This is a genomic window from Salmonella sp. 741265073_HBA (assembly GCF_046569105.1).
In the GTDB taxonomy this organism is placed as follows: Bacteria; Pseudomonadota; Gammaproteobacteria; order Enterobacterales; family Enterobacteriaceae; genus Salmonella; species Salmonella enterica.
Genome location: NZ_JBKFRY010000005.1, coordinates 1 through 57,215, shown reverse-complemented (window position 1 = coordinate 57,215; position 57,215 = coordinate 1). Strand labels below are relative to the sequence as shown.

Annotated in this window: 56 protein-coding genes and 1 pseudogene (1 of these 57 running past the window's edge); 25 read left to right on the top strand and 32 right to left on the bottom strand. The window is 52.4% G+C overall.

From position 1 onward, the window contains the following. Positions 1-166 carry the 3' portion of a glucuronate isomerase gene (uxaC, locus tag ACLD3P_RS09180; RefSeq protein ID WP_058214656.1) on the top strand. It extends 1,247 nt beyond the left edge of the window, so 166 of the gene's 1,413 nt are visible here — the last part of the coding sequence; the start codon falls outside the window, past its left edge; the stop codon is at positions 164-166. Between the two features lie 299 nt (positions 167-465). On the opposite strand, the gene ACLD3P_RS09175 is transcribed toward uxaC, so the two are convergent. Beyond that, entirely contained in the window at positions 466-1,524 is a 1,059-nt protein-coding gene (locus ACLD3P_RS09175; RefSeq protein ID WP_024797624.1) for a methyl-accepting chemotaxis protein, read from the bottom strand. Positions 1,525-2,183: 659 nt separating this feature from the next. After that, a complete protein-coding gene (gene gss, locus ACLD3P_RS09170; protein ID WP_131046546.1) occupies positions 2,184-4,040 on the bottom strand; it encodes a bifunctional glutathionylspermidine amidase/synthase in 1,857 nt (618 codons plus the stop codon). Positions 4,041-4,266: 226 nt separating this feature from the next. On the opposite strand from gss, the gene yghU reads away from it, so the two are divergent. After that, positions 4,267-5,133 (top strand): glutathione-dependent disulfide-bond oxidoreductase, encoded by an 867-nt coding sequence (gene yghU, locus ACLD3P_RS09165; protein ID WP_000774852.1) that lies wholly within the window; start codon positions 4,267-4,269, stop codon positions 5,131-5,133. 64 nt (positions 5,134-5,197) lie between these two features. Here yghU and ACLD3P_RS09160 read toward each other — a convergent pair whose 3' ends face one another. The 14 genes from ACLD3P_RS09160 to ACLD3P_RS09095 all read right to left on the bottom strand — a co-directional run bounded on the left by ACLD3P_RS09160 (position 5,198) and on the right by ACLD3P_RS09095 (position 17,326). After that, positions 5,198-5,911, bottom strand: a complete 714-nt coding sequence (locus ACLD3P_RS09160) for a molybdate ABC transporter substrate-binding protein (protein WP_131046547.1) — start codon at positions 5,909-5,911, stop codon at positions 5,198-5,200. Then, positions 5,911-6,963, bottom strand: a complete 1,053-nt coding sequence (locus ACLD3P_RS09155; protein ID WP_131046548.1) for an ABC transporter substrate-binding protein — start codon at positions 6,961-6,963, stop codon at positions 5,911-5,913. The genes ACLD3P_RS09160 and ACLD3P_RS09155 overlap by 1 nt, the downstream gene beginning before the upstream one ends. 75 nt (positions 6,964-7,038) lie before the next feature. Then, positions 7,039-7,287: a hydrogenase maturation factor HybG gene (hybG, locus tag ACLD3P_RS09150; protein ID WP_000334887.1), complete on the bottom strand. Its 249-nt coding sequence runs from the start codon at positions 7,285-7,287 to the stop codon at positions 7,039-7,041. A gap of 27 nt (positions 7,288-7,314) precedes the next feature. Further along, complete coding sequence (hypA, locus tag ACLD3P_RS09145) at positions 7,315-7,656, bottom strand: hydrogenase maturation nickel metallochaperone HypA (RefSeq protein WP_000544945.1); 342 nt, start codon at positions 7,654-7,656, stop codon at positions 7,315-7,317. Then, complete coding sequence (gene hybE / locus ACLD3P_RS09140) at positions 7,649-8,137, bottom strand: hydrogenase-2 assembly chaperone (protein WP_000004951.1); 489 nt, start codon at positions 8,135-8,137, stop codon at positions 7,649-7,651. Before hybE ends, hypA begins: the two co-directional genes overlap by 8 nt. Then, positions 8,130-8,624, bottom strand: a complete 495-nt coding sequence (locus tag ACLD3P_RS09135) for a HyaD/HybD family hydrogenase maturation endopeptidase (protein WP_001221962.1) — start codon at positions 8,622-8,624, stop codon at positions 8,130-8,132. Before ACLD3P_RS09135 ends, hybE begins: the two co-directional genes overlap by 8 nt. After that, positions 8,624-10,327, bottom strand: coding sequence for a hydrogenase 2 large subunit (gene hybC, locus ACLD3P_RS09130; protein ID WP_000083044.1), 1,704 nt, complete (start codon positions 10,325-10,327; stop codon positions 8,624-8,626). Before hybC ends, ACLD3P_RS09135 begins: the two co-directional genes overlap by 1 nt. Continuing rightward, entirely contained in the window at positions 10,324-11,502 is a 1,179-nt protein-coding gene (gene hybB, locus ACLD3P_RS09125; protein WP_000017678.1) for a Ni/Fe-hydrogenase cytochrome b subunit, read from the bottom strand. The genes hybC and hybB overlap by 4 nt, the downstream gene beginning before the upstream one ends. After that, positions 11,492-12,478, bottom strand: coding sequence for a hydrogenase 2 operon protein HybA (gene hybA, locus ACLD3P_RS09120; RefSeq protein WP_001081721.1), 987 nt, complete (start codon positions 12,476-12,478; stop codon positions 11,492-11,494). Before hybA ends, hybB begins: the two co-directional genes overlap by 11 nt. Positions 12,479-12,480: 2 nt before the next feature. Continuing rightward, the gene (hybO, locus tag ACLD3P_RS09115; RefSeq protein WP_000145429.1) at positions 12,481-13,599 is read right to left on the bottom strand and encodes a hydrogenase 2 small subunit; all 1,119 of its coding nucleotides are present in this window, start codon (positions 13,597-13,599) and stop codon (positions 12,481-12,483) included. A 189-nt stretch (positions 13,600-13,788) separates the two neighbouring features. Next, entirely contained in the window at positions 13,789-14,076 is a 288-nt protein-coding gene (locus ACLD3P_RS09110) for a DUF2623 family protein (protein WP_001059119.1), read from the bottom strand. Positions 14,077-14,160: 84 nt separating this feature from the next. Further along, entirely contained in the window at positions 14,161-15,804 is a 1,644-nt protein-coding gene (locus ACLD3P_RS09105) for a methyl-accepting chemotaxis protein (RefSeq protein WP_023138731.1), read from the bottom strand. Positions 15,805-16,110: 306 nt separating this feature from the next. Further along, the gene (locus ACLD3P_RS09100) at positions 16,111-16,605 is read right to left on the bottom strand and encodes a TIGR00645 family protein (protein ID WP_000439335.1); all 495 of its coding nucleotides are present in this window, start codon (positions 16,603-16,605) and stop codon (positions 16,111-16,113) included. Positions 16,606-16,822: 217 nt separating this feature from the next. After that, positions 16,823-17,326 (bottom strand): ESA_00282 family adhesion-associated protein, encoded by a 504-nt coding sequence (locus ACLD3P_RS09095; protein WP_001084409.1) that lies wholly within the window; start codon positions 17,324-17,326, stop codon positions 16,823-16,825. A 103-nt stretch (positions 17,327-17,429) separates the two neighbouring features. On the opposite strand from ACLD3P_RS09095, the gene ACLD3P_RS09090 reads away from it, so the two are divergent. The 3 genes from ACLD3P_RS09090 (at position 17,430) to ACLD3P_RS09080 (ending at position 19,239) form a co-directional block, all read left to right on the top strand. Continuing rightward, on the top strand, positions 17,430-17,840 hold the full coding sequence (locus ACLD3P_RS09090) for a hypothetical protein (protein ID WP_131046549.1): 411 nt from the start codon (positions 17,430-17,432) through the stop codon (positions 17,838-17,840). Further along, a complete protein-coding gene (locus ACLD3P_RS09085) occupies positions 17,827-18,231 on the top strand; it encodes a hypothetical protein (protein ID WP_000665656.1) in 405 nt (134 codons plus the stop codon). The genes ACLD3P_RS09090 and ACLD3P_RS09085 overlap by 14 nt, the downstream gene beginning before the upstream one ends. Positions 18,232-18,354: 123 nt before the next feature. Continuing rightward, on the top strand, positions 18,355-19,239 hold the full coding sequence (locus ACLD3P_RS09080; RefSeq protein WP_000019032.1) for an SDR family oxidoreductase: 885 nt from the start codon (positions 18,355-18,357) through the stop codon (positions 19,237-19,239). 112 nt (positions 19,240-19,351) lie between these two features. Here the strand turns inward: ACLD3P_RS09080 and exbD are convergent, their stop codons facing one another. Both exbD and exbB read right to left on the bottom strand, forming a co-directional pair. Next, a complete protein-coding gene (gene exbD, locus ACLD3P_RS09075) occupies positions 19,352-19,777 on the bottom strand; it encodes a TonB system transport protein ExbD (RefSeq protein ID WP_001251476.1) in 426 nt (141 codons plus the stop codon). 6 nt (positions 19,778-19,783) lie between these two features. Next, positions 19,784-20,518, bottom strand: coding sequence for a tol-pal system-associated acyl-CoA thioesterase (exbB, locus tag ACLD3P_RS09070; protein WP_000527859.1), 735 nt, complete (start codon positions 20,516-20,518; stop codon positions 19,784-19,786). Positions 20,519-20,769: 251 nt separating this feature from the next. Here exbB and metC point away from each other — a divergent pair, with 251 nt between their 5' ends. Both metC and yghB read left to right on the top strand, forming a co-directional pair. Beyond that, positions 20,770-21,957 carry a cystathionine beta-lyase gene (metC, locus tag ACLD3P_RS09065; RefSeq protein WP_000130270.1) on the top strand — a complete coding sequence of 396 codons (1,188 nt, stop codon included), beginning with the start codon at positions 20,770-20,772 and terminating at the stop codon, positions 21,955-21,957. A 139-nt stretch (positions 21,958-22,096) separates the two neighbouring features. Further along, entirely contained in the window at positions 22,097-22,756 is a 660-nt protein-coding gene (gene yghB, locus ACLD3P_RS09060; protein WP_000268441.1) for a DedA family general envelope maintenance protein YghB, read from the top strand. Positions 22,757-22,819: 63 nt separating this feature from the next. On the opposite strand, the gene ACLD3P_RS09055 is transcribed toward yghB, so the two are convergent. Beyond that, positions 22,820-23,719, bottom strand: a complete 900-nt coding sequence (locus ACLD3P_RS09055; RefSeq protein WP_001078198.1) for an AraC family transcriptional regulator — start codon at positions 23,717-23,719, stop codon at positions 22,820-22,822. Between the two features lie 192 nt (positions 23,720-23,911). Here ACLD3P_RS09055 and yqhD point away from each other — a divergent pair, with 192 nt between their 5' ends. The 4 genes and pseudogenes from yqhD (at position 23,912) to ACLD3P_RS09035 (ending at position 28,159) form a co-directional block, all read left to right on the top strand. Beyond that, on the top strand, positions 23,912-25,075 hold the full coding sequence (yqhD, locus tag ACLD3P_RS09050; protein WP_001058720.1) for an alcohol dehydrogenase: 1,164 nt from the start codon (positions 23,912-23,914) through the stop codon (positions 25,073-25,075). Between the two features lie 105 nt (positions 25,076-25,180). Beyond that, on the top strand, positions 25,181-26,008 hold the full coding sequence (dkgA, locus tag ACLD3P_RS09045; RefSeq protein WP_000013100.1) for a 2,5-didehydrogluconate reductase DkgA: 828 nt from the start codon (positions 25,181-25,183) through the stop codon (positions 26,006-26,008). Between the two features lie 165 nt (positions 26,009-26,173). After that, a pseudogene (locus ACLD3P_RS09040) lies at positions 26,174-27,659 on the top strand (DASS family sodium-coupled anion symporter). Between the two features lie 44 nt (positions 27,660-27,703). After that, positions 27,704-28,159 (top strand): HIT family protein, encoded by a 456-nt coding sequence (locus tag ACLD3P_RS09035; RefSeq protein ID WP_000128242.1) that lies wholly within the window; start codon positions 27,704-27,706, stop codon positions 28,157-28,159. A gap of 135 nt (positions 28,160-28,294) precedes the next feature. On the opposite strand, the gene ACLD3P_RS09030 is transcribed toward ACLD3P_RS09035, so the two are convergent. Further along, entirely contained in the window at positions 28,295-30,466 is a 2,172-nt protein-coding gene (locus ACLD3P_RS09030; RefSeq protein ID WP_001274458.1) for a YgiQ family radical SAM protein, read from the bottom strand. A gap of 487 nt (positions 30,467-30,953) precedes the next feature. Here ACLD3P_RS09030 and ACLD3P_RS09025 point away from each other — a divergent pair, with 487 nt between their 5' ends. Genes ACLD3P_RS09025 through ACLD3P_RS09015 form a run of 3 tightly spaced genes read left to right on the top strand, consistent with a single transcriptional unit; the run spans position 30,954 to position 33,779 of the window. Next, on the top strand, positions 30,954-31,937 hold the full coding sequence (locus ACLD3P_RS09025; protein WP_000799371.1) for a TRAP transporter substrate-binding protein: 984 nt from the start codon (positions 30,954-30,956) through the stop codon (positions 31,935-31,937). 41 nt (positions 31,938-31,978) lie between these two features. Next, on the top strand, positions 31,979-32,461 hold the full coding sequence (locus tag ACLD3P_RS09020; RefSeq protein WP_001221825.1) for a TRAP transporter small permease: 483 nt from the start codon (positions 31,979-31,981) through the stop codon (positions 32,459-32,461). Positions 32,462-32,471: 10 nt separating this feature from the next. Further along, positions 32,472-33,779, top strand: coding sequence for a TRAP transporter large permease (locus ACLD3P_RS09015; protein WP_411006278.1), 1,308 nt, complete (start codon positions 32,472-32,474; stop codon positions 33,777-33,779). A 44-nt stretch (positions 33,780-33,823) separates the two neighbouring features. Here the strand turns inward: ACLD3P_RS09015 and ftsP are convergent, their stop codons facing one another. The 5 genes from ftsP to ACLD3P_RS08990 all read right to left on the bottom strand — a co-directional run bounded on the left by ftsP (position 33,824) and on the right by ACLD3P_RS08990 (position 40,003). Further along, positions 33,824-35,236: a cell division protein FtsP gene (ftsP, locus tag ACLD3P_RS09010; protein WP_000010658.1), complete on the bottom strand. Its 1,413-nt coding sequence runs from the start codon at positions 35,234-35,236 to the stop codon at positions 33,824-33,826. Between the two features lie 73 nt (positions 35,237-35,309). Continuing rightward, on the bottom strand, positions 35,310-36,047 hold the full coding sequence (plsC, locus tag ACLD3P_RS09005; protein WP_000965733.1) for a 1-acylglycerol-3-phosphate O-acyltransferase: 738 nt from the start codon (positions 36,045-36,047) through the stop codon (positions 35,310-35,312). Between the two features lie 256 nt (positions 36,048-36,303). Beyond that, positions 36,304-38,562, bottom strand: a complete 2,259-nt coding sequence (gene parC / locus ACLD3P_RS09000) for a DNA topoisomerase IV subunit A (protein ID WP_411006277.1) — start codon at positions 38,560-38,562, stop codon at positions 36,304-36,306. 110 nt (positions 38,563-38,672) lie between these two features. After that, complete coding sequence (locus ACLD3P_RS08995) at positions 38,673-39,539, bottom strand: GyrI-like domain-containing protein (RefSeq protein ID WP_411006276.1); 867 nt, start codon at positions 39,537-39,539, stop codon at positions 38,673-38,675. A 71-nt stretch (positions 39,540-39,610) separates the two neighbouring features. After that, on the bottom strand, positions 39,611-40,003 hold the full coding sequence (locus ACLD3P_RS08990; protein WP_000731552.1) for a YgiW/YdeI family stress tolerance OB fold protein: 393 nt from the start codon (positions 40,001-40,003) through the stop codon (positions 39,611-39,613). Positions 40,004-40,154: 151 nt separating this feature from the next. Between ACLD3P_RS08990 and qseB the strand changes: the two genes are divergently transcribed. The 4 genes from qseB (at position 40,155) to ACLD3P_RS08970 (ending at position 43,194) form a co-directional block, all read left to right on the top strand. Then, the gene (qseB, locus tag ACLD3P_RS08985; RefSeq protein WP_001221574.1) at positions 40,155-40,814 is read left to right on the top strand and encodes a quorum sensing response regulator transcription factor QseB; all 660 of its coding nucleotides are present in this window, start codon (positions 40,155-40,157) and stop codon (positions 40,812-40,814) included. Continuing rightward, the gene (gene qseC / locus ACLD3P_RS08980) at positions 40,811-42,160 is read left to right on the top strand and encodes a quorum sensing histidine kinase QseC (RefSeq protein WP_000779334.1); all 1,350 of its coding nucleotides are present in this window, start codon (positions 40,811-40,813) and stop codon (positions 42,158-42,160) included. Before qseB ends, qseC begins: the two co-directional genes overlap by 4 nt. A 106-nt stretch (positions 42,161-42,266) precedes the next feature. Then, positions 42,267-42,848 carry an NAD(P)H-dependent oxidoreductase gene (locus ACLD3P_RS08975; RefSeq protein ID WP_000065416.1) on the top strand — a complete coding sequence of 194 codons (582 nt, stop codon included), beginning with the start codon at positions 42,267-42,269 and terminating at the stop codon, positions 42,846-42,848. 31 nt (positions 42,849-42,879) lie between these two features. Continuing rightward, positions 42,880-43,194, top strand: a complete 315-nt coding sequence (locus ACLD3P_RS08970) for a putative quinol monooxygenase (protein WP_000958587.1) — start codon at positions 42,880-42,882, stop codon at positions 43,192-43,194. A 124-nt stretch (positions 43,195-43,318) separates the two neighbouring features. Here the strand turns inward: ACLD3P_RS08970 and parE are convergent, their stop codons facing one another. The 5 genes from parE to nudF are packed head-to-tail and all read right to left on the bottom strand — an operon-like array spanning position 43,319 to position 47,723. Beyond that, positions 43,319-45,211, bottom strand: coding sequence for a DNA topoisomerase IV subunit B (parE, locus tag ACLD3P_RS08965; RefSeq protein WP_000195318.1), 1,893 nt, complete (start codon positions 45,209-45,211; stop codon positions 43,319-43,321). Positions 45,212-45,238: 27 nt separating this feature from the next. Further along, positions 45,239-45,820: an esterase YqiA gene (gene yqiA / locus ACLD3P_RS08960; protein WP_000105725.1), complete on the bottom strand. Its 582-nt coding sequence runs from the start codon at positions 45,818-45,820 to the stop codon at positions 45,239-45,241. Further along, the gene (gene cpdA, locus ACLD3P_RS08955; protein WP_000444735.1) at positions 45,820-46,647 is read right to left on the bottom strand and encodes a 3',5'-cyclic-AMP phosphodiesterase; all 828 of its coding nucleotides are present in this window, start codon (positions 46,645-46,647) and stop codon (positions 45,820-45,822) included. The genes yqiA and cpdA overlap by 1 nt, the downstream gene beginning before the upstream one ends. 24 nt (positions 46,648-46,671) lie before the next feature. Next, positions 46,672-47,094, bottom strand: coding sequence for a DUF1249 family protein (locus ACLD3P_RS08950; protein ID WP_000833404.1), 423 nt, complete (start codon positions 47,092-47,094; stop codon positions 46,672-46,674). Further along, the gene (nudF, locus tag ACLD3P_RS08945; RefSeq protein ID WP_001231950.1) at positions 47,091-47,723 is read right to left on the bottom strand and encodes an ADP-ribose diphosphatase; all 633 of its coding nucleotides are present in this window, start codon (positions 47,721-47,723) and stop codon (positions 47,091-47,093) included. Before nudF ends, ACLD3P_RS08950 begins: the two co-directional genes overlap by 4 nt. 200 nt (positions 47,724-47,923) lie before the next feature. On the opposite strand from nudF, the gene tolC reads away from it, so the two are divergent. From tolC to ACLD3P_RS08930, 3 genes are all read left to right on the top strand, one after another. Then, positions 47,924-49,399: an outer membrane channel protein TolC gene (gene tolC / locus ACLD3P_RS08940; protein WP_001663008.1), complete on the top strand. Its 1,476-nt coding sequence runs from the start codon at positions 47,924-47,926 to the stop codon at positions 49,397-49,399. A gap of 212 nt (positions 49,400-49,611) precedes the next feature. After that, positions 49,612-50,283 carry a DUF1190 family protein gene (locus ACLD3P_RS08935; RefSeq protein WP_000831528.1) on the top strand — a complete coding sequence of 224 codons (672 nt, stop codon included), beginning with the start codon at positions 49,612-49,614 and terminating at the stop codon, positions 50,281-50,283. Between the two features lie 5 nt (positions 50,284-50,288). After that, positions 50,289-51,452 carry a glutathionylspermidine synthase family protein gene (locus ACLD3P_RS08930; protein ID WP_000442833.1) on the top strand — a complete coding sequence of 388 codons (1,164 nt, stop codon included), beginning with the start codon at positions 50,289-50,291 and terminating at the stop codon, positions 51,450-51,452. A gap of 61 nt (positions 51,453-51,513) precedes the next feature. Here ACLD3P_RS08930 and ygiD read toward each other — a convergent pair whose 3' ends face one another. Continuing rightward, a complete protein-coding gene (gene ygiD / locus ACLD3P_RS08925; RefSeq protein ID WP_001520560.1) occupies positions 51,514-52,302 on the bottom strand; it encodes a 4,5-DOPA dioxygenase extradiol in 789 nt (262 codons plus the stop codon). Between the two features lie 140 nt (positions 52,303-52,442). On the opposite strand from ygiD, the gene zupT reads away from it, so the two are divergent. Further along, positions 52,443-53,216, top strand: a complete 774-nt coding sequence (gene zupT / locus ACLD3P_RS08920) for a zinc transporter ZupT (RefSeq protein ID WP_000115871.1) — start codon at positions 52,443-52,445, stop codon at positions 53,214-53,216. 66 nt (positions 53,217-53,282) lie between these two features. Here the strand turns inward: zupT and ACLD3P_RS08915 are convergent, their stop codons facing one another. Then, positions 53,283-53,459, bottom strand: coding sequence for a hypothetical protein (locus ACLD3P_RS08915; RefSeq protein WP_000469259.1), 177 nt, complete (start codon positions 53,457-53,459; stop codon positions 53,283-53,285). 399 nt (positions 53,460-53,858) lie between these two features. On the opposite strand from ACLD3P_RS08915, the gene ACLD3P_RS08910 reads away from it, so the two are divergent. Genes ACLD3P_RS08910 through dsbI form a run of 3 tightly spaced genes read left to right on the top strand, consistent with a single transcriptional unit; the run spans position 53,859 to position 57,038 of the window. Beyond that, positions 53,859-55,655, top strand: a complete 1,797-nt coding sequence (locus ACLD3P_RS08910) for an aryl-sulfate sulfotransferase (protein WP_000460259.1) — start codon at positions 53,859-53,861, stop codon at positions 55,653-55,655. A gap of 19 nt (positions 55,656-55,674) precedes the next feature. Further along, positions 55,675-56,346 carry a thiol:disulfide interchange protein DsbA/DsbL gene (locus ACLD3P_RS08905; protein ID WP_000096230.1) on the top strand — a complete coding sequence of 224 codons (672 nt, stop codon included), beginning with the start codon at positions 55,675-55,677 and terminating at the stop codon, positions 56,344-56,346. Between the two features lie 14 nt (positions 56,347-56,360). Next, on the top strand, positions 56,361-57,038 hold the full coding sequence (gene dsbI, locus ACLD3P_RS08900) for a protein-disulfide oxidoreductase DsbI (protein ID WP_000345576.1): 678 nt from the start codon (positions 56,361-56,363) through the stop codon (positions 57,036-57,038). The last annotated feature ends 177 nt before the right edge of the window (positions 57,039-57,215 follow it).

The window sequence follows — 57,215 nt, the reverse complement described above, 5'->3', positions numbered from 1 at the left end:
CAGTTTCCTTTCTTATACGCGACATGAATATTTCCGTCGTATTCTCTGTAACCTGCTGGGACAGTGGGCGCAGGACGGAGAGATTCCTGATGATGAAGCGATGCTAAGCCGTATGGTTCAGGATATCTGCTTCAATAATGCCCAGCGTTATTTCACGATTAAATAATCGCTATTAATCTGTGAGCACAGGTCTCAGGTATTTCGAGGGGCAGGAAGGCGGTAAGAGAGTGAGAAATTTAGCAGTAACGCACTTTTCCAGCCAAAGTCTGGCCGCCGATAAAAAGCAAAGATGTTGCTGATTAATCCCGAATCACTTACTAAGGTAAGTGATTCGGGTAAACAAACACAGCCATCTTCTGCGTCATGCTTCTTTTCTCTGTCCGGAATAACTCCAGTGCAGAAAATGTGATACATCAGTCCTGTTGATGATGGCTCCTGTTGGTTATACGGTAATAACTCATGACTTCACAGTGTGGTTTCTTTTAACAAATCGACAGCCAGCATTTCCAGCTGGTTAACCACCTCATTACTGGATCGCTCCATTCTGTCGAGTTCTTGCGACATCGCATTCATATTGCCTGCGGCAAAATAGTTCAGCGCAGAGTGACCAGCGGTATGCACCTCTTTATGCGGCGCTTCCAGACTACGGAAACTGTAGTAATTGCTAAACTGCTGCCCTTCAAAACCGTAGTACCATTTCCCCAGCCGACACTGATCGTGCATCGTTATTTTACTGTTTATGTCTTTATTTAAGAGTAATTTGTAGACTTCCATTTTCCAGATAACATGGTCAACTTTGACAATATTCAAAAACTGCACCGTAGAGATGTACTGCATGACCGATTTCATGCTCAGCGATTTATCGATGACGATGCCAATAGACTCCACAATTTGATTTATGTTAGTCGTAATATTATCAATAACCGGCTGTTGGTTATCCAGCACCTCACTCACTCTGGCCGTATTATCTTTGATTACAGAGGTTAACGTACTGACGCTTTTCGAACTGTGTTTAACATCTTCGGACAGGTTTTTCACCTCTTTCGAAATAACGCTAAAACCACGCCCGGCATCCCCTACGCGCGCGGCCTCGATCGCGGAGTTAATCGCTATCAAATTGGTCTGGTTAGCGATCTTCTGTATCTCTTTAATACACGCATTAATTTGCGTTAAAGAGGTATTTAAGTCGCCCATACGACAGCCAATATCCGATGAAGTCGTGCCAATTTCGGTGATAAATTCCACGAGCGATTTTAATGAACTTCTGGCTTTATCATTCTGTTCGTTAAGTTCATTAATGCGTTCTTTTTCAATGTTGAGCTGCTCACAGGACTTAATGATGGCATTACGAATGATATCGATCGTCGAGATCCCCATCAGAATTTTTTGACACAGTATCCGCTCATAAGGCTCAGGAGTATCCACCACCACGTCAGACGCATTAGCGCCAGATTCTGCTGCTGGCGGCGGTATTTTTACAACATTATTATTCCAGTGGCGCAAGCCTAATACTTTTTTAAACATATACCATTCTCCTTATTATATGTGGACATCCTGATCTATGCCTGGATAAAGTATTATCAACTCATGCTAACATAATGAAAAATCGGCTGTCATCTGCCATAACCATACGCTCACCAGAATAAGACAAAACGTCCACCAAACTTAAATAATTACAAAGTAAACTATTCAACAATACTATTAATAGTCATAATGGAAGTCGCTTCGCTTTATACGCAAATATCATTTACAAGGCTGATAATAATAATTAACTGCATTTACTTAGGTGTATCTATATTTCGGCCCGAAGATTGCAGACAGGGTTTAAACGCAAACTTTTGCAATAGAAAAATAACCTAACGTAAACTTTTTATATGACTAACAATATCATTTAAACTCGTCAATATATTATGCTGTCCGTTTACCAGCCAAACAGGCATGACCTAAATCCAAAGGGATAGGGGGCGGCGTAACCGGCCGCAAAAAGTACCGATTAGACGAAAATCTGGAAACGGATGCGCCAACGCGGCGAGCGTCACCGCCTGCGTCAGAAAAGTTAAGAATAATTTGTGATATTATTTCTCATATGTTACCAGTAAATGGCAGGCTGACAGCCGTTCGCTGGTAAACACAACAGGCGGGATATCGGCACCCACGCCGATATCCCGACGAGAATGACCCCGTTACGCTTTGATGACAATTAACGGTTCAATATCGCTCTCTTTTTTAATGACTAATGAATCATCGCCGCGCAGGCACGTACCGCCGTAGTTACCGCCCACGGTAAACGTACAGACCTGAATATACTTCCCGGCGACCTTCGGCAGGCACCACAACTGCTGATAGATATTTTTCTGCGTGGCGAACTTGCCGCTGGTTTTATCCAGGAGCTCTTCCTGATGGCTCACCAAATCAATATTACTACCGCAACGTCCGGCAATCGGTTTTACCGCATAGCCGGTCTGCACCAGCTCATCGTTAACGGTAAAATCCGTGTCGAGCAAATAGCGATGATGCGGGAAGAGCGACCACAGGATGGGCAGGATCGCTTTGTTACCCGGGATCACCGTCCACAGCGGTTCAAACACCAACACTTCCGGGCGCAGTAATACATCAATCAGCCGGACTTCATTTTCCGGGTGCCCGGTACGAATAGGCACTGCGGCATACTCCGTCTCGCTGACTTCGCGTATCTGCTCCATCGCCGTTTCCCACGCCCAGGTTTTCCAGACACAATTCACCAGCCGTCCGTCGCCATCGATCAACTGCCCGGCGTCATCCCAGCGCAACTCGCCCAGCCCGCGGAGAATTTTGCTCGCGAAACCGGCCTGATGCAGCGCCTGCTGCATAAACTGCGCGTGATAGTCCTCCTCGATATCATCATCCTGCATGATATGGACGAAAGGACGCGCTTTACTGTGTTTCCAGGCGCCTGCCAGCTCGTTAATTAAGCCCTCCGCCGGGTTATGCCCTTTACCGGTATAGCCCTGCTCTGCCCATTTTTCGAGAATTAATCCCGCTTCGGTATGGCATGATGCGGAATCGGCATTGTATTCATAGACTTTCAGCCCGCGTTCATCCATGCAGAAATCCATACGACCGGTGATCATATGGTGACGACGGCGCTGCCAGGAGAGGCGCAGACGCGGCCAAAGAATTTTGGGGATATCGAATAGCGCCAGCAGATTATCGTCTTTTAAAACTTTGTCCGTGGCGTGCAGGTACATCAAATGCAACTCATTGGTCGCTTTGATAAGCTCCTGTTCAGCGCTCTCGGTGATGGTAAAATACTGGTACGGGTCCTGATTGATAACGTGTCCGTTCGCCTGTACATAGGCTTTTTGTAACGGATCGCGCTCATCCAGCCACTGACCGTCAAACTGACCTTTCTCTGGCAGTCTTGCGCCGCGAATCGCCAGCGACTGATTCGCGATGTCAGGCTGTGACAAACTGTATTGCGTGTCGTCGGTCTGGATCATCCAGCCTAAAATCGTCGTGTCATCAAAGGTGTCGCGCAGGGTGTAACACCCGTTTTCTACGACCATTTCCAGTTCGCGAGTCCACTGCTGCCCTGGCGGCAATGGCGTGTGGATAACGTTTTGCTCAGCAATACGAATTTTGTTATCCAGGAGCTGGGTGATAATCGCAACGTGCCCGGTTTCGTTAAACTCGCCGCCCTTTTGCCAGATGAGCAGCGCCCCGGCCTCCGGCGCGCGCGGCGAACCGTTCGGGAAGGCCTGCAAAGGCAAAATATTGTCATTCACGACCTCGCGCAGAAAACGCAGCGAGAAGATTTCCCAGGCCATGCCGACGTCAGTAAAAACAATGCCATAATTCAGAAAGAGAAAACGGCGGGCAAATTCCACGCACTGCCATTTATGCCCCATGTATTCATCGTCGATGTAGCTACGAAAAGCTGCGTCGTCGTCGTCCCACGGATCGAGGGAATTGTAATCTGAAGAGTAGATCGCTACGCCGCCGGGGGCGTAACCCAATAATGTCCCGAAGGGGGCATCCTGACTGGTGGTTCCTTTGCTCATGCACTTACCTCAAAACAAGACCGCCTGAGCAGCCTGGCGTGATTTCGCTCTGATTGTCTGCTCTGTGACACTAACCGGACAGAGGTCGACATAATCATACACCTCAATAAGGCACACTGAGGCCAGAAGGTTAAAATTTCACTCGCCGGAATGTCCCAATCGGTTAAATGTCAGGTTAGCAAGCTGCTACACTGCTTCAACACCACCACTGTGAAGGCAGGTCAATATGGCAGATAATACTTATCAACCCGCAAAAGTCTGGACGTGGGATAAATCCGGCGGCGGCGCGTTCGCTAACATTAATCGCCCGGTTTCCGGCCCGACGCACGACAAAACGCTGCCCGTCGGCAAACATCCGTTACAGCTTTATTCGCTGGGGACGCCTAACGGCCAGAAAGTGACCATTATGCTGGAAGAGCTCCTGGCGCTGGGCGTGACCGGCGCCGAATATGACGCCTGGTTGATTCGCATCGGCGAGGGCGATCAGTTCTCCAGCGGCTTTGTTGACATCAATCCGAACTCAAAAATTCCGGCGCTGCGCGATAATTCACACAACCCGCCGATTCGAGTTTTTGAGTCGGGCGCAATTCTTGTTTATCTGGCGGATAAGTTTGGCCATTTCCTGCCGCAGGATCTGGCTAAGCGCACAGAAACCCTTAACTGGTTGTTCTGGCTACAGGGCGCGGCGCCGTTCCTCGGTGGCGGTTTCGGTCATTTCTATCATTATGCGCCGGTAAAAATTGAGTACGCCATTAATCGCTTCACCATGGAAGCCAAGCGTCTGCTGGACGTGCTGGATAAGCAGTTAGCTCACCACCCGTATGTCGCGGGAGAAGAGTACACTATTGCCGATATGGCCATCTGGCCGTGGTTCGGCAACGTGGTGCTGGGGAATGTCTATGATGCAGCGGAGTTTCTGGATGCCGGAAGTTATCAAAACGTACAACGCTGGGCGAAACAGGTAGCCGAACGTCCGGCGGTAAAGCGGGGGCGCATTGTCAACCGGACCAACGGCCCATTGAACGAACAGCTTCACGAACGCCATGACGCCAGCGACTTCGAAAACCATACCGAAGATAAACGTCAAAGTTAAACCATGAGGCCGGATGAGGTAGTAATGTCGTCATCCGGCATGGTATTCCCTGCTGACGCTTCGCTTATCCGTTCTGCGAGTGTGTCATATTCGGCACTTCACTAAACCCATGTTGCATGAGAATCAACCTCGCCCGTGCTGATATTAAAAAGTCGGCAAGCGTTTTTCCCTGCTCGCTCAGGCAGGCAAAGCCATATTCAGCCACGGGATTATAAGGTTCCGGGATATCAACCACTCGCAGCGAATTAACCAGCCGTAGCCTGGGAGCATAGCTGGCATAGCCGATAAAGATATCGGTGTAATCATGATTGATGAGCCATTCCGCCGCCAGCCGGCCCGCCGGTAACGGCAAAGTCTGCCTGCCGCCAACCAGCGCTACCGCGCGTTTTCGGACCGCTTCGCCCTCCTTGCCCATCCGCGAAAAAAGCTGCTGCGTATAATCGCCGGAAGGATCGCAACCTGCTGTTGAGGTGCCGATCCGCAGATCCCGCCGGGTTAACAGCGACAGCCAGTCCTCGCCTTCACGCATCGCCTGTGCCCGCACGCTCAGACACAAACGGTTCGTCGTAAAAGGCGCGACCCGCAGCGCCCGCCCGCTTTCCAGCAGCGCCTGCGGATGCGCCAGGTTCGCCGAAGCAAAAAAGTCGCACGCTTCGCCCGCTTCGATGCGTTCACGTAACAGCCCCGCCGGACCGAAATCACATACCGCATCCGCCTGAAACGCCGCCATTAGCTGCGGCCAGACGACGCGCAAGCTCCCCGCAGCCAGTATTCGCATCACTGTACGCCCTGATAGTCAGTACGGTAAAAACGTTGATACCAGTCGTTAGCGGCCTTTTGCATGTCAATATCGTGGAATTTTTCCGGATAGAGTTTTTTCGCCATCCACAGTTCGCCGATTCCCACCGCCTCCGGCATCGGATATCCCCAGGCTTTGGCATAATCCGGCATCAGGTAAACCCGATGATGCTTCACCGCGCCAATGACCTGCCACTGGGGATTGTGCAGGATCTCATTGACGACCTTCGGATAGCGATTCTGGACAAAGATCACCTGTGGATCCCAGGCGATCACCTGCTCCATTGTCACCTGCTTAAAGCCTTTCACCGAGGATGCCGCTACATTCAGCGCCCCCGCATGGGCCATCATCAGACCGGTATATTTACCGGAACCGTAGGTGGTCAGCTCCGGATTCGCCATATAGGCGCGAACCCGCTCATTTTCAGGAACCGACTGCAAACGGTCGCTGACCATCTTGCGACCTTTATCCATCGCCTCAATCAGCGCTTTCGCCTCCTGCGGTTTATTGACGATATCGCCAATCAGCGTTATTCCTTCACGCAGCCCGCGATTATAAGCCTGCTCGTCATCGGCCAGGGTCGGGTTCATTTTAGCCTGCTCGCCAGCAACATCATGGCGCAGCGAAATCGCCACCACCGGAATGCCAAGACGGCTGATCTTGTCGATCATCTCCTGCGGAGCGTAATTCGTGACAAACACCACCTGCGGGCGCAGCGCCACCAGTTTTTCAGGATCAACGTGCGTTAGATCGCCCAGCGAGGCTTTTTGCGCCAGTTCCGGCGCCAGACGCGCATAGCCGTCGCCTAATTGCTGTTTCCAGTTCGCCATGACCCCAACGATTTTGTCAGTGGCATTCATCTGTACAAGGAGATTGAGCGTTTGATGCTGGAGCACCACCACTCTGTCGACGGTGTCGGGAACCGTGACCTGGCGGCCAATTTGATCGGTAAAAGTACGCGCCGCCTGTGACATTAACGGCCAGCAAAAAAGCAACGCCAGCAGAGAGAGCTGGCGCAAAAATTTATTCATAGGTTTCGCCCCATAATCGATATATAAATAATTATACAACGATTATAGAGCGATATAATAGAGGTGATTAAGGGATCACGCGCTGGTGATGTCGTACTCCATGCGGCGCAGCGCATCTAACGTGGCTTTCGCTTCGTCTTCGTCAATGATGCTCATCGCAAAACCAACATGTACCAATACCCATTGCCCTATCAGATCGGCTGGCTTACCTTCACAAATCAGAGCAATATTGACATCACGTTTGATGCCACACACTTCCACCTGCGCAAGCTGGTGAATATCATCTCCGACGGCCAGCACCTGACCGGGGACGCCAATACACATAATTAACCACCTGAAATAAAATGCGGGTTATTCGACCTCAATACTTTTTACTTTCAACGAATCGCCGGTATCCACCCGCAGGCGATCGCCATGACAATGCGGACATTGCGCGTCATGCCTGAGAATTTCCACCACCTGACTGCAATCCCAGCACCAGGCCTGGGCCGGTCTGTAGTCGATGTGCAATTCGCACCCTTGCGCTAAAGTCCCCTGGCAGGCGATGTCAAAGCTGAAACGAACCGCGCGCTCTTCAACGCACGAAAGCGCGCCTATCTCCAGCCATACGCCGGTGACGCGCGCCACGCCGTGCTGTTCTGCCTGCTGCTGAATAATTTCAACGGCGCTTTGGCAAAGAGACAGCTCATGCATTCTCACAGCTCCGACGGCCAAACAGCAACGCACGCCGGCTTGTCTGCGGCGCATCAGGATTGCTTACCGGCAGGGATAACAGCATCCGCGCGCAGTCATCCGCCAGCCGGACGCCCTCTTCCGGCGACAGGCTACGGGAAAGCGGCGACATCAACGAGCAGGCAAGATATTGCGAAACGCCTTCCAGTTCGCCAACGGTAAAGGTCATCGTGCCATAAGGCAGTTGCAGACCGAGTTTTTCACCGACGGTACGCCCGGGCCAGATCTGGTCCGGGCCAGGGAAGATTAATGCGCTTAACATCCACGGCGTAATTACCGTGCCCGTCCATTGTCCTTCAAACAACGTAAAATCAGAGACATGCACAGGCATAGTCGGATGCAGAAACGAAAGATCGTGCATCGAACGATGGGCTATCTCTTCAAACGCCGCCTGAACCCGGGCGACGGGCGCCGTGTCGAATCCGGAAAACGTTTCAGACATGCGCCGTCTCCTTAGGAATTGCTTCGACGCCGGATTCACGCAGCGCAGCAAGAACCTGCTCAAGCGCAGGTTCAATCATCGCCTCGACGGTTGGCGTTAAGCCGATGTGCGGTTCCAGCGACTGTGGAATAACGCCGACCAGGGTCAGTTTCTTCGGAAACTCGCCGGTAAAGCGGAGGGCCGACAATACGTCGGCCAGTCCAAGCTGATGGGGGGAGATTTTGTTGGTGAACAGCGCCGGAACTTCATCGTCGCGCAGTACCATAATGGTTCCCGGCGCGTTCTTTTTCGACACGATGGCGTCGGCAATGATCAAATGATCCCGACTCGCCATATCGCCAAGAAGTTCCATTCCCGCCGTACCGCCATCCAGAATCTCAACGAAATCCGGCAGGGTGTATCGTTGCTCTAACGCTTCAACAATACGCACCCCGATGGCTTCATCGGTCAGCAAAATATTGCCGACCCCTAAGACTAATATCCGCATTACAAAACCTTCACCGAGACCACTTCATTGCCATCGGCGTCCACCACGTGTACCGCGCACGCCATGCAAGGGTCGAAGGAGTGGATGGTACGTACCACTTCCAGCGGCTTCGCCGGATCGGCGATCGGCGTACCGACCAGCGACTGTTCGTACGGCCCCACGTCATCGTTGAAGTTACGCGGACCTGAGTTCCAGGTCGATGGCACCACTGCCTGATAGTTACTGATAATACCGTCTTTAATCACCATCCAGTGAGACAGCATACCGCGCGGCGCCTCCAGGAAGCCCACGCCCTTGAACTCGCCCGTCGCCGGAATGTTCGGCTTCACAAACGTGGTGTAATCACCTTTGCCGATATTTACAATCAGCGCGTTGTATTGATCCTGCAATATGTTTTGCAGTTCACAACAGTGAACGGTACGCCCGATGATACGACCCAGCGTAGAGTGAAGTTGCGCCATTTCCAGCGTTTTGCCGGTCAGCTTCTGATAAAGCGCAATGATTTCATTGAGCTTAGTCTGGGTGGATTCACGACCTGCAGCCAGTTTACACAGCATGTTCGCCAACGGCCCGACTTCTACGGTTTTGCCGTAGAATGTCGGCGACTTGACCCATGAGTATTTACCGTCATCCGACCAACCGTCGTAAGCCGGGATCGTAGTGCCTTCCCACGGTGCCTGCGGCGCTTCATCTTTATACCAGGCGTGCTTCGCGCTCTCCTGAATACCTTTAATCAGGAACTCGTCGGAGTGAGAGGTGATCGGACGGTATGTCGACAGATCGGCATTGGTAATGTAACCGCCCGGGAACAGGAAACTGCCGTTTTTACCGTCGGTCGGGAATTCCGGCGCGCTCAGGTAGTTCACAGCGCCTTTGCCACGCTCCAGCCATTCCGGATAGTAGGCCGCGATGACTGCGGTATCCACTTTATACACCTGCTCGACAAAATCGCTCAGCTTATCGATAAACGATTTGATGTACATCAGGCGTTCAAGGTTCAACGTACCGATGCTGTCGAGATTGATCGGGTTCGCCACCCCACCGACCGCCAGGTTCTGGATATGCGGCGATTTACCGCCCAGCAACGCCACCACGCGGTTAGCGTCACGCTGACATTCCAGCGCCTGCAGATAGTGAGCGACCGCAATCAGGTTGACCTCCGGCGGTAACTGCATTGCCGGGTGCCCCCAGTAGCCGTTGGCGAAAATACCTAACTGACCGCTGGCGACAAGATCCTTGATCTTGTTCTGAACTTTCGTGAACTCTTGCGCGCTGTTCAGGTGCCAGCTCGACACGCCATCCAGCATCGCGGAGGCTTTTTCCGGATCGGCTTTCAGCGCAGAGGTAATGTCCACCCAGTCCAGCGCAGAGAGCTGGTAGAAATGGACAATGTGGTCATGGGTGGTATGCGCCGCCAGAATAATATTACGGATATACTGCGCGTTGACGGGAACATCAATATTCAGCGCGCTTTCCGCCGCACGAACGGAGGAGATCGCGTGAGTTGTCGTACAAACGCCGCAAATACGCTGCACAATCATCCACGCATCGCGCGGATCGCGGTTCTTCACGATCTCTTCCATACCGCGCCACATGGTGCCGGACGCCCATGCTTTGGATACGACGCCGTTCTCAATTTCGCAGTCAATGCGTAAATGACCCTCAATACGGGTTACCGGATCAATAGTAATTCTCTGGCTCATGCTTTGCTCGCCTCATGACGATTATGATCGTTTTGTTTTAAAGGAGGAAGTATCGGCAGTAGACGAATGAGTACGATGTATGCACAAATCTCAATAGCCACAAAACCAATAGAAATCAACAATTCTTCCCAGGTTGGGAAGTAGTGGTAGCCGCCACCCGGGTTGAATGCCACCAGCGAATAGGTCAGACGCCACGTCGCGCAGCCCAACAGCGCGCTCAGCGCCGACAGGTACAGCATACGAGAGTCATTACGCAGTTTCGCCACACGCAGCACCACTAACGGGAAGACCATCAGGACGACTTCAATCCAGAACATAGCGGAGTAAAAATCGCCGGCAAACGCATAGGACAGCTTGTCGCGATAAATCAGTTCGCCAAAGCGCAGGACGACGAAAATCGCCAGCAGCACGCTGATGGTATTCGTCAGCTTAACAAACAAATTTTTCTCATCCGGACCGTTTCCTTTCAGGCCAGCCTGAACCAGCGAACCCTCAAATATGACAATAGAGAAGCCCATGATAAACGCGGTCAGAACCGAGAACAGCGGCAGCATTTCATAGCTTTGCCATAGCGGATGCACTTTATAGCCCGCCGAGATCATCAATGACCCCATTGAGGACTGGTGCATCGTCGGCAGCAGCGCGCCCAGCGCGATAATAAAGAACATCACCTTATTCAGACGCTTGAGCGACACTTTCCAGCCCAGACGTTCAAACAGGGCAGGCGCAAACTCCAGCGCCATCACGCCGATGTAGATGGTCATACAGACCGCCGTCTCAAACAGTACCGAGTTCACGTTGAAGTGACCTGGAATGTAGAAGTACGGCAGGTTCCAGTAACGACCGACGTCGATAGTGATCGACAGGCCGCCCAGCGAGTAACCAAACAAGCTTGCCAGCAATGCCGGGCGCACCAACGGATGGTATTGCCCACGGTTAAAGACATACACCGCCCATGCCAACGCCCAACCGCCGCAGGCAAAGCCGGTGCCGATCAACAGGTCAAAGGCAATCCAGACGCCCCACGGGAAACCGCCGTTCAGGTCGGAAACGGAGCCCAACCCGAAGACCAGACGCTTCACGATAAGGAGCATACACAGGACGATTAACGGTCCAAAAATAATGACCGGTTTACTGATGATTTTTCCGCCCAGCGGTTTTGGATCATGACTCATGATCGTCTCCTCCATCGTGATGGTCGTTTTTGCTATTACGACGAACCAGCACGGTTAAGCCCGCCAGCGCAGCCAGGGGTAGTATCATGCCTTTATAAAGCGTGTGTTGAACATGCTCGGAGCGCGCTCCGGTTGAAAGGTCATCCAGCTTCGGCAGATCCAGATCTTCATAAGGAACGCCTGTCAGCACCAGCACCTGAGTACCACCGCCCTCTTTTTCACCGTAGAGGTGTGGATAGTATTTAGGCACCGTATGCAGATAGGTGTCGTCCGTTTTTAACGTCTGGCGCGGATAGTGATATTCACTGCCTGGTTTGAGGGCCAGACGTTTTTTCGCTTCCGCCATCAGCTCTTCACGAGTACCGAAAATGACGGCCCCTGCCGGACAAACTTCCACGCACCCAGGCAAACCGCCTTTATCCAGACGCTCAACGCCTTTCTGGTTACACAACTCACACTTGTGAAGCGCGCCAAACGGGTTGTTGTAGTCGTACTTAGGTACGTTGTACGGGCAGGCGACCATACAGTAACGGCAGCCGGTGCAGACATCTTTGTCATAGTGGACGATGCCGGTTTTCGGATCTTTTTTCAGCGCCGACACCGGACAAACGGAAACGCAGTTAGGATCGACGCAGTGCATACACTGTTTCTTGATGTAGGCATAGCCGTTCTCTTCCTGATCTTTGTTCACGCCCGTGCCGCTACGCCATACCTGGATAATGTTATTGGTATACGGCGACAGTTTGTCGTTGTTCGACCAGGTCTGCTCCCCTTCCGGGTTACGCGCCGGGAAGTTGATATCCTGACACTTTGTGACGCAGGCCTGACAGCCCACGCACAGAGTGGAGTCATACAGCATGCCCAGCGAACCTGGAATCGGCGGACGGTTTTCTGCAGCCGCATGGCTGACAGACGGCGCGGCGCCCAACAGCAATGCTCCACCGGAGGCTGCTTTAATAAAGTCACGTCTGTTCACGGTTATTCTCCCCGTGAGTCAGCGTTATCTTTCTTTTGCTGACGCCCCAGTTCACGTACCGCCATCACGCTGACGCCGGCAACCAGACCGACTACGCCGCCAAGCAGACCGACAGCGCCCGCAGAGATATTGCCGCCTTCTTTCATATTGACGTCAGGTTTCTCTGAACGCGGAGTTTGGTTTTCGACATGAGCAAGCTGGTGAATGCCCTTATGGAAGCCGATACCTTCTTCGTTACAGCCATAGCAAGGATGACCGATCGCCACTGGCCAGACGCCGCCAACGTCGCAGAACTGTAGCGTAGAACAGTTGCCCCAGGTTTCCGGCCCTTTACAGCCAAGATGGTAGAGACACCAGCCCTGACGGTGACCTTCGTCGCCAAATTCTTTGGCAAAACGGCCTGCGTCGAAGTGTGGACGACGTTCGCAATGCTCATGAATCAGACGGCCATAGGCAAAGGTTGGACGATTTTTCGCATCCAGCTTCGGCGGCGTGCCGTAAGTGATGATATGCGCGACAGTCGCCAGGAAGTTATGCGGGTTTGGCGGACAACCTGGAATATTGATAACCGTTTTGCCCGGTAAGACTTCCTGCAGACTGACAGCGCCGGTTGGGTTTACGCCAGCCGCAGCAACGCCGCCCCATGCCGAGCAGGAACCGATAGCGATAATCGCGGCTGCGCCGTCGGCGGCTTTGCGGATGTGATCCACGATCGGCTCGCCGGCAACCATGCAGTAGATACCGTTATCTTTTAGTGGGATAGAACCATCCACCACCAGAACATATTGCCCTTTATACTTCTCCAGAGCGTTATGTTTGTTTTCTTCGACCTGGTGACCGAATGCGGCGGAAAGTACCTCGTGGTATTCCAGAGAGATGGTCTCCAGAACGAGGTTTTCAACGGTTGGGTGTGTAGCACGAAGCAGTGATTCGGTACAACCGGTACACTCCTGAGCGCCAATCCAGATAACGGGCGGACGCTGTGGATTGGATACCGATTCTGCCATTTCTGCGGCGGCTTTGCTACTGAGCCCCATAGTAGCGGCCAGTGCTGCACAAAGCTTCATGAAATCACGACGGTTAATGCCGTGAGAAGTGATGAGAGTATTATCTCCAGTCATTTTATAGTTATTCCGTTACGAAGACCTGGCTTTTATTTTGCACTGTTCGCGAAGAAGTTATTGCGATCGGTACGCCATTTACCACACTTTTTTTATGGTTATGTGCGCCATAATACTTCGACGGAACAGTAAAACGAAGGGAAGAGGCGATAGTGTAATTAATTAAAGCAAGATAATACCCCTGTTGGATCAACCTTCGAGTCGATAACCGGCCATAAAGAAGCGAACCGCCATCCCGGAATGATTCTCTTTAAAGAAATCCATCACCATTTCTTTATCCAGACCATAGCGACGCGTCAGAATTCCGGCCTCCCACGCGCTAAGTTGACGATCGCCGGTCTTTTCGAACATACGGTGTGTAAAACCCAATACAAAGCCACGTTTATACTCAGAACAGAAATTCACCGCATGATGCGCGCTATATGCATATGGCGCGTGCAACCCAGCCATTAACCCTTTCCCAAAATGATTATTCATCTGACCTCCTTAGTCGCTATATAATAAATTATATAGCGACTAATTAAATGAAGGCCAGCGCATTACGCGCTTTTTTGCTTCACATCAGAAGGAAACCCATTCATCAGTCGACTGTGCGGGAGCCGACGCCATTCTCTGAACGCCAGGCGCCGCTTTCGCCGTTACGCGTTGTTGCGGCTCACTAGCGGAAAGCCGGAACTGCTGTACGGAGCGTTGCAAATCCTCCGTCTGCCGTTCCAGCGCCGCCGCCGCCGCGGAAACCTGCTCAACCAGCGCGGCGTTTTGTTGCGTAACGCTATCCATTTGCGTGATCGCCACGCCAACCTGAGAGATACCTTTACTCTGATCTTCGGAGGCGGATGCGATCTGTTTCATAATCGTCGTCACTTCCGTGACGCCGCGCAGGATGGCTTCCATCGTCGCACCGGTCTCCTGGACCAACTGCGCGCCCTGCGCTACGCGACGTACCGATTCGCCAATTAAGGCTTCAATTTCTTTCGCCGCCCCCGCGCTGCGGCTGGCCAGGTTACGTACCTCACCGGCGACCACCGCGAAGCCGCGTCCCTGCTCGCCCGCTCTGGCCGCTTCTACCGCTGCGTTCAAGGCCAGAATATTGGTCTGGAAAGCAATACTATTAATCACGGTAGTAATTTCGGCGATCTGCTGCGAACTGGCGGAAATACCGTTCATTGTTTCTACCACATCGGAAACCAGTTCACCGCCTTTTCCTGCCGTTAGCGAGGCGGCATCCGCAAGCTGACTCGCCTGGCGAGCGTGTTCGGCGTTCATTTTTACCGTTGCGGTAAGCTGTTCCATGCTGGCGGCAGTTTCTTCCAGCGCGGCGGCCTGTTCTTCCGTTCGGGAAGAGAGATCGTTATTACCAGTAGAAATTTCCGTCGCGCCGCGCCAGATATTGTCGCTTCCGGCGCGGATCGTACTCACGGCTTCGCGTAAACTGTCCTGCATCGCGCGCAGTAGCGGCACCAACCGGCCTACGCAGTTACGCCCCAACGCTTCAATCGGCTGGCTAAGATCGCCTTGCGCGATGCGCTGAAATTGCTGACGGATGCGCTCCAGCGGTTTCACCATCATTGCAACCAGATAGCGATCGGTAAAAATCAGGATGGCAATGCCCAGAATCACCGCCGTGATAAGCAGGATGCGGATGGTATAGGTTTTACCATCGACCATCACACGTGTGTTATCCAGCATGGCGCCAGCTTCATGACTAAACCGTTCCGCGCTGGCGCCGAACGCGCGACTGAGTGCGGGCGTGACCGTACTGGCATGTTCGCTCCAGGCGGTCAGCGATCCTTGCTGTGCCAGTTGCATTTGAGGAACGACGCCTTTCTCCAGCAAGGCCTGCCAGTTGGACAAGACCTCCCTTGAGATATCAGGGTTCATCGGCCCTGGCGATAGCGCTTTCATCTCCTCCAGCTTCTGACGCATATTCTCGAGCGACTGCCGGGCGGGCGCAAAATCGGGCGTGCCGCCGCCGATTTTTACATCCATCGCGCGGCTAAGGCGGGTAACAAAGCGGAAATATTGATCGTTACCCTGGCTTAGCACCGTCATTTGCCGCACAAGATGCCGGTCAATATCATTTCCTTCCGAAACTTCGGATAAAGCATGGACGCTGTATAACCCCACCCCCGACCAGAGTAGACAAAAAAGTCCCAGTATCGTCAGCATGACCATACGAATAGTAAAGTTTTGCAGCAAACGCATATGAATTTCCTTGCTGAATATAAGAGATTAGTCATCAGACGATGACGCACTCTCGTTATCGGCAAGGCGCGGAGAATATATAATGCATTCTCCATTTTTTTACAGTTATCGCCGTTCACGTACCCGTAGATGTTATATATCTGTGAACGCAGAGAAAATCTTTCAGTCTTATTACTGAGTAAATGAATAGATGTAGTAAAAATATTGCGTAAGGCTGCAGGGAGACGGTTATCTACCGCTAAAGAAGCGCTGTTTTACAGCCGGGCTCAGTATCCTTTGCCCGGCTGCCCCGCCGTTGACGGCGGCTCAATGGTTATGCCGCGTCAATCTGTCCAGATAGCCCATCACGAATGCCGACAGGACAAAGGTCAGATGGATGATGACATACCACATTAATTTGTTATCCGGGACGTTTTTCGCGTCCATAAACACGCGTAACAGGTGAATGGAAGAGATAGCGACTATCGATGCCGCCACCTTATTTTTTAGCGAAGTCGCATCCATTTTCCCCAGCCAGTTCAGCTTCTCCTTGCCCGCAGAGATATCCAGCTGAGAGACAAAATTCTCATACCCGGAGAACATGACCATTACCAGCAACCCGCCGACCAGCGTCATATCAACCAGCGATAACAGCACCAGAATCAGATCGGCCTCCGCCAGGGCAAAAACGTTCGGCAGAACGTGTAAAATTTCCTGGAAAAATTTTAGCGCTAAAGCGATCAGCGCCAAAGAGAGGCCAAAATACACCGGCGCGAGCAGCCAGCGAGACGCATACATTACATTTTCAAGAAAGCGTTCCATAGGGACCTGTCAGGTAACTAAAACCAGCAACAGTATATCTCAACCATGCAACATCAGATCAACATGCAGTTAAGAGCCTATCCCACCAGGCGTTATTGGCGCAGCCAGTTTGGACACGGACAGCGCGCAAAAACCGGAGCGTACACGTAGTACGTGAGGATTTTGAGCACTGCCCAGGTCCAAAATGGCAAGTAAAATAGCCCTAATGGGATAGGCTCTAAATCTCATCCGGTTTAACCTGTGGACGCTGATATTCCGGCCATACCAGCGCGACCAATGCCGGGTAGGCCTCAAGACTGAACTCCCGAAAACACTGACGTAAATTCAGGACGTCCAAATCCGAATACGGCACCTTTTCTCCGTTCAGACAACGCTTCTTAATATTGTCGTAATACTTATAAACGGCAGAGTTAAGGTCGCTGCAACGACGCTGTGCGTCAAATAATCCAGGCGTTTCATTCAACTCAGTCATTGTCATTCGTTTTATCGTTGCATGAAGGAAATCGATATATTCATGGTTAACGCGCCAGTACCATACCGGCGTTATCGAATTCATTAATACTGAAAAATGATCTTCGCCCTCTTCCTTTGTCATGGGTTCAGTTTGATTTAAATTTACGATTTTTCCACCAGGACGTTTTTTATTAACCTCCCACATCAGGAAGAGTATCGCGCCGGTCAGTAATAGCAATATAATAACAGAATAAAAAATACTGTTCATAGCAGGCTCCATTTTTTTTGATTTTAAAATTACACCATGTTATTGTCAACGAAACCTACACTATTAAAAATAGTATGCCACTGATCGTAAAGGATATTTAGTCATGCTTCCTGAGCATCTGGTTTCCTCTCATTTTCGCCTGTCATCGCCGCCCCCTGAAGCCACAGAAAACAGTAAAAATTTGCCTAAGGGAAAGACAAAACTCAGCGATTACGAGCCAGATATTTTAATTAGCGCTAACGCTGCCGGGCAACACAGAAACGTATTATTTGAAGAACGCGACCGTCATATTAAAGAACGTCTGTATTGTGTGGCTAAAATTGAAACGTTTGCCCGCCTGATAAACGCACTACAGGCAGAAGGCGATATTGATGCCCAAACGCTAAGTAAAATACTGGCGGATAAAACCGCAATGATAAATGAAAAAGGCAATGCCATTTGGCTTAATTTAATCACTCGCGAAACCAATATGCCGCTATTTTATTCACTGGAAGAAAAAGATGAAAGAAGTTGAAGACAATAACGTTTATTTGGCTTTAGACAACCATAAAAGTGATGAATTTATCTTAAAGCAAAATCTTGCAGCGCTAATCGCCAGCAAAAATGCCACCCTGGAAAAGGTAACGCAGGAGGTGGTATCCATACCGGCGGCGTTAGTGCGCCTGAAGTGGCAAAACCGACGGGAGATGTATGCGTTACAGGTCAAAGAGGAGATTTATGGCGCGACCATCAATGCCATTATCGAGCAGCATCCTGAATTACGAGACAAAATTATGTCTCGTCTTGAAAGTGACTGGCAGCATCTGCTGGCTCGCGAGACGGCAACCCTACGTCTGATGCGTAAGCTTTCCGATGGCGACTACCGGACGCGCAACGTCACCACCGTCGCACGGCAAGAAAAATAACCTTCATGGCTAGTTAACTCTGTTGTGAATACGGGCGAAGCATAAGGATCGTTCTGAATCTCCCTCTTACGGTAGTAAAAGTGTCTACGCTTAAAGGGTGTTCAACCTGAAGGGAGAAGCTCAATGTCTCATCTATACGACCCTACCACGCAGTATTACACCGGCGAGTATCCTAAGCAAAAACAGCCGGCGCCCGGCGTCCAGGCGAAAATGACGCCTGTTCCTGACTGTGGCGAAAAAAGTTATGTCGGCAGTGGTCGCCTTAAAGATCGTAAGGCGCTGGTGACAGGGGGCGACTCCGGAATTGGGCGTGCTGCCGCTATCGCTTACGCGCGTGAAGGCGCAGATGTCGCGATCAACTATCTGCCAGCGGAAGAAGAGGACGCCCAGCAGGTTAAAGCGCTGATTGAGGAGTGCGGCCGTAAAGCGGTGTTATTGCCAGGCGATCTTAGCGACGAATCTTTCGCCCGTTCGCTGGTCCATAAGGCGCGTGAAGCGCTGGGCGGGCTGGACATTCTGGCGCTGGTGGCCGGTAAACAGACGGCAATCCCGGAGATAAAAGATCTGACCAGCGAGCAATTTCAGCAAACCTTCGCCGTTAACGTTTTTGCCCTGTTCTGGATAACCCAGGAAGCGATTCCGCTGCTGCCAAAAGGCGCCAGTATTATCACGACGTCGTCTATCCAGGCGTATCAGCCCAGTCCGCACCTGCTGGATTATGCGGCAACCAAGGCGGCAATCCTCAATTACAGCCGTGGCCTGGCGAAACAGGTGGCGGAAAAAGGAATTCGTGTGAATATTGTCGCGCCAGGCCCTATCTGGACAGCGCTGCAAATTTCCGGCGGTCAAACCCAGGATAAAATTCCGCAGTTTGGTCAGCAGACGCCAATGAAGCGGGCCGGCCAACCGGCAGAGCTGGCGCCGGTGTATGTCTATCTGGCAAGCCAGGAATCCAGTTACGTTACCGCAGAAGTGCACGGCGTGTGCGGCGGGGAGCATTTAGGCTAACGCATGAAGTCGATTAAGATGGCGCACTTCTGTTACGCAAGGCGCCATCTTAGGCAATAAAAAAGCCGGGTGGCGACTTCGCCTTACCCGGCCTGCAGCATCAGCAGAATACTTATTTCGCTTTCGCGGTCTCTTCGCCGACCAGACCAATCTTGAGATAGCCCGCCTGATGCAGCATATCCATCACTTTCATCAGGGTTTCATACTCTACGGTTTTATCCGCGCGGAAGAAAATCGTAGTATCCTTTTTCCCTTCCGTCAGGGCCGTTAGCTCGGCAATCATCGTATCATCCGTCACCGGATCGTTACCGATAAACATGGTGTTATCCGCTTTCACCGACAGATAAACCGGTTTTTCCGGGCGCGGCTGTGGCGTACTGGTAGAAGCGGGCAGATTCACCTTGACGTCCACCGTCGCCAGCGGCGCAGCCACCATAAAGATAATCAGCAGAACCAACATGACATCGATAAACGGCGTCACGTTGATTTCATGCATTTCGCCGTTGTCATCCAGGTTCTCGTTAAGACGCATTGCCATGACGCATTACCCTACCCGTAATTTCTGCGCGGCGCGTACCGGCTGCGCACTGGCGCTCGCATTCAGATCGAGATCGCGGCTTTGCAGCAGCAATACCTGCGCCGCCACGTCGCCCAGCGTCGCTTTGTAACTGCCTATCTGACGTGCGAAGATGTTGTAAATGACAACCGCCGGAATCGCGGCCACCAGCCCAATCGCCGTCGCCAGCAGCGCTTCCGCAATACCAGGAGCAACCACCGCCAGGTTGGTGGTCTGCGTTTGCGCAATACCGATGAAACTATTCATAATGCCCCATACGGTGCCAAACAACCCGACGAAGGGGGAAATGGCGCCGATCGTCGCCAGATAACCGTTGCCTCGTCCCATATAGCGGCCAACTGCCGCGACGCGACGTTCCAGACGGAAGCCGGTACGTTCTTTAATCCCTTCGTTATCTTCGCTGCCCTGAGAGAGTTCCAGTTCATTCTGCGCTTCATTGATGAGCTGTGCGCTGAGGCTTTTTGCGCTGAAACCTGCCGCAATGTCGGAAGCCTGATCTAAAGAGCGTGCATCGGCTAATTGCAGTTGTTCACGCTTTAAGCGGCGCTTTTGCGTGAAAAATTCAACGCTTTTACTGAAGAAGATAGCCCAGGTGACGACTGACGCCAGAATCAGACCAATCATCACGCACTTCACGACAATATCGGCGTGCTGATACATACCCCAGACGGAGAGATCCGTCTGCATCAAATTATTACCCACTCTGTATCTCCAGGACGCAAATCACAAAATCTGAGCATAATAATATCAAAACAACGTCGAATTGATAGTCGTTCTCATTACTATTTACATACTGCCGCACCTTTACTGCTTTTTCTTTGCGCTTACGCATTAAAAAAGCCACCTGTTTTTATTTTGGCAAAATTTTCATCTGTATCACACGTCGCCAGGGTGCAGATGGTTATATTCATGCTAGTTTAGACATCCAGACGGTTAAAATCAGGAAACGCAACATGACGGATAAACAGTTGGATACCAAACTGGTAAACGCAGGACGCAGCAAAAAATACACGCTTGGCTCAGTGAATAGTGTGATTCAACGCGCTTCTTCACTGGTGTTTGACACCGTCGAGGCCAAAAAACACGCTACCCGCAATCGCGCCAACGGCGAATTATTTTACGGACGCCGGGGAACGCTGACCCACTTTTCGCTCCAGGAAGCCATGTGTGAACTGGAAGGCGGCGCCGGATGCGCGCTCTTCCCGTGCGGCGCGGCGGCGGTCGCCAACACCATTCTGGCATTCGTTGAGCAGGGCGACCACATCCTGATGACCAACACAGCCTATGAACCCAGCCAGGATTTCTGCAGCAAAATTCTCGGCAAACTGGGCGTGACGACAAGCTGGTTCGACCCGCTTATCGGCGCTGATATCACGCAACATATTCAGCCGAACACGAAAGTCGTTTTTCTGGAATCCCCCGGTTCTATTACCATGGAAGTACATGATATTCCGACCATTGTCAGTGCGGTCAGACGCGTCGCGCCAGAAGCCGTCATCATGATTGATAATACCTGGGCGGCTGGCGTTCTGTTCAAAGCGCTGGAGTTCGATATTGATATCTCTATCCAGGCGGGCACTAAGTATCTGATTGGTCATTCTGATGCGATGGTCGGTACTGCCGTTGCAAATGCGCGCTGCTGGGAACAATTGCGGGAAAACGCCTATCTGATGGGGCAAATGCTCGACGCCGACACGGCTTATATGACCAGCCGCGGGCTGCGCACGCTCGGCGTCCGACTGCGCCAGCATCAAGAAAGCAGCCTCAAAATCGCCGCATGGCTGGCGAACCATCCTCAGGTCGCGCGCGTTAATCATCCGGCCCTGCCGGGTAGCAAAGGTCATGCGTTCTGGAAACGAGACTTTACAGGTAGCAGCGGCCTGTTCTCCTTTGTGCTCAATAAAAAGCTGACCGAGGCAGAATTATCAGCCTATCTGGATAACTTTTCGCTGTTCAGTATGGCCTACTCCTGGGGAGGCTACGAATCGCTGATTATTGCTAATCAGCCGGAACAGATCGCCGCGATTCGTCCCGCAGGCGGCGTAGATTTTACCGGTACGCTGGTTCGGGTGCATATTGGTTTAGAGAGTGTTGATGATTTGATCGCTGATTTAGCCGCCGGCTTCGCCAGAATTGTGTAAAGTTGCCGGGGATGGACATATATGCAGACAATTTCCGTGGAAAAGTCTGCGTTTGTTGCGTCCGGGATCAAGGCATCCCGGACGATTCAGGAGTACAATAGGCAGATAAAAGCGTAAATGCTGTTCCACAGGAAAGTTCATGGCTGTCATTCAAGATATTATCGCTGCGCTCTGGCAACATGATTTTGCCGCGCTGGCGAATCCACACGTTGTTAGCGTCGTCTACTTTGTCATGTTCGCCACGCTATTTTTAGAAAACGGTCTGCTGCCAGCGTCATTCTTACCCGGCGATAGTCTGCTGCTACTGGCAGGCGCGTTGATCGCCCAGGATGTGATGCATTTTTTGCCGACGATTGGCATTCTCACCGCCGCGGCCAGTCTCGGCTGCTGGCTAAGTTATATCCAGGGACGCTGGCTCGGTAATACGCGTACCGTCAAGGGCTGGCTGGCGCAGCTTCCGGCAAAATATCATCAGCGCGCCACCTGCATGTTTGACCGTCACGGTTTGTTAGCGTTGCTTGCCGGGCGCTTTCTGGCGTTTGTCCGCACGCTGCTGCCAACAATGGCGGGTATTTCCGGCCTGTCCAACCGCCGGTTTCAGTTTTTTAACTGGTTAAGCGGCCTGCTGTGGGTGACTGTCGTGACCAGCTTCGGCTACGCGCTCAGTATGATCCCGTTTGTTAAGCGCCATGAAGACCAGGTAATGACATTTTTAATGATCCTTCCCGTCGCGCTACTGGTCGCCGGACTGTTAGGTACGCTGGTCGTGGTGATTAAAAAGAAATACTGTAACGCCTGACGTATCCATAATCGGCCAGGATGGCCCGGTTACGCTTCGTTGACCCGTGGCGGGATGCCCCACTTAGCTCCCTTGCATTGTCCGCATTCTTGCCGCATCTTCGCCCGGCGTAACGCCAAAATAACGTTTAAACTCCCGGCTAAACTGCGATGCGCTCTCATAGCCGACCCGCATCGCCGCGGCGCTGGCCTTCATACCGTCGTGAATCATCATCATTCGCGCTTTATGCAGTCGGTAGCTTTTTAAATACTGCAACGGCGAGGTGCTGGTGACCGCCTTAAAATTATGGTGAAACGCCGACACGCTCATGTTCGCTTCTGCCGCCAGTTGCTCAACATTCAGGTTCTCGGTGTATTTCATTTCGATCTGTTTAAGTACGCGACTGATCAGGCTAAAGTGCGTCTGGCGACTAACCAGTGCAAGCAGCGCCCCGCCGCGCGGTCCCATCAGCACATGATAAAGAATTTCGCGAATAATCTGTTTTCCCAGAATCCGCGCATCCAGCGGGCGCTCCATCACATCCAGCAATCTTTCCACCGCACATAAAATCTCGTCCGACAGCGTGGCGGAGTTAATCCCACTGGCCGCCATCGGCAACTGGAAACGCTCATCTTCGCCAATGTCCATGAGCAACTCTTGCAGTTGCAGCACATCAATGTCGAGCCGAATACCGGCCAGTGGTACCTCCGGCGTTGCCCAGGTCTCGCATTCAAAAGGGAGCGGCACGGTCAGTAAGAGATATTCATTAGCGTCATAACGAAACTTGCGCTTGTTAATATAGCCAATTTTATGGCCGGAAAAGAGAAATATGATGCCAGGCTGATACATGACCGGCGTGCGCGGTCCCGGTTCAACACCATACAACAGACGAATGCCCGCCAGCCGCTCGCTGATTATTTTATCATTATTTTTTAAATGATTAATTTTATCAGCCAACTGTAAGCAAATTGCTTCACGATTCATAACGCGCCATTTTTTCATCAAATCCACTCCGCTGGATTGTGCGCATTTTTAGCGATTTTCTCCAGCATTCTGGAGAAATAGGCAAAACATTGGCAGAAATGTGCATTGAGAGACATCCCTCACAAGACCACAATGATGACCATCAGGCAGACAGCCGCCTGCCCTCTTTTTACCCACATAAGGGAATGAGCAATGAACAATTTCAAATTACATACCCCTACCCGCATTCTGTTTGGTAAAGGCGCTATCGTCGATCTTCGCGATCAAATCCCGCAGGACGCCCGCGTGCTGATTACCTATGGCGGCGGTAGCGTGAAAAAGACCGGCGTACTGGCGCAAGTTCAGGAAGCGTTAAAAGGACTGGATGTTCGGGAGTTTGGCGGTATTGAACCGAACCCGTCCTATGAAACGCTGATGAAGGCCGTGCAGCTTGTGCGCGACGAAAATATTACCTTCCTGCTGGCCGTTGGCGGCGGTTCCGTACTGGACGGCACCAAATTTATCGCCGCAGCGGCGCAGTATACGGACGGCGTCGATCCGTGGCACATTCTGGAAACCGGCGGTACTGAGATTCGTAGCGCAATCCCGATGGGGTCTGTGCTAACCCTACCGGCAACCGGCTCAGAATCGAACGCCGGCGCAGTCATTTCCCGTAAAACCACTGGCGACAAACAAGCCTTCCACTCCTCGTTCGTGCAACCGGTGTTTGCCGTACTGGATCCGGTCTACACCTATACATTGCCGCCGCGCCAGGTTGCGAACGGCGTCGTGGATGCTTTCGTCCATACCGTTGAGCAGTACGTCACTTACCCGGTTAACGGCAAAATTCAGGATCGTTTCGCCGAAGGCATTTTACTCACACTGATCGAAGAAGGTCCCAAAGCGCTGCAAGAGCCTGAAAACTATGACGTCCGCGCTAACGTGATGTGGGCCGCTACTCAGGCGTTGAATGGCCTGATTGGCGCTGGTGTTCCGCAGGACTGGGCGACGCATATGCTGGGCCATGAGCTTACCGCGATGCACGGTCTCGATCATGCCCAGACGCTGGCTATCATTCTGCCTGCGCTATGGAACGAAAAACGAGACGTTAAACGTGCAAAACTCCTGCAATATGCTGAACGTGTATGGAATATCACCGACGGTTCCGACGACGAGCGTATTGATGCCGCCATTGCCGCCACCCGCCGTTTCTTTGAACAGATGGGCGTGCCTACCCACTTGTCCGATTACGGTCTGGATGGCAGCACTATTCCGGCGCTACTGGCTAAACTTGAGGCGCATGGATGCACAAATTTAGGTGAAAATCAGGATATTACGCTGGATGTCAGCCGTCGGATTTATGAAGCGGCGCGCTAAGGTTTTTTCGCCTCTGACTTTCGTTTTTGGCCATTTCGTCCAGACTTAAGTCACTTAGTCTCGCCGGACCCGACTCCGGCGAGCCAATTAAAAGAGGAACACATCATGGCTAATCCAACCATTATCAGGCTACAGGATGGCAACGTAATGCCACAACTTGGGCTGGGAGTCTGGAAAGCAAGCAATGAAGAGGTGATCGCGGCGATTCATAAAGCGCTGGAGGTGGGCTATCGATCGATTGATACCGCCACAGCATATCAGAATGAAGAAGGCGTCGGCAAAGCGCTAAAAGCAGCGAGCGTGGCGCGGGAAGAGCTGTTTATCACCACCAAGTTGTGGAATGACGATCAAAAACGTCCCCGCGAAGCCCTGCAGGAGAGTCTGAAAAAACTGCAGCTTGATTATCTCGATCTCTATCTGATGCACTGGCCCGTACCGGCTATCGATCACTATGTCGACGCCTGGAAGGGCATGATCGCGCTGCAAAAAGAGGGGCTGGTAAAGAGTATCGGGGTTTGTAACTTTCAGATCCATCACCTCCAGCGTCTGATCGATGAAACCGGCGTTACCCCTGTGATCAACCAGATCGAGCTTCACCCCTTGATGCAACAGCGCCAGCTACATGCGTGGAATGCGACGCATAAAATCCAGACCGAGTCCTGGAGCCCGCTGGCGCAGGGCGGCGAAGGCGTATTCGATCAGAAAGTGATTCGCGAACTGGCGGATAAATACGGCAAAACGCCCGCCCAGATTGTTATTCGCTGGCATCTGGACTGCGGGCTGGTCGTCATTCCGAAATCCGTCACCCCTTCCCGTATCGCAGAAAACTTTGCTGTCTGGGATTTCCGTCTCGATAAAGATGAATTAGGCGAGATCGCAAAACTGGATCAAGGAAAACGCCTCGGCCCCGATCCGGATCAATTCGGCGGTTAAGCCGGATTTATCGCACGTCATGCCCGACGATGTCGTCGGGCTTTTTTGCATTCCGAAACATTAAGAAACAATTACGCGCATTTAACAGTATATTTCCCCCACACACAAGCGCAGAATTATTCTGATTTTATGAATATTTATTCATATTTATTATGAATTTACTTAATACATATAAAATATTTATGGATGTGTGATTGTGGCGGAAAAAAAATCTCAGGGCGTCAAATGGCTCCCATTAATTCTTATTCTGGTTATCGCCGCCGGACTGTGGCAGCTAACGCCCCCTTCCGGGTTAAGCGCGCCGGCCTGGCATTCCGCGATTATTTTTGTCGCGACGATCGCCTCTATCGTGGCGAAAGTGCTGCCTATTGGCGCGGTCGGTATTATTGGTATCACCGTCTTTGCGCTCGCCTATGCTGCCGGCGACAAAACGGCCAGCGGCGCGATTACCACGGCGTTGAGCGAGCTGAACAGTTCGCTGATCTGGCTTATCGTCGTCGCCTTTATGATTGCCCGTGGGTTTATCAAAACCGGGCTGGGTCGGCGTATCGCCCTACAAATGATCCGTCTGTTAGGTAAACGAACGCTGGGTCTGGCTTATGGTCTGGCGTTTGCCGATCTGATCCTCTCCCCCGCGATGCCCAGTAACACCGCGCGCTGCGGCGGCGTGATTTACCCGATCGCCGACTCGCTGGCGCGCAGCTTTGATTCACATCCGGAAGATGAGTCTCGCAGCAAAATCGGCACCTTTCTGATCACCTGTATTGGCAATGTTAACGACGTCACCGCCGCACTGTTTATGACCGGTTATACGGGTAACCTGCTGGCGGTAAAACTGGCAGCGAACGCCGGCGTTACGTTGAGCTGGGGAAGCTGGTTTATCGCCGCGCTCCTGCCTTGCCTGGTCTCTTTTCTTATCGTCCCGCTGCTGGTCTACTGGCTGACGCGTCCGGAAATTAAACATACGCCGGATGCGCCGGATTTGGCGCGCAAAGAGCTGGCGCAAATGGGCAGTATGACGCGCGGCGAGTGGCTCATGCTGGCGACCGTCGGCGTGTTGCTGGTGCTATGGATTTTTGGCAGCTCGCTCGGCGTGGATGCCACGACGGCCTCTTTTGTCGGTCTCTCGATTTTATTACTGAGCGGCGTGCTCACCTGGGAAGACGTTAAAAGCGAAAAAGGCGCCTGGGATACGTTGATTTGGTTTGCCGCGCTGCTGATGATGGCTAACCAGTTGAAGAAACTAGGATTCACCAGCTGGTTTGGCAACCTGATTGGCGACAGCATCGGCAGTACGATGCATGGAACCAGTTGGATAATCATTCTGCTGCTGCTTAACGCAGCCTATTTTTATACCCACTATTTTTTCGCCAGCGGCAACGCGCAAATCGCCGCGCTGTATGCGGTGTTTCTGGGCGTCGGTCTGCATTTGAATATACCGGCAGCGCCGATGGCGCTTATGCTGGCGTTTACCAGCAGCCTGTACTGCTCTCTTACACAGTATACCCACGCACGCGGCCCCATTCTTTTTGGCGCCGGCTATGTACCGACGGGCGTCTGGTGGCGAACGGGATTTATTATCAGCCTCTTTAATCAGGCGGTCTTTTTGACAGTCGGCCTCGCATGGTGGAAAGTGTTAGGGTTGTATTAAACGCTTAACGCATCGATAAGCCCCTCGGTTAACGGAGAAATGGAATGACCTGCATTTTCTGTCAAATAGTTGAAGGTAAAGCACCTTGTCATAAAGTTTGGGAAGATGAGCATCACCTGGCTTTTTTGTCGATTTTTCCGAATACCGATGGGTTTACCGTAGTGATCCCGAAAAAACATTACCCCAGCTACGCGTTCGATCTACCGCCGCAGGCGTTAGCGGACCTGATGCTGGCGACCCAAAAAGTGGCTAAGAAACTGGATAAGGCTTTCCCGGATGTCAGTCGTACGGGAATGTTCTTCGAAGGTTTCGGTGTAGACCATGTGCACAGTAAATTAAGCCCCATGCACGGTACTGGCGATTTAACCCACTGGAAACCGATTGAATCGCGGCAGAATAAATTTTTCGAACAGTATGAAGGATATCTGTCGTCACACGATCATGAACGGGCGGATGATGAAAAACTGGCCGCGCTGGCGGCCAGAATTCGTGAGGCATAAATACGGAGCACTTCTGCCGGATGGCGTTCGGCCTGGGTCGATCTGTGGGCCTGATAAACACAGCGCCATCAGGCAAAATAATCGCTGGATCGCGGCTTCGCCTTATCCAGCCTGACAGGATACCTGTAAAACCGTTTAACGCCCCGCGCCTTTCCCGCGCTTCTTATTCGCAGCAAGCCCCTGCCGCTGATGTTCCACCGGCGTATGCTTGGTCAACGCCGGGCGCGTGTTGCGGTTCTGGCGACGCGCTTCGCGCATCTCTTCAATGGTCGGCGCAGGCACCAAACACTCACGGCGACCGCCAATCAAATGCTTTTTCCCCATCGCTTCCAGCGCCTGGCGAATCAGCGGCCAGTTCGCCGGATCGTGATAACGCAGCAGCGCCTTATGCAGGCGACGTTGCCTGTCTCCCTTCGGCACCACCACATCTTCACTCTTATAACCAATTTTACCCAGCGGGTTTTTACCGGTGTAATACATGGTGGTCGAATTCGCCAACGGCGACGGGTAGAAGTTCTGCACCTGATCCAGACGGAAGCGGTGGCGCTTGAGCCACAGCGCCAGATTCACCATATCCTCGTCCCGCGTGCCCGGATGCGCGGAGATAAAATACGGGATCAGATACTGCTCTTTTCCGGCCTGTTTAGAGTAAAGGTCAAATAACTCTTTAAAGCGATCGTAGCTGCCCATACCCGGCTTCATCATTTTCGACAGCGGACCTTCTTCAGTATGCTCCGGCGCAATCTTCAGATAGCCGCCCACATGATGGCTTGCCAGCTCTTTAATGTAGCGAGGATCTTCTACAGCGATGTCGTAGCGCACGCCGGAGGCAATTAAGATTTTCTTAATGCCTTTCAGCTCACGGGCGCGGCGATAAAGATTGATCGTCGGCGTATGGTCAGTATCCATATGCGGACAGATATCCGGATAGACGCATGACAGGCGACGACAGGTCTGCTCCGCACGCGGCGACTTACAGCGCAGCATATACATGTTCGCGGTAGGACCGCCCAGATCGGAGATCACGCCGGTAAACCCCGGCACCGTGTCGCGGATCGCTTCGATCTCGTTGATAATAGAGTCTTCCGAGCGGCTCTGAATGATGCGCCCTTCATGTTCAGTGATCGAGCAGAAAGAGCAGCCGCCAAAGCAGCCGCGCATGATATTGATCGAAAAGCGGATCATCTCATAGGCCGGAATACGGGCATTGCCGTAAGCCGGGTGCGGCACACGCTGATACGGCAGCGCAAACACGCTATCCATCTCTTCAGTGGAGAGCGGTATGGCGGGCGGGTTGATCCAGACATAGCGGTCGCCGTGTTTTTGCATCAGCGCCCGCGCGCAGCCAGGGTTAGTTTCGTGATGCAGAATACGCGACGCATGGGCGTACAGCACCTTGTCGCCTTTCACCTTTTCAAAGGATGGCAGCAGGATATAGGTTTTTTCCCACGGCTTCGGACGCGGCGGCTGCACGGTAATCGCCTTAGCTTCTTGCTTTTTCGGCGCGACCGGCTTGTTATCCGCGCACGGCAGATCCTCACCATAGGGATGGGGAATTGGATCGATTTTACCCGGCGTGTCCAGACGAGTGGAGTCGACGCCGCTCCAGCCAGGCAGCGCTTCTTTAACCATAATCGCAGTGTTACGCACGTCGCGAATCTGATCGATGGTTTCGCCCATTGCCAGACGGTGCGCCACTTCCACCAGCGGACGCTCGCCGTTGCCAAACATCAGCATGTCGGCTTTGGAATCGACTAACACTGAACGACGCACAGTATCAGACCAGTAGTCGTAATGCGCGGTACGGCGCAGACTGGCCTCAATGCCGCCGAGGATCACCGGGACATCTTTCCACGCTTCTTTGCAACGCTGGGTATAGACCAGCGTGGCGCGGTCCGGGCGTTTGCCCGCGACGTTGTCCGGGGTGTAGGCGTCGTCATGGCGCAGCTTACGGTCGGCGGTGTAGCGGTTGATCATCGAGTCCATGTTGCCGGCGGTGACGCCGAAGAACAGGTTCGGTTTTCCCAGACGCATAAAGTCGTCTTTGCTGTTCCAGTCAGGTTGGGCGATGATCCCCACGCGGAAGCCCTGCGCTTCCAGCATACGACCGCAAATCGCCATGCCGAAGCTCGGATGGTCGACGTAGGCGTCGCCGGTTACCAGAATAATGTCGCAGCTATCCCAGCCAAGTTGATCCATCTCGTCACGTGACATCGGCAAAAACGGCGCCGGCCCAAAGCAGGCGGCCCAGTACTGCGGCCAGGAGAAAAGGTCGCGATCCGGTTGGATCAGGGAGATAGCGCTCATATTGCTTCCAAAACGATTGGCAAAAAAATAATCAAAGGTCGGGGATTATAAGCCGTATCTATAGCGAAAATGAAGGAGATTATCGCCTTATATGCAGGGCTGGCGCGAAATAGAAACAACTTTCAACGGCCTGGCCTGAGGTGTTTGAAATTGGTCTTATGAATATCTTCAAATTGGTATGCAATTAATTATACCCACGTCTAAAAACGCAGTATCGCCATAACAACAAAAAGTAAAAAAACATCGCATTATCAGCAATATATAAAAAAACTTCGCTGAATTGCTCACGACACTGTTTTTACCATGACTTTCTTCTGTGAACCAGATCTCTTTCTTTGGTCTATTGATTAAATTAAATTGGCTGACAGAATTCAGGGGATAAAGAACACCATCACCACGCCTTTCCCCAACACAATACCTTACGTATCAGCAGGTTATTAATTAATCAACGATAACCACAGGAATCCCAACTTATAAGGAAGCAGATATGAAAAACACACGTTCATTCACAACATCAGCGGTATTACTGGCCGGCTGTTTGCTACTGGCATTCCCAACGCTCGCCAAAACCACGCTGAAACTGAGCCACAATCAGGATAAAAGCCACGCCGTTCACAAAGCGATGAGCTATCTGGCCGACAAAGCGAAAGCCTATTCGGACGGCGAATTAAATATTCGTATTTACCCCAACGCCACGCTGGGCAACGAACGTGAATCGCTGGAATTGATGAACTCCGGCGCTCTGCAAATGGTGAAAGTCAATGCGGCATCGCTGGAGTCTTTTGCGCCGGAATATAGCGTGTTTAGCCTGCCGTTTTTATTCCGTGACCGCGATCACTACTACAACGTACTGAAAAGCGACTTAGGGAAACGCATTCTCGCGTCCTCCGAAAGCAAAGGCTTCGTCGGCTTAACCTGGTACGACGGCGGCGCCCGCAGTTTTTACGCTGGTAAGCCCATCACTCAACCCGACGATTTAGCCGGTATGAAAATCAGAGTGCAGCAAAGCCCCAGCGCTATCGCGATGGTGAAAGCGCTCGGCGGCGTGCCGACGCCGATGGCGCAAGGCGAACTCTATACCGCGCTCCAGCAAGGCGTGGTCGATGGCGGCGAAAACAACCCCGTGGTTTATGCCGATATGCGTCATGCGGAGGTGGCGAAATTCTATTCCCGCGACGAGCACACGATGGTGCCGGATGTCCTGGTCATCAGTACCAAAGTACTTAACAAATTGAGCGATAAAGAACGGAAAGCGTTATATAAAGCCGCAGATGAATCCATGCAGCAAATGAAAGACGTCATCTGGCCCGCCGCGGAAAAAGAGGCTTATGAGAGCATGAAGGCCATGAACGCGACTGTTGTTGATATTGATAAATCCGCGTTCAAACAGCGTGTTAAGCCCTTATTTGATGAGTTCCGCGCGAAAGATGCTCAGTCAGCGAAGGATCTGGAATACATCGAGAATATGTAAATCTGCCGGGCAGGGTTCTCCTGCCCTTTACAGGATGTAATATGCGAATACTCACCAATGCACTGAACAAAATACTGGCCGGGTGCTGCTGTATTATTCTGGCGATCATGGTTGCCTGCGTATCCTGGCAGGTGGCAGCGCGCTTTATATTCAACGCGCCAAGCAGCACGCTCGACGAATTCACCCAGATTCTTTTTATGTGGATGATTCTGTTAGGCGGCGTCTATACCGCCGGATTAAAAAAACATTTAGCTATCGATTTGTTAGCGCAAAAACTCTCCCGAACGCCCGCCCTCGTACTCGACAGTATCATTCAGGTGATTATTACCGTGTTCGCGCTGATTTTTATGGTGTACGGCGGTGATATTATTGTTGAAAAAGCGGCGCACGTCAGCCAAATGTCCCCGGTATTAAAATGGCCTATGGATAAAGTCTATTGGGTCATGCCGATTAGCGGCGTCATCCTGGTGTACTACACCATTGTGAACGTTATTGATAATTATCATCAGCGCCATCTTCGCTAACGAGGGATATATGGACTTTGAATATATTTACCCAATAATTGTTTTATTTGGCAGTTTTGCCATTATGCTGGCGGTCGGCGTTCCTATTACATTCGCTATCGGGCTGTCGTCCTTATTCTCAATCCTGATAGCCCTTCCCCCGGATGCGGCAATCTCGGTTATTTCGCAAAAAATGACCGTCGGTCTCGATGGCTTTACGCTGCTGGCGATCCCCTTTTTTGTGTTAGCCGGCAATATCATGAATACCGGGGGAATCGCCCGGCGCCTGGTGAATCTGGCTCAGGCGTTAGTTGGCCGCCTTCCCGGTTCGCTGGCGCACTGCAATATTCTGGCGAACACCCTGTTTGGCGCGATATCCGGCTCGGCGGTCGCTTCTGCGGCCGCGGTGGGCGGCATCATGTCGCCATTACAGGAAAAAGAGGGCTACTCTCCGGCGTTCTCTACGGCGATCAACGTCGCTTCGGCGCCGATTGGCCTGATGATCCCGCCCAGCAACGTGCTAATTGTCTATTCGCTGGCTAGCGGCGGCACCTCTGTCGCCGCCCTGTTTTTGGCGGGCTACCTGCCCGGCATCTTAACCGCGCTGGCTTTAATGACGGTAGCTGCGCTGTATGCCCATCGCCACCATTACCCGGTTGCCGAACGTATCAACCTGCGGCAGTTTCTGTCGGTATTCCGCGATTCGTTGCCCAGCCTGTTGCTGATATTTATTATTATCGGCGGCATTATCGGCGGCGTATTTACGCCAACAGAGGCCTCTGCGATCGCGGTAATCTATAGCCTGGCGCTGGCGGCCATTTATCGAGAAATTAATGTGAGTAAGTTGCACGATATTCTGCTGGATTCGGTAGTAACCAGCTCTATTGTTCTCTTACTGGTCGGCTGCTCAATGGGAATGTCATGGGCGATGACCAATGCTGATGTTCCTGAACTGATTAATGAAATGATTACCAGCGTGTCCGAAAATAAATGGGTCATCTTGCTGATTATCAATCTCATTTTGTTACTCGTCGGGACGTTTATGGATATTACCCCGGCTATTCTGATCTTTACGCCTATTTTCCTTCCCATTGCTCAACATCTGGGAATCGACCCTGTCCATTTTGGCATTATTATGGTTTTCAATTTAACCATCGGACTGTGTACGCCCCCGGTAGGCACTATTTTGTTCGTCGGTTGCAGTATCGGCAAAATCAGTATTGATAAAGTCGTCAAACCGCTATTACCGATGTTTCTGGCACTCTTTGTGGTCATGGCGATGATTTGCTACTTCCCGCAGTTGAGTCTGCTGCTTCCCACGCTGTTTGCCCCTTCCTGAAAACCCTGACGGGTCTGCGCTATTCAGACCCGTACTCGGACGCTTTACGACGCCGGATTCACCAGCATTTGCCCAATCGAGCCGCGGTCGGCCATTTCCAGCGTCTGGCTATTGAAATAGAACGGGAAGTGCGGCCAGGACGGCTGACCGTAGTAGACCAGCAGTTCGACTTGCCCATCCACCCAGACGGTATCTTTCCAGCCTCTATCTTCCGGGAACGGCATAGCGCCGTTGACGTTACGAATCAGGAAAGAGACGCCCTCAATATGGAACGACTGCGGCATATCGGCGCGTACCGTCCAGCGCTCCCAGGTGCCTTGTTGGGCCGTAATATCAATGCGATTCACATCCCATAGTTGGCCGTTAATCCCCGGATCGTCGCCAAGACTGATGTCCCGACTGCGGACAGGCGCGCCGCTCATGATCTCCGTCGGCAACAGACGCATCGGCAGATTATCGGTCACCAGCGGCAGCAATCCGGTTGGCCGTAACGTCAGCACCAGGGTCGAAACCAGAATACTGGAAGGCTCAAAGAAACCGCGAATCCGATCGACTATACTGGCCGCTTCCCCGCAGGTGATCGAGACTTCGTCGCCGTTGGTCATATCAACCAGGATTTCACGTCGCTCGCCAGGCGCCAGTGACAACTGTTTGACGGAAACCGGCGCAGGTAAAAAGCCCTGATCGCCTGAAATCACATGCAGCGCCCGGCCATCGCTCATCTGAAGCTGATAGCGCCGCGAGTTCGATGCGTTCAACAACCGTAACCGCACCCAGCCGCGGGACACTTCGACATAGGGGCTTTGCGCGCCGTTCACCAGCAGCGTATCGCCGACAAAACCACCGCTTCCCGGTTCGCTGTACTCCGGCGTCCCAAAGTTATCCAGCCGCTTATCCTGGATAATGACGGGAAAATCATCCACGCCGTAATGGTTCGGAATGGGCAGCGTTTTACTGATGTCGTCTTCGACCAGCCACATTCCGGCCAGGCCGTTATACACCTGCTGCGCGGTACGGTTAGGCGTGTTAGCGTGATACCACAGCGTCGCGGCGCTCTGACGAATCGGCAACACCGGCGCCCAGTCCGCGTTCGGCGACATCATACGCGCCGGGCCACCCATCAGCGGCCCCGGTACCAGTAAACCAGCAACCGTCATGGAGACATTTTCCGCCAGGCGGTTGCTATAGATGAGTTTAACGTCATCGCCTTTCCAGACGCGGATTGTCGGCCCCAGATAACGACCGTTCACTCCCCAGACCGGCGCGCGCGTGCCTTGCGTAAAGGACCAGTGCGCTCGCTGTAGCGTCATAAACAACGGCTGCCCGCGACGGGACTCCAGCAACGGCGGAACAGGCAACGGCTGTTGCTGACCGGCAGCATTCGCCCTGAGGGGAATCGCGCCTGCACATAGTGCGATTCCCGATGCCTGAAGAAACTGACGCCGACTGAATGACATATAAGCTCCATATAAAACAGGCTAAAGAGTTGTGCCTGAAAAAATGATTTCTACAATAACAGAGTAAGGCTGCTTAAACCTTACCGGTCGCTTCACGTTCCGCAACCTCTTTATCAAGTTCCGCGATTTTTTGCTCCATTAACGCACGGCAGTGGGCCGCCAGCTCGCGAACCTGATCTTTACCATATTCGCTGACGTCGACTGGCGGCAGCATTTCCACAATAACCAGTCCGTTGTTCAGGCGGTTTAGATTGACTTTGTTAGAGGTGTTGGAAACGCAGACAGGAATGATCGGCACACCAGCCGCGATAGCCGCATGAAACGCGCCGGTTTTAAACGGCAGCAGACCGCGTCCCCGGCTACGCGTACCTTCAGGGAACATCCAGATAGAAATACGGCGCTTTTTAAAATGGTTAACCACTGCCGCAATGGTGCTATGCGCTTTGGCGCGGTTATTACGGTCAATCAACAGATTACCGGTCAGCCAGTACAGTTGCCCAAAAAACGGGATCCAAAGCAGGCTTTTTTTCCCCACCGTCACCGTTGGCGGCTGCACAATATTCGACGCCGTGACCATATCATAATTATTCTGGTGGTTAGCGATATAGATAGCATTGCCATAGCTTTCCGCGTCGGCGGGTTTGCGGCACTCCACTTTCAGGCCAAACAGCGGGGCCAGACGACCGAACATATGTCCAAACGTCGCCACGTGTTTTGGGTTACGTGGGCTGAAAAGGCAGTAAATAGAACCGAAAACACAGACCAGAATGGAGTAAATAACGGTAACAATAAGACGAAAAATATATAGCATAACAACCTCTGAAGGCCTAAGAGCCCGGCATTCTACGTCACCTGAAATTCAGGTTAGGATTTTGGTAAGTGTGGCTCTCTGGAAAAACGTATTGTTAATCGCAATGCACGAATAAACAACGGTTTTACGGGAAATTTTAATGTTAATCCGATCTGAAACCGTAGGCCGGATAAGACGCTACTGCGTCGTCATCCGGCAACGGCAGAGCGCCGGATGGCGGCTTAAATGCCTTGTCCGGCCTACGGGTGCCCCTGTCTTACTCTTCGCTGTCGCCATGACTTACGCGATGCGGTGAATCAATCTCAATGCGATCGATACGCTGCAGGCCGCGCATTAATGTGCCACGGCGTCCGCGTTCGCCGACCACTTTCTGTAACTCTTCAGGGCGCAGTTTGATTTTGCGCTTCCCGACATGGATAGTCAGAGTGCTTTGTGGCGGCAGCACGTACAGGTGCGCCAGTCCATCATCGCCTTTCGCCGCTTCCGCAGAGGGGATATTAATGATCTTATTCCCTTTGCCTTTCGACAGCTGCGGCAGAGAGTCAACCGGGAACATCAACATCCGTCCGGCCTGGGTAATCGCCAGCAGCATATCGTGCTCGTCTTCAATCACCAGCGGCGGCATGACGTGCGCATTTTCCGGCAGTGTAATCAACGCTTTACCGGCACGGTTACGGGCAACCAGATCGTTAAACGTACAAACGAAGCCATAGCCCGCATCCGACGCCATCAGCAGTTTCTGGTCATCGCCTTCCATCAGCATATGCTCTACGGTCGCCCCCGGCGGCAGCGTGAGTTTGCCGGTCAGCGGTTCGCCCTGCCCGCGCGCCGACGGAAGCGTAATGGGATCAATAGCATAGCTGCGACCGGTGGTATCAATAAACACCACCGGTTGATTGCTCTTACCTTTCACCGCGGCTTTAAAGCTGTCGCCCGCTTTATAGTTAAGCCCCGGCGCATCAATATCATGACCTTTGGCGCTGCGCACCCAGCCCATCTGCGACAGCACGATAGTCACCGGTTCGGACGGCAGCATATCGTGTTCGCTCATCGCTTTAGCTTCTTCGCGCTCACGCAGCGGAGAACGGCGATCGTCGCCATAGGCATCGGAATCTGCCTGTAGCTCTTTTTTCAGCAAGGTATTCATTTTGCGTTCGGACGCGAGAATGCCCTGCAACTGGTCCCGCTCTTTTTCCAGCTCGTCCTGCTCACCGCGAATTTTCATCTCTTCCAGTTTGGCGAGATGACGCAGTTTCAGTTCGAGAATCGCTTCCGCCTGGGTTTCGCTGATGCCGAAACGCGACATCAGCGCGGGTTTCGGCTCATCCTCGTTACGGATAATCTCAATCACTTCGTCGATGTTGAGAAACGCCACCAGCAGACCTTCGAGGATATGCAGGCGCTTAAGCACTTTCTCCAGACGATAGTTCAGACGACGACGCACCGTGTCGCGGCGGAACACCAGCCACTCGGTGAGGATCTCCAGCAGGTTTTTCACCGCCGGACGACCATCCAGACCGATCATGTTCAGGTTAATACGGTAGCTTTTTTCCAGATCGGTGGTGGCGAACAGATGGTTCATCACCTGTTCCATATCCACACGGTTGGAGCGCGGGACAATCACTAAACGCGTCGGGTTTTCGTGATCCGATTCATCGCGCAGATCATCCACCATCGGCAGTTTTTTATTACGCATCTGCGCAGCAATCTGCTCCAGCACTTTCGCGCCAGACACCTGATGCGGCAGCGCGGTGATCACCACGGCGCCGTCTTCTTTGGTCCATACCGCGCGCATACGCACGGAGCCACGCCCGTTTTCGTAAATTTTACGAATTTCCGCACGTGGGGTAATGATCTCCGCTTCGGTCGGGTAATCCGGCCCCTGGACGATATCCAGCAACTGATCCAGCGTCGTTTTCGGCTGCTCAATCAGCGTAATCGCCGCTTTCGCCACTTCGCGCAGGTTGTGCGGCGGGATATCTGTTGCCATGCCCACCGCTATACCGGTGGTGCCGTTCAGCAGGATGTTCGGCAGACGCGCCGGTAACATTTTCGGTTCCTGCATCGTGCCGTCGAAGTTTGGCACCCAGTCCGCCGTCCCCTGACCGAGTTCGCTTAACAGCAGCTCGGCGTATTTGGACAGGCGAGATTCGGTATAACGCATTGCCGCGAATGACTTCGGATCATCCGGCGCGCCCCAGTTCCCCTGGCCATCGACCAGCGGGTAACGGTAAGAGAACGGCTGCGCCATCAGCACCATGGCTTCATAGCAGGCGCTGTCGCCGTGCGGATGATACTTACCCAGTACGTCACCGACGGTACGGGCGGATTTTTTAAATTTAGCGCTGGCGTTCAGCCCCAGCTCTGACATCGCATAGACGATGCGGCGCTGTACCGGCTTCAGGCCGTCGCCAATAAACGGCAACGCACGATCCATGATCACGTACATGGAGTAGTTTAAGTAGGCGTTTTCCGTAAATTCATGTAGCGCAAGGCGCTCTGCCATATCGCTCATTAACAGGGGATCCTCAATCTGCATGCTGACCGTTCGGACGGCAATATTGCCGCAGATAATACCCTATCTCACGGTCTGAGTCACAAACCGTGAGACAGGTTGCGAGGAAGTTAACGAAGCGGCAGATAGATATCCGTCAGCAGCTCATGTTCCGCCACCTCATGGACGAAATTCAGGTACTGGAAGAAGACCGGAAAATCGCGCAGCGTCTCACCGCTGGCGGGTAGCCATTCGCGGAATAAATACCACACGCTCTCCGGGAGGCTGTCGAGCGATCCCTGATGGCGTACCACCGCGCAGCGCCCGCCAGAAATCTCGCTATTCACCACGCCAACGTCATTTTCGGCTATCGGCTGGTGGACGCTGCCGCAGATATCAAAGCGGAATTGATCCGGCGGCGTCGTCTGCGGGTCGTGCCAGGCAATACCAAAAGTTTGACTGCTGGCAATCGGCGACTGCCCCGTTTCGCGCCGCCATGCAATAAATTTCGCCGCGCTGGCGTTGACCTTATCCGGATGCCCCAGATGCGTCAGCATCGCGACGCGGGTAGGTGGAAATTCAACAATTTTTACGTCCATGACATGCTGCTCCTGTAACGCAAGTTTAGGAACGCGTTGGTGCCAGGCCAGCCAGTCCGGCGATTGCCGAAACCGGCGCGGGCTTTGACCAAACGCGGTTTTGAAAGCACGTGTGAACGACTCCGGATTCTGAAACCCGGCATCCAGCGCGATATCGATAACTTTATCCTGCGGGTTAAACGCCAGCCGCCATGACGCGCGGCGCAAACGCAACCACTGGATATAGCGATAGAGCGGAAGCCCGCTCCAGGTGGTAAACTGCCGGTGAAAATGAAACGGCGAGCTGTGCGCCATCCGGCTTAACGCCTCAATCGACAGAGGCTCATCCAGATGACGCTCAATGTGGTCGCAAACGCTCCGCAGACGTTCGGAATAAGCCGCGCTGATCAGGTCATTCATCACTGCCTCCTTGTGGCCTATTCTGCCCACCGGGCGGCTGTGAATCCTGACCGATCTTGCGCAATGTGGGATTACGGATTCACTTTACGAATCTGTTTTACGTCGATTTCGACAGAGTTCCAGTCTTTATCCACTTCACCCTGAATTTCAACGGTATCCTGCGGGGTTACGGTCAGGCCGTTCCAGCGCTTGTGGTCAATATCCACATTGATAGTACCGGTCGCATCTTTAAACACATACAGGTCGTCGGAAATGCGCTCGACGATATTCCCGCGCAGCGTTACCCACGCATCGTCACGCAGCGATTTAGCGCTCTCTACCGTCGTGCTGCTGCCGTTCGGGCCGACAAATCCGCCGCCTTGCGTTTGCGTCGCCGACGGGCCGGAGAAACCGCCCTGCTGAGCCGCCAGAACCGGGGTAGAACACAGTGCCATAACGGCAACGATTGCAGCTAATTTTTTCATGATTACTTTTCCCTTTCATGTCGTTTCAGATCCATTTAATAAGGTAATCCTTAACAACTTCTTAAGGCAAAAAAAGAATCTTTTTTTCTGTACATCGCCTGCGGCGACAAGGTTAACTGACGGCAACGCGAGTTACCGCAAGGAAGAACAGATGCGAATTTTACTGGTAGAAGATGACACACTTATTGGCGATGGCATAAAAGCGGGCCTGAGTAAAATGGGTTTCAGCGTCGACTGGTTTACCGAGGGACGTCCGGGCAAAGAGGCGCTTTACAGCGCGCCTTATGATGCGGTTATTTTAGATTTGACGCTGCCAGGCATGGACGGACGGGATATTTTGCGCGAATGGCGCGAAAAGGGTAAACAGGAACCGGTACTGATCCTGACGGCGCGCGACGCGTTAGCAGAGCGCGTCGAGGGGCTACGTCTGGGCGCCGATGACTATTTATGTAAACCTTTCGCGCTCATTGAGGTCGCCGCCCGTCTGGAGGCGCTGGTACGCCGCGCCAGCGGTCAGGCCAGTAGCGAATTGCGCCACGGCCAGGTGACGCTCAATCCAGGCAATCTCGTCGCAACGCTTGCCGGCGAACCGCTGGCCCTAAAACCAAAAGAGTTCGCGTTGCTGGAACTATTACTGCGCAACAAAGGTCGCGTGCTGCCGCGCAAGCTTATTGAAGAGAAGCTGTATAACTGGGATGACGACGTGTCCAGCAATGCAGTGGAAGTCCATGTTCATCATTTACGCCGCAAGCTCGGCAGCGAATTTATTCGCACCGTACACGGCATCGGCTACACCCTGGGTGACGCATGAAATTGACGCAACGTCTCAGCCTGCGCGTCAGGCTGACGCTTATTTTCCTGATTCTGGTCTCCATCACCTGGGCAATTTCCAGTTTTGTGGCCTGGAGAAAGACGACGGATAATGTCGACGAGCTGTTTGACACACAGTTGATGTTGTTCGCCAGACGGCTTAGCACCCTCGATCTTAACGAGATCAACGCCCCGCAGCGCATGGCGCATACGCCAAAGAAATTAAAACATGGGCATATCGATGACGATGCGCTGGCGTTCGCCATCTTTTCCGCTGACGGCAAAATGTTGCTGCATGATGGCGACAACGGCCAGGATATTCCGTATCGCTATCGCCGGGAAGGTTTCGACAATGGCTATCTGAAGGATGACAACGACCTCTGGCGTTTTTTGTGGTTGAACTCGGTGGACGGTAAGTATCGTATCGTCGTCGGTCAGGAGTGGGATTACCGCGAAGATATGGCGCTGGCGATCGTGGCGGCGCAATTAACGCCGTGGCTGATCGCCCTTCCCTTCATGCTGCTGATTTTATTACTCCTGCTTCACCGCGAGCTCAGACCGTTGAAAAAACTGGCGCAGGCGCTGCGCTTCCGGTCGCCGGAATCGGAAACGCCGCTCGACGCCAAAGGCGTACCGAGCGAGGTTCGCCCACTGGTCGAAGCGCTTAATCAGCTTTTTAGCCGCATCCACTCCATGATGGTGCGCGAACGGCGATTTACCTCCGACGCCGCCCATGAATTGCGCAGCCCGCTGGCCGCGCTGAAAGTACAAACCGAGGTGGCGCAGCTCTCGGGCGACGATCCGCTATCGCGTGATAAAGCGCTGACCCAGCTCCATGCGGGGATCGATCGCGCCACGCGGCTGGTCGATCAGCTACTGACGTTATCGCGTCTCGACTCGCTCAATAATTTGCAGGATGTAGCGGAGATTTCGCTGGAAGAGCTGCTGCAGTCCGCGGTAATGGATATTTATCATCCGGCGCAGCAGGCGAATATCGACGTGCGTTTACAGCTTAACGCCCATGACGTCATACGTACCGGTCAGCCGCTACTTTTAAGCCTGTTAGTGCGTAACCTGCTGGATAATGCGATTCGCTACAGTCCGCAGGGCAGCGTCGTCGACGTTACCTTACATGCCCGCAGCTTCACCGTCAGAGATAATGGCCCCGGCGTAGCGCCAGAGATTCTGACGCATATCGGCGAGCGTTTTTACCGCCCGCCAGGCCAAAGTGTGACCGGCAGCGGTCTGGGATTATCAATCGTCCGCCGCATCGCTACGCTACACGGCATGACGGTGTCGTTTGGCAACGCCGCGGAAGGTGGATTTGAGGCCGTAGTAAGTTGGTAACAGAGACTTTTGCCAAAAACGCAAAAGACTTTGCACATTTTGCTAATTTCACCGCACCGCCCGTCAGCGTAGAATCAGCAGCAAACGCATTTCTTGAGGACACAAAATGAGTAACATCCTGATTATCAACGGGGCGAAAAAATTCGCGCACTCCAACGGCCAGTTGAATGACACCCTGACCGAAGTTGCCGATGGGCTGCTGCGCGATCTGGGTCATCAGGTTAAGATCGTCCGCGCCGACAGCGACTATGACATTAAAGAAGAGGTGCAGAATTTCGTCTGGGCTGACGTGGTGATTTGGCAGATGCCAGGCTGGTGGATGGGCGCGCCATGGACAGTAAAAAAATATATGGATGATGTCTTTACCGAAGGTCACGGCACGCTCTATGCCAGCGATGGCCGCACGCGTTCCGATGCCGCTAAAAAGTACGGTTCCGGCGGTCTGGTGCAGGGGAAAAAATATATGCTGTCACTGACGTGGAACGCGCCGATGGAAGCATTTACCGAAAAAGATCAGTTTTTCCACGGCGTAGGCGTAGATGGCGTCTATCTGCCATTCCATAAAGCCAACCAGTTTCTGGGCATGGACGCGCTACCAACGTTTATTGCCAACGACGTGATTAAAATGCCGGATGTTCCGCGCTATACCGCAGAATATCGCAAGCATCTGAGCGAAATTTTTGCTTAACTGGTCATCCTGGAATTAGAAGGAGTTAACCATGCTTACCGTCATTGCCGAAATTCGCACGCGTCCGGGCCAACATCACCGTCAGGCCGTCCTCGACCAGTTTGCGAAAATTATTCCAACCGTTCTTAAAGAAGAGGGGTGCCACGGTTACGCGCCGATGGTGGATCATGCCGCGGGCGTGAGTTTTCAGACTCTGGCGCCTGACTCGATCGTGATGATTGAACAGTGGGAAAGCGTTGCGCACCTTGAGGCGCATCTGCAAACCCCGCATATGAAAGCCTATAGCGACGCGGTAAAAGACGATGTGCTGGAAATGAATATTCGTATTCTGGAATCCGGCGTTTAAGTTATTACCCTCGTCTGACGTCTCCCTGATGCGATGCGCAAGTGTCGCCATCAGGCTGCGGCGTCATGTCGAATTCGCTTATCCGGCCTGCGGCGCGCAGACCGGATAAAGCGTGCAACAACCGTTACACGTCGAGATCCGCGAGATCGCCTTTTTCCTGTAGCCAGTTGCGTCGATCTTCAGAACGTTTCTTCGCCAGCAGCATATCCATCATCGCGTTAGTACGCTGATCGTCTTCATCGCTAATGGTGAGCTGCACCAGGCGGCGAGTATTTGGATCAAGCGTGGTTTCGCGTAACTGCATTGGGTTCATTTCACCCAGGCCTTTGAAACGCTGTACGTTCGGCTTGCCTTTCTTACGCTTCAGTTGTTCCAGTACGCCCGCCTTCTCTTCTTCCGTCAGCGCGTAATAGACCTCTTTACCCAAATCGATACGGTATAGCGGCGGTAGCGCGACGTAGACATGACCATTCTTCACCAGCGCGCGGAAATGTCTGACAAACAGCGCGCAAAGCAGCGTAGCGATATGCAAACCATCGGAGTCCGCATCCGCCAGGATACAGATCTTGCCGTAGCGCAGCTGACTCAGATCGTCGCTGTCCGGATCGATACCGATCGCCACGGAAATATCATGCACCTCTTGCGAGGCCAGCACTTCATCGGAAGAGACCTCCCAGGTGTTAAGGATCTTACCTTTGAGCGGCATGATCGCCTGATATTCGCGATCGCGCGCCTGCTTGGCGGAACCGCCCGCCGAATCCCCTTCCACAAGGAACAGCTCGGTCCGATTAAGATCCTGCGCGGTACAGTCCGCCAGTTTCCCCGGTAACGCCGGACCGCTGGTGAGCTTTTTGCGCACCACTTTTTTTGCGGCGCGCAGTCGCCGCTGCGCGCTGGCAATCGCCATCTCTGCCAGTTGTTCCGCCGCCTGCACGTTCTGGTTCAGCCACAGGCTGAAGGCATCTTTCACCACGCCGGAAACAAATGCCGCACATTGACGCGACGACAGACGCTCTTTGGTCTGCCCGGCAAATTGCGGGTCCTGCATTTTCACGGAGAGCACATAAGCGCAGCGATCCCAGATATCTTCCGCCGACAGTTTGACGCCGCGCGGCAGAATATTGCGGTATTCGCAAAATTCGCGCATCGCGTCGAGCAGGCCCTGGCGCAGACCGTTGACGTGCGTCCCCCCCTGCATGGTCGGGATCAGGTTGACGTAGCTTTCCGTCAGTAATTCGCCGCCTTCCGGCAGCCACAATAGCGCCCAGTCAACCGCTTCCGTTTCACCGTTAAAATTACCGATAAACGGCTTTTCCGGCAGAGTTGGCAGGCCATTTACCGCTTCGCCCAGATAGTCGTTCAGGCCATCCTGGTAGCACCAGCGCTGCTCGCTGTTATTCACTTCATCTTTAAAAGTGATTTCCACGCCGGGACACAGCACCGCTTTTGCTTTCAGAACGTGCATTAAGCGAGAGACAGAAAAACGCGGGCTGTCGAAGAAACTTTCGTCCGGCCAGAAATGCACGCTGGTGCCAGTATTACGTTTACCGCAGGTGCCGACAACCTGCAAATCCTGCACTTTTTCGCCGTTTTCAAACGCGATGTTATAGACCTGACCGTCGCGGCGCACGGTCACTTCCACGCGCTTTGACAGGGCATTCACTACCGAAATCCCCACCCCATGCAGACCACCAGAGAACTGATAGTTCTTATTGGAGAATTTACCGCCGGCATGAAGTCGACAGAGGATCAGTTCTACCGCCGGAACCCCCTCTTCCGGATGGATATCCACCGGCATCCCGCGTCCGTCGTCAATCACTTCCAGCGATTGATCGGCATGTAAAATGACATCCACGCGTTTGGCGTGACCTGCCAGTGCTTCATCCACACTATTATCAATCACTTCCTGACCCAAATGGTTGGGGCGGGTCGTATCGGTGTACATCCCCGGGCGGCGGCGTACCGGCTCAAGCCCAGTGAGTACCTCAATGGCATCAGCGTTATAAGTTTGCGTCATGGTTTAATTAGCAATTCGAATTGATTGTCAGCAACTGTGCAGTCCAAGAAAATCGACAATCTGGTTGAAATAATCTTCGAAGCCCGTGAATGCGTGATTACCACCCTCGGTCACTGTCTGACGGCAGGAGGCGTAATATGCCACCGCCTGGCGGTAATCCAGCACTTCATCGCCCGTCTGTTGCAGTAGCCAGATCAGGTCCGGCGCTTCCAGCGGGTCAATCTGCATGACTTTAAGATCATAAATATGGCGAGACTCTAGCACATATTGCTGCCCGGTGTAGGGGTTCTCGTTCTGACCGAGATAGTCGGTCAGTAATTCAAAGGGCCGCACGGCGGGATTCACCACCACAGCCGGCAGCATAAAACATTGCGACAGCCAGGTGGCGTAATAACCACCCAGCGACGATCCTACCAGCCCTAATGGCGCACCGCCATGCTCAAGCACGAGAGATTCCAGCAACTCCGCCGCATCGGCAGGATACGGCGGCAGCTGAGGGACGATCATCTCAACATGCGGATGACGCTCCGCCAGCCAGTTTTTTAGCTGGCACGCTTTTGCCGAGCGAGGGGAACTGTTGAATCCGTGCAAATAGAGAAGCGTAGACATCAGTATCCTTCCGAAGCGGTATCGGGTCGGAACCGGGTATCCTGCAGGCGATGCACTTCCGTCTCCAGGACGCCGTTCGCCCGGAGCTCCAGCGTACGCCAGCCCGGCGCGATAGTATCCAGCGTAAAGTTCGCGCAGTGCGGTTTGAACTGTACGCAGGTTGACGGCGACGCCAGCAGACGGCGACCGTTCCAGTCAAGATCCAGCTCCTGGTGAATATGTCCGCATAACAGATATTTTACACGCGGGAAATTCGCCAGCACGCTATCCAGCTCACCGGCATTACGCAAGCTGTGCTGATCCAACCAACTGCACCCTGCCGGCAACGGATGGTGGTGCAAAAGGAGCAATGTCTGTCTCTCTGGCGCATCGGCGAGCTTACGCTCAAGCCATTCCAGTTGGAACTCGCTCAGTTCGCCATGCGGAACGCCAAACACCTGGCTATCCAGCAACAAAATCTGCCATTGTTCACCGATTAACACGCGTTTAGCCGGGGAAATCCCCGCCTCTTGCAGCGCGCTGTACATTGCCGGCTGAAAATCATGATTGCCCGGTAGCCAAACGCAAGGCGCGCGAAAGCTTGCGATACCCTCAGCAAAATGCTGATAAGCCGCAGCGGATTGATCCTGCGCCAGATCGCCGGTGGCCACGATCAGATCATATTCATACTGTTGCGCCCGAATAGCCTCCAGCACGGCCTGGTAACTTTCCCAGGTATTGACGCCTAACAGCGTTTCATGCTTTTCGGCAAACAGGTGAGTATCTGTAATTTGTAAAATCCTGACTCGGGCCTCACCAGCCAGAGGTAGGGTTAACAGGCTTTCCAAATGGTGTCCTTAGGTTTCACGACGCTAATAAACCGGAATCGCCATCGCTCCATGTGCTAAACAGAATCGTAGCCAGTCGGCCAGAAACTGATTAATTTGATGCTTTTCGTCGCGTTGATGCAACTTTTTATTTGGATAATCATACCGCGCTTTGAAGCGAAAGATCTGCTGGCTTGAACACACTTCAGCCACCATCGCATCATGGTAGAGGCGCACCGTCAGCGACGGCAGGCTCCAGTAGGTGATGGCTGGCGCCGTTTGCTCGATCGTTACAAGCGTAGTGTATCGGGTCGATTCCACAATCGTTAACCGATATTGTACGTTACCCACCTGATAGCTCACCGTTTCACCGGGGGCGTCATTGCGCGGCAACAGGCGGCGCAATTGCGAAAAATTGGTTTCGCACAAACGCATCATTTCTGGGAAGTCAGGTGTATAACGCTTCATTTTTTCCACTCGTTTTTTAACTCTTGATGATGCAACTGAAGCCATTGCAAAGCGATGACTGCGGCTGCGTTGTCGATTTTCCCCTCTTCTACCCACTGGTATGCCTGTTCCCGGCTTACCACATGAACCCGAATATCTTCGTTTTCATCCGCCAGACCATGAATACCTGCCGCGGTCGTGGCGTCCACTTCACCCACCAGAATAGATGAGCGCTCGCTGGTTCCTCCTGGACTCGCCAGGTAACTGATGACCGGTCGGGTGCGGCCTACGGTCAGCCCCGCTTCTTCCATCGCCTCTCGCCGGGCGACCGCCTCAATGGTTTCGCCTTCTTCTATCATGCCAGCGACCATCTCCAGCAGCCACGGCGTAACGCTTGTGTCATACGCGGCAATACGAATCTGTTCGACCAGCACCACCTCGTCGCGTTCAGGGTCAAAGGGTAGCAAGACGGCGGCGTGCCCGCGCTCAAAAATTTCGCGCTTTACCTCGCCACTCATTTCTCCGTTGAATAAACGATGGCGGAATCGATACACATCCAATGAAAAAAAACCGCGATAGCGCGTTTCCCGTGCAATAATTTCTACATCGCTTTTGGTGAAAGTAACTGGCAAGTTGTCTGATTTACGCATTGTGCTGCCCTGCTAGCAATAATGATTAAATGATGAATTTCAAGGGTGGTTGACTGCTGTTTTATCACCCTTGTGGTAAATTGGTGCCAATTAAGGCTCGTATGGCACGTAACGCCAACTTTTTGCAGTGGCGGATTCTGCTAGAATCAGCAATTATTTTTACAAATTGATCAGCGCTAAATACTGCTTCACAACAAGGAATGCAAATGAAGAAATTGCTCCCCATCCTTATCGGCCTGAGCCTGTCGGGGTTCAGCACACTAAGCCAGGCAGAGAACCTGATGCAAGTTTATCAGCAAGCACGCCTGAGCAACCCGGAATTGCGTAAATCCGCTGCCGATCGCGATGCTGCATTCGAAAAAATTAACGAAGCGCGTAGTCCTTTACTGCCGCAACTGGGTTTGGGTGCCGACTACACCTACAGCAACGGTTATCGCGATGCGAACGGTATCAACTCCAATGAAACCAGCGCTTCCCTGCAATTAACGCAGACGCTATTTGATATGTCGAAATGGCGTGGGCTCACCCTGCAAGAAAAAGCAGCAGGCATTCAGGATGTCACCTATCAGACCGATCAGCAGACGCTGATCCTCAATACCGCGAACGCGTATTTTAAGGTATTGAACGCTATTGATGTGCTTTCCTATACCCAGGCACAAAAAGAGGCTATCTACCGTCAGTTAGATCAAACGACGCAACGTTTTAACGTGGGTCTGGTCGCCATTACCGACGTGCAAAACGCCCGTGCGCAATATGATACCGTACTGGCGAATGAAGTGACCGCCCGCAACAACCTGGATAACGCGGTAGAAGAGCTGCGCCAGGTAACCGGCAATTATTACCCGGAGCTGGCGTCGCTTAACGTCGAGCATTTTAAAACCGACAAACCCAAAGCTGTTAATGCGCTGCTGAAGGAAGCGGAAAACCGTAACCTGTCGCTGTTGCAGGCGCGTTTAAGTCAGGATCTGGCGCGCGAACAAATCCGTCAGGCGCAGGATGGCCATCTGCCGACGCTGAATTTAACGGCCTCAACCGGCATTTCTGATACCTCTTATAGCGGTTCTAAAACCAACTCCGCCCAGTACGACGATAGCAACATGGGGCAGAATAAAATCGGCCTGAACTTCTCCCTGCCGCTGTATCAAGGCGGGATGGTTAACTCGCAGGTAAAACAGGCGCAGTATAACTTCGTCGGCGCAAGCGAACAGCTGGAAAGCGCGCACCGTAGCGTGGTGCAGACCGTACGTTCTTCCTTTAACAATATTAACGCCTCCATCAGCAGCATCAACGCGTATAAACAGGCAGTCGTTTCCGCGCAAAGTTCTTTGGATGCAATGGAAGCCGGTTACTCGGTCGGTACACGTACCATTGTTGACGTACTGGATGCCACCACCACTCTGTATGATGCCAAGCAGCAACTGGCCAACGCGCGTTATACCTATTTGATTAATCAGTTAAATATCAAATATGCGCTCGGTACGCTGAACGAGCAGGATCTGCTCGCGCTTAACAGTACGTTGGGTAAACCTATCCCGACGTCGCCGGAAAGCGTAGCGCCGGAAACGCCAGAGCAGGATGCTGCCGCAGACGGTTATAATGCCCATAGCGCCGCGCCGGCAGTACAGCCGACCGCCGCTCGCGCCAACAGCAATAACGGCAATCCATTCCGGCATTGATAAGTTATTCGCTGGCGCTGCGCTTATCAGACCTATGCCCTTGTAGGTCTGGTAAGCGCGGCGCTACCTGTCATAAAGCCGCGCCTGAACGTAAGACAACGTAAAGATACTGCTATTCCGCCGCATTCTCGCCTTTTCTCGCTTCAATTTCGACCAGTCATCCTCTATTCTGAACGCATGTTGTATTTACCACTGGGTCCTGGAAGACAAATATGAAACGGACAAAATCCATCCATCACGCATCATTTCGCAAAAGCTGGAGCGCGCGGCATTTAACGCCGGTCGCTCTGGCGGTTACGGCTGTTTTTATGCTGGCTGGCTGTGAAAAAAGCGATGAAACCGTATCGCTGTATCAAAACGCTGATGACTGTTCAGCGGCGAATCCGGGCAAAAGCGCGGAATGTACAACCGCGTATAACAATGCGCTGAAAGAGGCCGAACGTACTGCGCCTAAGTACGCTACACGCGAAGATTGCGTCGCTGAGTTTGGCGAAGGTCAGTGCCAGCAAGCGCCTGCACAGGCTGGCATGGCGCCGGAAAATCAGGCGCAGGCCCAACAATCCAGCGGCAGTTTCTGGATGCCGCTTATGGCAGGTTACATGATGGGGCGTCTGATGGGCGGCGGCGCAGGCTTTGCGCAACAGCCGCTGTTTAGCTCGAAAAACCCGGCCAGCCCTGCATACGGCAAATATACCGATGCGGCAGGTAAAAACTACGGCGCGGCGCAACCGGGCCGGACAATGACCGTACCGAAAACCGCGATGGCGCCGAAACCGGCCACCACAACAACCGTTACCCGCGGCGGTTTTGGCGAATCCGTCGCCAAACAGAGCACCATGCAGCGTAGCGCTGCCGGTACTTCAACACGTTCGATGGGCGGCTGATACGCATGGAAAGAGTCAGTATTACCGAGCGCCCGGACTGGCGCGATAAAGCGACTGAATACGGGTTTAATTTTCACACTATGTATGGTGAACCGTACTGGTGTGAAGACGCTTATTACAAGTTAACGCTCGCCCAGGTGGAAAAACTGGAAGACGTTACCGCCGAGCTGCACCAGATGTGCCTCAAGGTAGTAGAACGCGTCATCGCCAGCGATGAGCTGATGACGAAGTTTCGTATTCCAAAACATACCTGGGGTTTTGTTCGCCAGTCCTGGCAAACGCAACAACCGTCGCTCTATTCCCGCCTCGATTTGGCCTGGGACGGCATCGGCGAGCCTAAGCTGCTCGAAAATAATGCCGACACGCCAACATCGCTGTATGAAGCGGCGTTTTTTCAGTGGATTTGGCTGGAAGATCAGATCAACGCGGGCAATCTGCCGGAAGGCAGCGATCAGTTTAATAGCCTGCAGGAAAAACTGATTGAACGCTTTGCTGAACTTCGCGAGCAGTACGGTTTTCAGTTGCTGCATCTCACCTGCTGTCGCGATACGGTTGAGGATCGCGGCACCATTCAGTATTTACAGGATTGCGCGGCCGAAGCGGAAATCGCCACCGAATTTCTCTATATCGACGATATTGGTCTGGGGGAAAAAGGCCAATTTACGGATCTGCAGGATCAGGTCATTGCGAACCTGTTCAAGCTCTATCCGTGGGAATTTATGCTGCGCGAGATGTTTTCCACCAAGCTGGAAGATGCCGGCGTGCGCTGGCTGGAACCGGCCTGGAAAAGCATTATCTCCAATAAAGCGTTGTTGCCGCTGTTGTGGGAGATGTTCCCTGACCATCCGAATCTGTTGCCTGCGTATTTCGCCGAAGACGAACATCCGCCAATGGATAAATATGTCGTGAAACCGATCTTCTCCCGCGAAGGGGCGAACGTATCGATTATTGAGAACGGTAAAACGATCGAATCCGTGGAAGGCCCGTATGGCGAAGAGGGTATGATCGTGCAACAGTTCTATCCGCTGCCAAAATTCGGCGACAGTTACACCCTGATTGGTAGCTGGCTGATTAACGATCAGCCCGCCGGAATTGGTATCCGTGAAGATCGGGCGCTGATCACCCAGGATCTCTCCCGCTTCTATCCGCATATTTTTGTCGAAGGATAGATTCTCCTGTAAGCCCGATGCGCGTAGCGCCATCGGGCAATCATTCCGCGCCTTATCCGGCCTACCCCACCTGCACCGACAACATGCTTATACTGCCCATCTCAATACCGTCGACCGGGATGGTGATAGGCTCCTTGCCGTCCCAGGCGCCAAGTACATACAGCAAAGGTAAAAAGTGCTCCGGCGTCGGGTTCGATAAGGCCCCCCCTTCATGTTGCAGATAATTCACCAGCGGGTGCTGTTCTACCGGCCCCTGCCACGTCAGATTGGCTTTCACAAAGTCATTAAATGACGCCGCCCAGGGATACGGTATATTGTCACCGTGCCAACGCACAGTCCGCAGGTTATGAACCACATTCCCGCTGGCCACCAGCATCACGCCTTCGTCACGCAGCGTCGCCAGCTTACGACCCACCTCAAAATGCCATGCCGCCGGTTTGGTACTATCAACACTAAGCTGCACCATCGGGATATCCGCATTCGGGTACATCTTGATCAATACGCCCCAGGAGCCGTGATCAAATCCCCACGCTTCTTTATCGAGCGCGACGGGAACGGGAGCCAACAGTTCAACCAGACGCTGCGCCAGCGCAGGCGATCCAGGGGCCGGATAATGCGTGTCATACAGCGCCTGCGGAAAACCGCCAAAATCATGGAGAGTTTGCGGCCTTTCCATCGCTGTGACGCCCGTCCCGCGGGTATACCAGTGCGCCGACACCACCACTATCGCCTGTGGTCGAGGCAGGGCTTCCCCCAATCGCCGCCAGGCGCGGGTATAATCATTATCGTCCAGCACGTTCATCGGGCTGCCATGCCCCAAAAACAATGCTGGCATACACGTTAAAGACATGATGTTATCCTTACAGGAAAGACATTTTGTTAACATCACCATACGCTTTCTTCACAGAGGAAGAACTCAGATAACTATGATGAAGATCATCAGTTATTTTGAAGGTCAGGTTCGGACGGCAAATTGATAAGGAGTAATGGATGTCAGTACCACTTATTCTGACCTTACTGGCGGGCGCCGCCACCTTTATTGGTGCGTTTCTTGGCGTTCTCGGCCAAAAACCGTCTAATCGCGTGCTGGCTTTTTCGCTGGGCTTCGCCGCAGGGATCATGCTGCTCATCTCGCTGATGGAGATGCTGCCCGCCGCGCTTGATACCGAGGGGATGTCGCCTGTACTGGGCTACGGAATGTTTATTATCGGCCTGTTGGGCTACTTCGGGCTGGACCGCCTGCTTCCTCACGCTCATCCGCAGGATCTGATGCAAAAAAGGCAGCAGCCGCTTCCCGGCTCGATAAAACGCACTGCGATTTTATTGACGCTCGGCATTAGCCTGCACAACTTTCCGGAAGGGATCGCCACCTTTGTCACTGCCAGCAGCAATCTTGAACTGGGTTTCGGCATCGCACTGGCGGTGGCGTTGCACAATATTCCTGAAGGTCTGGCGGTTGCCGGCCCGGTTTATGCCGCGACGGGCTCAAAACGTACCGCGATTTTTTGGGCCGGTATCTCCGGCATGGCGGAAATTCTTGGCGGCGTGCTGGCGTGGCTGATTTTGGGCAGTCTGGTTTCGCCAATCGTTATGGCGGCTATCATGGCGGCAGTCGCCGGTATTATGGTGGCGCTCTCCGTTGATGAACTGATGCCGCTGGCAAAAGAGATCGATCCTAACAATAACCCCAGCTATGGCGTGCTTTGCGGTATGTCCATCATGGGGCTCAGTCTCGTCATTTTGCAGACGATAGGTATCGGTTAAGAGAAACGTCGCGCCGGATGCAGGCCTTTAGCCAGGCAACATCCGGCTGCCCGTCAAGGATATGCGCTATTTCTGCTCATTCATCACGCTGTCGCCTTCGCTCGTCTGGCGAAAACGTTTCGTTCGCGCTTCAAGTAATGCATCTCTGTCTTGCCGAAACGCTCTGCAATAACGCTTCATATGGCAAATATACCCTACTACCACCAGAACGATTAATATTATCCAATACCAGGCAATAAACATCCTTTTTACCCTTAAAATTTAACATCACTAAACATTTAACGTTAAAATTTTACATACCCTTATTTTGACGTATTCATATACTGGCATATTTGTGGAACAAATAAATGATTTTGATCATATAAATCAGTGGTGAAACACAATAATGAAAGAGGTATTAAGCAGAAAACAATGTCGATAAGATCACACTTCGTACTAATTTATATTGTTCTTAAAATATCACACTCCTACTATCGACTTATTAAGGCAATTAAAAAACATTGATACAGAGTATATTTTAAAATAAGCAATAGTATTATGACTTATATTTAAAGACCAATCATTTACCTCATTTATCATTCATAAAAACATAGTATATTCAGAAGTATTATATTTAGAAGTTGTATATAAGGAGATATATCCATGTTTGACCAATACCGGAAAACAATACTTGCCGGCGCCGTCGCACTGACATGCGGACTCACCGCAGCCAGTACATTTGCTGCAGGTTTTCAACCAGCGCAGCCCGCAGGAAAATTAGGCGCAGTCGTTGTCGATCCTTACGGTAATGCCCCTCTCACCGCACTGGTGGAATTAGATAGCCATATTATTTCAGACGTTAAAGTTACTGTACATGGCAAAGGGGAAAAAGGCGTTCCCGTTACTTATACCGTTGGGAAAGAATCTTTAGAAACCTATGACGGTATTCCTATTTTTGGCCTTTATCAGAAATTTGCCAACAACGTCACGGTAGAATATAAAGAAAACGGCAAAGCCATGAAGGATGACTATGTGGTGCAGACGTCCGCCATCGTCAACCATTATATGGATAACCGTTCTATTTCAGATCTCCAGCAAACGAAAGTTATTAAAGTCGCGCCAGGATTTGAAGATCGTCTTTATCTGGTAAATACCCATACCTTTACGCCGCAGGGCGCTGAATTTCACTGGCACGGCGAAAAAGATAAAAATGCGGGCATTCTTGATGCCGGCCCGGCGGGCGGGGCTTTGCCTTTCGATATCGCCCCTTACACGTTTGTAGTCGACACCCAGGGTGAATACCGCTGGTGGCTGGATCAAGATACCTTCTACGACGGCCACGATATGAATATCAACAAACGCGGCTACCTGATGGGTATTCGTGAAACGCCTCGCGGCACCTTTACCGCGGTGCAGGGCCAGCACTGGTACGAGTTTGACATGATGGGGCAAATTCTTGCCGATCATAAACTGCCGCGCGGGTTCCTGGATGCGTCTCATGAATCCATCGAAACCGTGAACGGCACCGTACTGCTGCGCGTCGGCAAACGCGATTACCGCAAAGAAGACGGCATACATGTTCATACGATTCGTGACCAAATCATTGAGGTCGATAAGTCTGGCCGCGTAGTAGACGTTTGGGATTTAACCAAAATCCTCGACCCTATGCGTGATGCGCTGCTCGGCGCGCTGGATGCGGGCGCAGTATGCGTGAACGTCGATCTGGCCCATGCCGGACAGCAGGCGAAACTCGAACCGGATACGCCGTATGGCGATGCGCTTGGCGTTGGTGCCGGTCGTAACTGGGCGCACGTCAACTCTATCGCTTATGACGCGAAAGACGACTCCATCATCCTTTCTTCCCGCCATCAGGGTATTGTAAAAATTGGTCGCGATAAGCAGGTGAAATGGATACTGGCACCGTCTAAAGGCTGGAATAAGCAGCTAGCCAGTAAATTGCTGAAACCGGTAGACGATCATGGTAAGCCGTTGACCTGTGACGAAAACGGCAAGTGTAAGGACACCGATTTCGATTTCACCTATACCCAACATACGGCATGGCTTTCCAGCAAAGGCACGTTAACGGTCTTTGATAACGGCGATGGTCGCGGCCTGGAGCAACCGGCTCTACCGACCATGAAATATTCCCGTTTTGTCGAATATAAGATCGATGAGAAGAAAGGCACCGTACAACAAGTTTGGGAATACGGTAAAGAACGTGGATATGATTTCTATAGTCCTATTACCTCGGTTGTTGAATATCAAAAAGACCGCGACACCATGTTCGGCTTTGGCGGTTCTATTAACCTGTTCGACGTTGGTAAACCAACAGTCGGCAAACTGAATGAGATTGACTATAAAACGAAAGAAGTGAAAGTTGAAATTGATGTGCTGTCGGATAAGCCCAACCAGACTCACTATCGTGCGTTACTGGTTCATCCAACGCAAATGTTTAAATAAATCACGGGAAGGAATTAATATGTCATCTAAATGGATTACCTCTTTATTTAAAAGCGTAGTATTAACCGCGGCATTGGTCACTCCTTTTGCGGCATCGGCTTTTACCGAGGGCACAGATTATATGGTTCTGGAGAAACCGATTCCTAATGCGGATAAAACGCTGATTAAGGTATTTAGCTACGCCTGCCCTTTCTGCTACAAATATGACAAAGCCGTAACAGGTCCGGTTTCTGATAAAGTAGCCGATCTCGTTACGTTCACTCCGTTCCACCTGGAAACAAAAGGCGAATATGGCAAACAGGCCAGCGAAGTATTTGCAGTCCTGATCGCCAAAGATAAAGCTGCCGGGATTTCGTTATTTGATGCTAAATCACAATTCAAAAAAGCGAAGTTCGCTTGGTACGCGGCTTACCATGATAAGAAAGAGCGCTGGTCAGATGGGAAAGATCCGGCAGCATTTATTAAAACCGGGCTGGACGCCGCAGGCATGAGCCAGGCTGATTTTGAAGCGGCGCTGAAAGATCCTGCCGTTCAGGAGACTCTGGAAAAATGGAAAGCCGCCTATGACGTTGCCAAAATTCAGGGTGTTCCGGCTTACGTCGTCAACGGCAAGTACCTTATCTATACCAAAAACATCAAATCCATCGATTCTATGGCTGAACTCGTCCGGGAACTGGCCACTAAAAAATAAGCAGGGAAACGATTATGGATTTTATTAAGGGATTATGGCGAGACCTACGCGCAAGACCAGTAGATACGCTGGTGAGATGGCAGGAACAGCGCTTTCTGTGGCTGTTAATGGCCATCGCGATGGGAGGGTTAATTATCCTGGCGCACTCGTTCTTCCAAATCTATCTCTACATGGCGCCGTGCGAACAGTGTGTTTACATTCGTTACGCGATGTTTGTGATGGTAATTGGCGGGGTGATTGCGGCGATAAATCCCAAAAATATCGTGCTGAAGCTGATTGGCTGTATCGCGGCGTTTTATGGCAGCATTATGGGCATTAAGTTTTCTATTAAGCTTAATGGTATCCATCATGCGGTACATAATGCGGACCCCGATTCACTTTTTGGCGTGCAAGGATGTTCGACTGACCCGACCTTTCCTTTCAACTTACCGTTGGCGGAATGGGCGCCGGAGTGGTTTAAACCTACCGGAGACTGCGGTTATGACGCGCCTATCGTCCCTGATGGCGTAACGCTCAGTAGCGTACAGCAGTGGTTTGTCGATCTCTACCAGCAGTCTGAAGGCTGGTATCTGCTTCCGCCCTGGCACTTTATGAACATGGCGCAGGCATGTATGTTGGCCTTTGGGTTGTGCCTGATTCTGCTGCTGGTGATGAGCGGCGCCTGGGCATTAAAACTGGCCAGAGGCAAATAACCTGAATAGATAAACCAAAGCAGAGGTCTGCATTCAGGCCTCTGCTTTTCTCACAATAATTTTACCATTCAGCTTATTCGTCGTTCTTTGAAACTGAACGATATGGCACCGAAGGTGACTAGTCCTGATATAGGTTGACAGTTTTTTGTCTGTAAAACGCCTGATGAACATCATCGG

Excerpts from the sequence above, each read along its gene's own strand:
- parE (WP_000195318.1), bottom strand. The coding sequence starts at position 45,211 with ATGACGCAAACTTATAACGCTGATGCCATTGAGGTACTCACTGGGCTT.
- ACLD3P_RS08950 (WP_000833404.1), bottom strand. The coding sequence starts at position 47,094 with ATGAAGCGTTATACACCTGACTTCCCAGAAATGATGCGTTTGTGCGAA.
- ACLD3P_RS09055 (WP_001078198.1), bottom strand. The coding sequence starts at position 23,719 with ATGAATCGTGAAGCAATTTGCTTACAGTTGGCTGATAAAATTAATCAT.
- parC (WP_411006277.1), bottom strand. The coding sequence starts at position 38,562 with ATGAGCGATATGGCAGAGCGCCTTGCGCTACATGAATTTACGGAAAAC.
- ACLD3P_RS09160 (WP_131046547.1), bottom strand. The coding sequence starts at position 5,911 with ATGCGAATACTGGCTGCGGGGAGCTTGCGCGTCGTCTGGCCGCAGCTA.
- plsC (WP_000965733.1), bottom strand. The coding sequence starts at position 36,047 with ATGCTATATATTTTTCGTCTTATTGTTACCGTTATTTACTCCATTCTG.
- ACLD3P_RS09025 (WP_000799371.1), top strand. The coding sequence starts at position 30,954 with ATGAAAAACACACGTTCATTCACAACATCAGCGGTATTACTGGCCGGC.
- yghU (WP_000774852.1), top strand. The coding sequence starts at position 4,267 with ATGGCAGATAATACTTATCAACCCGCAAAAGTCTGGACGTGGGATAAA.
- hybO (WP_000145429.1), bottom strand. The coding sequence starts at position 13,599 with ATGACTGGAGATAATACTCTCATCACTTCTCACGGCATTAACCGTCGT.
- qseC (WP_000779334.1), top strand. The coding sequence starts at position 40,811 with ATGAAATTGACGCAACGTCTCAGCCTGCGCGTCAGGCTGACGCTTATT.
- yqiA (WP_000105725.1), bottom strand. The coding sequence starts at position 45,820 with ATGTCTACGCTTCTCTATTTGCACGGATTCAACAGTTCCCCTCGCTCG.
- ACLD3P_RS08995 (WP_411006276.1), bottom strand. The coding sequence starts at position 39,539 with ATGAATGACCTGATCAGCGCGGCTTATTCCGAACGTCTGCGGAGCGTT.
- gss (WP_131046546.1), bottom strand. The coding sequence starts at position 4,040 with ATGAGCAAAGGAACCACCAGTCAGGATGCCCCCTTCGGGACATTATTG.
- ACLD3P_RS08975 (WP_000065416.1), top strand. The coding sequence starts at position 42,267 with ATGAGTAACATCCTGATTATCAACGGGGCGAAAAAATTCGCGCACTCC.
- ACLD3P_RS09155 (WP_131046548.1), bottom strand. The coding sequence starts at position 6,963 with ATGAATAAATTTTTGCGCCAGCTCTCTCTGCTGGCGTTGCTTTTTTGC.
- ACLD3P_RS09020 (WP_001221825.1), top strand. The coding sequence starts at position 31,979 with ATGCGAATACTCACCAATGCACTGAACAAAATACTGGCCGGGTGCTGC.
- ACLD3P_RS08910 (WP_000460259.1), top strand. The coding sequence starts at position 53,859 with ATGTTTGACCAATACCGGAAAACAATACTTGCCGGCGCCGTCGCACTG.
- ACLD3P_RS09030 (WP_001274458.1), bottom strand. The coding sequence starts at position 30,466 with ATGAGCGCTATCTCCCTGATCCAACCGGATCGCGACCTTTTCTCCTGG.
- ftsP (WP_000010658.1), bottom strand. The coding sequence starts at position 35,236 with ATGTCATTCAGTCGGCGTCAGTTTCTTCAGGCATCGGGAATCGCACTA.
- exbD (WP_001251476.1), bottom strand. The coding sequence starts at position 19,777 with ATGGCAATGCGTCTTAACGAGAACCTGGATGACAACGGCGAAATGCAT.
- yghB (WP_000268441.1), top strand. The coding sequence starts at position 22,097 with ATGGCTGTCATTCAAGATATTATCGCTGCGCTCTGGCAACATGATTTT.
- ACLD3P_RS09080 (WP_000019032.1), top strand. The coding sequence starts at position 18,355 with ATGTCTCATCTATACGACCCTACCACGCAGTATTACACCGGCGAGTAT.
- metC (WP_000130270.1), top strand. The coding sequence starts at position 20,770 with ATGACGGATAAACAGTTGGATACCAAACTGGTAAACGCAGGACGCAGC.
- hybE (WP_000004951.1), bottom strand. The coding sequence starts at position 8,137 with ATGTCTGAAACGTTTTCCGGATTCGACACGGCGCCCGTCGCCCGGGTT.
- ACLD3P_RS09105 (WP_023138731.1), bottom strand. The coding sequence starts at position 15,804 with ATGCGTTTGCTGCAAAACTTTACTATTCGTATGGTCATGCTGACGATA.
- ACLD3P_RS09035 (WP_000128242.1), top strand. The coding sequence starts at position 27,704 with ATGACCTGCATTTTCTGTCAAATAGTTGAAGGTAAAGCACCTTGTCAT.
- yqhD (WP_001058720.1), top strand. The coding sequence starts at position 23,912 with ATGAACAATTTCAAATTACATACCCCTACCCGCATTCTGTTTGGTAAA.
- ACLD3P_RS09090 (WP_131046549.1), top strand. The coding sequence starts at position 17,430 with ATGCTTCCTGAGCATCTGGTTTCCTCTCATTTTCGCCTGTCATCGCCG.
- ACLD3P_RS08915 (WP_000469259.1), bottom strand. The coding sequence starts at position 53,459 with ATGTTTATTGCCTGGTATTGGATAATATTAATCGTTCTGGTGGTAGTA.
- ygiD (WP_001520560.1), bottom strand. The coding sequence starts at position 52,302 with ATGTCTTTAACGTGTATGCCAGCATTGTTTTTGGGGCATGGCAGCCCG.
- ACLD3P_RS09095 (WP_001084409.1), bottom strand. The coding sequence starts at position 17,326 with ATGAACAGTATTTTTTATTCTGTTATTATATTGCTATTACTGACCGGC.
- zupT (WP_000115871.1), top strand. The coding sequence starts at position 52,443 with ATGTCAGTACCACTTATTCTGACCTTACTGGCGGGCGCCGCCACCTTT.
- ACLD3P_RS08970 (WP_000958587.1), top strand. The coding sequence starts at position 42,880 with ATGCTTACCGTCATTGCCGAAATTCGCACGCGTCCGGGCCAACATCAC.
- dsbI (WP_000345576.1), top strand. The coding sequence starts at position 56,361 with ATGGATTTTATTAAGGGATTATGGCGAGACCTACGCGCAAGACCAGTA.
- ACLD3P_RS09175 (WP_024797624.1), bottom strand. The coding sequence starts at position 1,524 with ATGTTTAAAAAAGTATTAGGCTTGCGCCACTGGAATAATAATGTTGTA.
- nudF (WP_001231950.1), bottom strand. The coding sequence starts at position 47,723 with ATGCGTAAATCAGACAACTTGCCAGTTACTTTCACCAAAAGCGATGTA.
- dkgA (WP_000013100.1), top strand. The coding sequence starts at position 25,181 with ATGGCTAATCCAACCATTATCAGGCTACAGGATGGCAACGTAATGCCA.
- ACLD3P_RS08905 (WP_000096230.1), top strand. The coding sequence starts at position 55,675 with ATGTCATCTAAATGGATTACCTCTTTATTTAAAAGCGTAGTATTAACC.
- tolC (WP_001663008.1), top strand. The coding sequence starts at position 47,924 with ATGCAAATGAAGAAATTGCTCCCCATCCTTATCGGCCTGAGCCTGTCG.
- ACLD3P_RS08930 (WP_000442833.1), top strand. The coding sequence starts at position 50,289 with ATGGAAAGAGTCAGTATTACCGAGCGCCCGGACTGGCGCGATAAAGCG.
- hybC (WP_000083044.1), bottom strand. The coding sequence starts at position 10,327 with ATGAGCCAGAGAATTACTATTGATCCGGTAACCCGTATTGAGGGTCAT.
- ACLD3P_RS08990 (WP_000731552.1), bottom strand. The coding sequence starts at position 40,003 with ATGAAAAAATTAGCTGCAATCGTTGCCGTTATGGCACTGTGTTCTACC.
- ACLD3P_RS09135 (WP_001221962.1), bottom strand. The coding sequence starts at position 8,624 with ATGCGGATATTAGTCTTAGGGGTCGGCAATATTTTGCTGACCGATGAA.
- ACLD3P_RS09110 (WP_001059119.1), bottom strand. The coding sequence starts at position 14,076 with ATGAATAATCATTTTGGGAAAGGGTTAATGGCTGGGTTGCACGCGCCA.
- ACLD3P_RS09085 (WP_000665656.1), top strand. The coding sequence starts at position 17,827 with ATGAAAGAAGTTGAAGACAATAACGTTTATTTGGCTTTAGACAACCAT.
- ACLD3P_RS08935 (WP_000831528.1), top strand. The coding sequence starts at position 49,612 with ATGAAACGGACAAAATCCATCCATCACGCATCATTTCGCAAAAGCTGG.
- qseB (WP_001221574.1), top strand. The coding sequence starts at position 40,155 with ATGCGAATTTTACTGGTAGAAGATGACACACTTATTGGCGATGGCATA.
- ACLD3P_RS09015 (WP_411006278.1), top strand. The coding sequence starts at position 32,472 with ATGGACTTTGAATATATTTACCCAATAATTGTTTTATTTGGCAGTTTT.
- hybG (WP_000334887.1), bottom strand. The coding sequence starts at position 7,287 with ATGTGTATTGGCGTCCCCGGTCAGGTGCTGGCCGTCGGAGATGATATT.
- ACLD3P_RS09100 (WP_000439335.1), bottom strand. The coding sequence starts at position 16,605 with ATGGAACGCTTTCTTGAAAATGTAATGTATGCGTCTCGCTGGCTGCTC.
- hybB (WP_000017678.1), bottom strand. The coding sequence starts at position 11,502 with ATGAGTCATGATCCAAAACCGCTGGGCGGAAAAATCATCAGTAAACCG.
- hypA (WP_000544945.1), bottom strand. The coding sequence starts at position 7,656 with ATGCATGAGCTGTCTCTTTGCCAAAGCGCCGTTGAAATTATTCAGCAG.